The organism is Nocardioides sp. Root240 (genome assembly GCF_001428825.1).
Classification (GTDB): domain Bacteria; phylum Actinomycetota; class Actinomycetes; order Propionibacteriales; family Nocardioidaceae; genus Nocardioides.
In genome coordinates this window covers 776,573-832,964 of the sequence record NZ_LMIT01000002.1, presented here as the reverse complement: position 1 = coordinate 832,964, position 56,392 = coordinate 776,573, and the positions used below count along the sequence as shown (strand labels likewise).

The 56,392-nt window shown below is 70.6% G+C and carries 54 protein-coding genes, 1 tRNA gene and 1 pseudogene (2 of these 56 cut by a window edge); 30 read left to right on the top strand and 26 right to left on the bottom strand.

Annotated elements, in window-relative coordinates:
- From ASE20_RS07045 to ASE20_RS07035, 3 genes are all read left to right on the top strand, one after another.
- Positions 1-672, top strand: partial view of a PIG-L deacetylase family protein gene (locus ASE20_RS07045; protein WP_200952723.1) — the 3' portion only. Its footprint begins 93 nt before the window's first position; the window shows 672 of its 765 coding nt (coding positions 94-765); its start codon lies off the left edge, out of view; the stop codon is at positions 670-672.
- Between the two features lie 37 nt (positions 673-709).
- Positions 710-4,015 (top strand): error-prone DNA polymerase, encoded by a 3,306-nt coding sequence (locus tag ASE20_RS07040; RefSeq protein ID WP_056893779.1) that lies wholly within the window; start codon positions 710-712, stop codon positions 4,013-4,015.
- 101 nt (positions 4,016-4,116) lie between these two features.
- A tRNA-Pro gene (locus ASE20_RS07035) sits at positions 4,117-4,190 on the top strand.
- A 418-nt stretch (positions 4,191-4,608) separates the two neighbouring features.
- Here ASE20_RS07035 and ASE20_RS25000 read toward each other — a convergent pair.
- Positions 4,609-5,055: a hypothetical protein gene (locus tag ASE20_RS25000; protein WP_162261029.1), complete on the bottom strand. Its 447-nt coding sequence runs from the start codon at positions 5,053-5,055 to the stop codon at positions 4,609-4,611.
- Positions 5,056-5,149: 94 nt separating this feature from the next.
- Here ASE20_RS25000 and ASE20_RS07025 point away from each other — a divergent pair, with 94 nt between their 5' ends.
- Positions 5,150-5,386 (top strand): helix-turn-helix domain-containing protein, encoded by a 237-nt coding sequence (locus ASE20_RS07025; protein WP_056893777.1) that lies wholly within the window; start codon positions 5,150-5,152, stop codon positions 5,384-5,386.
- 195 nt (positions 5,387-5,581) lie between these two features.
- Here ASE20_RS07025 and ASE20_RS07020 read toward each other — a convergent pair whose 3' ends face one another.
- From ASE20_RS07020 to ASE20_RS25490, 12 genes are all read right to left on the bottom strand, one after another.
- Positions 5,582-6,253, bottom strand: a complete 672-nt coding sequence (locus tag ASE20_RS07020) for a recombinase family protein (RefSeq protein WP_056893898.1) — start codon at positions 6,251-6,253, stop codon at positions 5,582-5,584.
- A gap of 145 nt (positions 6,254-6,398) precedes the next feature.
- Complete coding sequence (locus ASE20_RS07015; RefSeq protein ID WP_056893776.1) at positions 6,399-7,418, bottom strand: hypothetical protein; 1,020 nt, start codon at positions 7,416-7,418, stop codon at positions 6,399-6,401.
- 488 nt (positions 7,419-7,906) lie between these two features.
- The gene (locus ASE20_RS24655; RefSeq protein ID WP_157538621.1) at positions 7,907-8,074 is read right to left on the bottom strand and encodes a hypothetical protein; all 168 of its coding nucleotides are present in this window, start codon (positions 8,072-8,074) and stop codon (positions 7,907-7,909) included.
- Positions 8,075-9,113: 1,039 nt separating this feature from the next.
- Positions 9,114-10,199, bottom strand: a complete 1,086-nt coding sequence (locus tag ASE20_RS07010) for a tyrosine-type recombinase/integrase (protein ID WP_056893775.1) — start codon at positions 10,197-10,199, stop codon at positions 9,114-9,116.
- Positions 10,200-10,485: 286 nt separating this feature from the next.
- The gene (locus ASE20_RS07005; protein WP_056893774.1) at positions 10,486-10,914 is read right to left on the bottom strand and encodes a pyridoxamine 5'-phosphate oxidase family protein; all 429 of its coding nucleotides are present in this window, start codon (positions 10,912-10,914) and stop codon (positions 10,486-10,488) included.
- Positions 10,915-10,931: 17 nt separating this feature from the next.
- Positions 10,932-11,480 (bottom strand): flavodoxin family protein, encoded by a 549-nt coding sequence (locus tag ASE20_RS07000; protein ID WP_056893773.1) that lies wholly within the window; start codon positions 11,478-11,480, stop codon positions 10,932-10,934.
- On the bottom strand, positions 11,477-12,322 hold the full coding sequence (locus ASE20_RS06995) for a universal stress protein (RefSeq protein WP_056893772.1): 846 nt from the start codon (positions 12,320-12,322) through the stop codon (positions 11,477-11,479). Before ASE20_RS06995 ends, ASE20_RS07000 begins: the two co-directional genes overlap by 4 nt.
- 5 nt (positions 12,323-12,327) lie before the next feature.
- Positions 12,328-13,260: a universal stress protein gene (locus ASE20_RS06990; protein ID WP_056893771.1), complete on the bottom strand. Its 933-nt coding sequence runs from the start codon at positions 13,258-13,260 to the stop codon at positions 12,328-12,330.
- Positions 13,235-16,612 (bottom strand): thiol reductant ABC exporter subunit CydD, encoded by a 3,378-nt coding sequence (gene cydD / locus ASE20_RS06985; RefSeq protein ID WP_082612202.1) that lies wholly within the window; start codon positions 16,610-16,612, stop codon positions 13,235-13,237. Before cydD ends, ASE20_RS06990 begins: the two co-directional genes overlap by 26 nt.
- Positions 16,609-17,631: a cytochrome d ubiquinol oxidase subunit II gene (gene cydB, locus ASE20_RS06980; RefSeq protein WP_056893770.1), complete on the bottom strand. Its 1,023-nt coding sequence runs from the start codon at positions 17,629-17,631 to the stop codon at positions 16,609-16,611. Before cydB ends, cydD begins: the two co-directional genes overlap by 4 nt.
- A gap of 19 nt (positions 17,632-17,650) precedes the next feature.
- Complete coding sequence (locus tag ASE20_RS06975) at positions 17,651-19,084, bottom strand: cytochrome ubiquinol oxidase subunit I (RefSeq protein ID WP_056893769.1); 1,434 nt, start codon at positions 19,082-19,084, stop codon at positions 17,651-17,653.
- A gap of 144 nt (positions 19,085-19,228) precedes the next feature.
- Entirely contained in the window at positions 19,229-20,215 is a 987-nt protein-coding gene (locus tag ASE20_RS25490) for an Acg family FMN-binding oxidoreductase (protein WP_056893768.1), read from the bottom strand.
- Between the two features lie 129 nt (positions 20,216-20,344).
- Between ASE20_RS25490 and ASE20_RS25485 the strand changes: the two genes are divergently transcribed.
- Entirely contained in the window at positions 20,345-21,016 is a 672-nt protein-coding gene (locus ASE20_RS25485; protein ID WP_082612235.1) for a response regulator, read from the top strand.
- Here the strand turns inward: ASE20_RS25485 and ASE20_RS06960 are convergent.
- Entirely contained in the window at positions 20,991-21,398 is a 408-nt protein-coding gene (locus ASE20_RS06960) for a pyridoxamine 5'-phosphate oxidase family protein (protein ID WP_225869196.1), read from the bottom strand. The genes ASE20_RS25485 and ASE20_RS06960 overlap by 26 nt on opposite strands.
- A gap of 125 nt (positions 21,399-21,523) precedes the next feature.
- On the opposite strand from ASE20_RS06960, the gene ASE20_RS06955 reads away from it, so the two are divergent.
- The 4 genes from ASE20_RS06955 (at position 21,524) to ASE20_RS06940 (ending at position 28,697) form a co-directional block, all read left to right on the top strand.
- Positions 21,524-23,101: a GAF domain-containing sensor histidine kinase gene (locus ASE20_RS06955; protein WP_056893766.1), complete on the top strand. Its 1,578-nt coding sequence runs from the start codon at positions 21,524-21,526 to the stop codon at positions 23,099-23,101.
- 181 nt (positions 23,102-23,282) lie between these two features.
- Positions 23,283-24,206 carry a universal stress protein gene (locus tag ASE20_RS06950; RefSeq protein ID WP_056893765.1) on the top strand — a complete coding sequence of 308 codons (924 nt, stop codon included), beginning with the start codon at positions 23,283-23,285 and terminating at the stop codon, positions 24,204-24,206.
- A gap of 116 nt (positions 24,207-24,322) precedes the next feature.
- A complete protein-coding gene (locus ASE20_RS06945) occupies positions 24,323-26,899 on the top strand; it encodes a putative bifunctional diguanylate cyclase/phosphodiesterase (RefSeq protein ID WP_056893764.1) in 2,577 nt (858 codons plus the stop codon).
- Between the two features lie 4 nt (positions 26,900-26,903).
- Positions 26,904-28,697, top strand: coding sequence for a hypothetical protein (locus ASE20_RS06940; protein WP_056893763.1), 1,794 nt, complete (start codon positions 26,904-26,906; stop codon positions 28,695-28,697).
- A gap of 83 nt (positions 28,698-28,780) precedes the next feature.
- Here ASE20_RS06940 and ASE20_RS06935 read toward each other — a convergent pair whose 3' ends face one another.
- Positions 28,781-29,236 (bottom strand): DUF1003 domain-containing protein, encoded by a 456-nt coding sequence (locus tag ASE20_RS06935; protein ID WP_056893762.1) that lies wholly within the window; start codon positions 29,234-29,236, stop codon positions 28,781-28,783.
- Between the two features lie 169 nt (positions 29,237-29,405).
- Here ASE20_RS06935 and ASE20_RS06930 point away from each other — a divergent pair, with 169 nt between their 5' ends.
- From ASE20_RS06930 to ASE20_RS06910, 5 genes are all read left to right on the top strand, one after another.
- Positions 29,406-29,651, top strand: a complete 246-nt coding sequence (locus ASE20_RS06930) for an SHOCT domain-containing protein (RefSeq protein WP_056893761.1) — start codon at positions 29,406-29,408, stop codon at positions 29,649-29,651.
- Positions 29,652-29,713: 62 nt separating this feature from the next.
- Entirely contained in the window at positions 29,714-32,431 is a 2,718-nt protein-coding gene (gene ppdK / locus ASE20_RS06925; protein ID WP_056893760.1) for a pyruvate, phosphate dikinase, read from the top strand.
- Positions 32,428-32,973 carry an HPP family protein gene (locus ASE20_RS06920; RefSeq protein ID WP_056893759.1) on the top strand — a complete coding sequence of 182 codons (546 nt, stop codon included), beginning with the start codon at positions 32,428-32,430 and terminating at the stop codon, positions 32,971-32,973. Before ppdK ends, ASE20_RS06920 begins: the two co-directional genes overlap by 4 nt.
- A complete protein-coding gene (locus ASE20_RS06915; protein WP_056893758.1) occupies positions 32,970-33,422 on the top strand; it encodes a pyridoxamine 5'-phosphate oxidase family protein in 453 nt (150 codons plus the stop codon). Before ASE20_RS06920 ends, ASE20_RS06915 begins: the two co-directional genes overlap by 4 nt.
- A complete protein-coding gene (locus ASE20_RS06910; RefSeq protein ID WP_056893757.1) occupies positions 33,419-36,079 on the top strand; it encodes a bifunctional GNAT family N-acetyltransferase/acetate--CoA ligase family protein in 2,661 nt (886 codons plus the stop codon). Before ASE20_RS06915 ends, ASE20_RS06910 begins: the two co-directional genes overlap by 4 nt.
- A 33-nt stretch (positions 36,080-36,112) precedes the next feature.
- On the opposite strand, the gene ASE20_RS06905 is transcribed toward ASE20_RS06910, so the two are convergent.
- From ASE20_RS06905 to ASE20_RS06895, 3 genes are read right to left on the bottom strand one after another with little or no spacing between them, the layout of a single operon-like run.
- On the bottom strand, positions 36,113-36,940 hold the full coding sequence (locus ASE20_RS06905; RefSeq protein ID WP_056893756.1) for an enoyl-CoA hydratase: 828 nt from the start codon (positions 36,938-36,940) through the stop codon (positions 36,113-36,115).
- Positions 36,937-37,200 (bottom strand): hypothetical protein, encoded by a 264-nt coding sequence (locus tag ASE20_RS06900; protein ID WP_056893755.1) that lies wholly within the window; start codon positions 37,198-37,200, stop codon positions 36,937-36,939. The genes ASE20_RS06905 and ASE20_RS06900 overlap by 4 nt, the downstream gene beginning before the upstream one ends.
- On the bottom strand, positions 37,200-38,390 hold the full coding sequence (locus tag ASE20_RS06895) for a Rieske 2Fe-2S domain-containing protein (protein ID WP_056893754.1): 1,191 nt from the start codon (positions 38,388-38,390) through the stop codon (positions 37,200-37,202). The genes ASE20_RS06900 and ASE20_RS06895 overlap by 1 nt, the downstream gene beginning before the upstream one ends.
- A 124-nt stretch (positions 38,391-38,514) precedes the next feature.
- On the opposite strand from ASE20_RS06895, the gene ASE20_RS06890 reads away from it, so the two are divergent.
- Complete coding sequence (locus tag ASE20_RS06890; RefSeq protein ID WP_056893753.1) at positions 38,515-39,276, top strand: glucose 1-dehydrogenase; 762 nt, start codon at positions 38,515-38,517, stop codon at positions 39,274-39,276.
- Between the two features lie 40 nt (positions 39,277-39,316).
- Positions 39,317-40,135: an SDR family NAD(P)-dependent oxidoreductase gene (locus ASE20_RS06885; protein WP_056893752.1), complete on the top strand. Its 819-nt coding sequence runs from the start codon at positions 39,317-39,319 to the stop codon at positions 40,133-40,135.
- A gap of 47 nt (positions 40,136-40,182) precedes the next feature.
- Here the strand turns inward: ASE20_RS06885 and ASE20_RS06880 are convergent, their stop codons facing one another.
- Entirely contained in the window at positions 40,183-40,395 is a 213-nt protein-coding gene (locus tag ASE20_RS06880) for a hypothetical protein (RefSeq protein WP_056893751.1), read from the bottom strand.
- On the bottom strand, positions 40,388-40,729 hold the full coding sequence (locus tag ASE20_RS06875; protein ID WP_056893750.1) for a DUF3099 domain-containing protein: 342 nt from the start codon (positions 40,727-40,729) through the stop codon (positions 40,388-40,390). The genes ASE20_RS06880 and ASE20_RS06875 overlap by 8 nt, the downstream gene beginning before the upstream one ends.
- 206 nt (positions 40,730-40,935) lie before the next feature.
- On the opposite strand from ASE20_RS06875, the gene ASE20_RS06870 reads away from it, so the two are divergent.
- The 3 genes from ASE20_RS06870 to fabI all read left to right on the top strand — a co-directional run.
- Positions 40,936-41,151, top strand: coding sequence for a dodecin (locus ASE20_RS06870; protein ID WP_056893749.1), 216 nt, complete (start codon positions 40,936-40,938; stop codon positions 41,149-41,151).
- A 119-nt stretch (positions 41,152-41,270) separates the two neighbouring features.
- Positions 41,271-41,981, top strand: coding sequence for a 3-oxoacyl-ACP reductase FabG (fabG, locus tag ASE20_RS06865; protein ID WP_056893748.1), 711 nt, complete (start codon positions 41,271-41,273; stop codon positions 41,979-41,981).
- A gap of 84 nt (positions 41,982-42,065) precedes the next feature.
- On the top strand, positions 42,066-42,706 hold a 641-nt coding region (gene fabI, locus ASE20_RS06860; protein WP_235538777.1), incomplete at its 5' end, for an enoyl-ACP reductase FabI.
- On the opposite strand, the gene ASE20_RS06855 is transcribed toward fabI, so the two are convergent.
- On the bottom strand, positions 42,635-43,372 hold the full coding sequence (locus tag ASE20_RS06855; RefSeq protein ID WP_056893746.1) for a TIGR02206 family membrane protein: 738 nt from the start codon (positions 43,370-43,372) through the stop codon (positions 42,635-42,637). The genes fabI and ASE20_RS06855 overlap by 72 nt on opposite strands.
- Before the next feature lie 17 nt (positions 43,373-43,389).
- Between ASE20_RS06855 and ASE20_RS06850 the strand changes: the two genes are divergently transcribed.
- Positions 43,390-43,899, top strand: coding sequence for a SixA phosphatase family protein (locus ASE20_RS06850; RefSeq protein WP_056893745.1), 510 nt, complete (start codon positions 43,390-43,392; stop codon positions 43,897-43,899).
- 161 nt (positions 43,900-44,060) lie between these two features.
- Here the strand turns inward: ASE20_RS06850 and serB are convergent, their stop codons facing one another.
- On the bottom strand, positions 44,061-45,281 hold the full coding sequence (serB, locus tag ASE20_RS06845; RefSeq protein WP_056893744.1) for a phosphoserine phosphatase SerB: 1,221 nt from the start codon (positions 45,279-45,281) through the stop codon (positions 44,061-44,063).
- A 31-nt stretch (positions 45,282-45,312) separates the two neighbouring features.
- Entirely contained in the window at positions 45,313-46,038 is a 726-nt protein-coding gene (locus ASE20_RS06840; RefSeq protein ID WP_056893743.1) for a hypothetical protein, read from the bottom strand.
- A gap of 30 nt (positions 46,039-46,068) precedes the next feature.
- On the opposite strand from ASE20_RS06840, the gene ASE20_RS06835 reads away from it, so the two are divergent.
- The 5 genes and pseudogenes from ASE20_RS06835 to ASE20_RS06815 all read left to right on the top strand — a co-directional run bounded on the left by ASE20_RS06835 (position 46,069) and on the right by ASE20_RS06815 (position 49,729).
- A complete protein-coding gene (locus tag ASE20_RS06835) occupies positions 46,069-46,860 on the top strand; it encodes an ABC transporter ATP-binding protein (protein ID WP_056893896.1) in 792 nt (263 codons plus the stop codon).
- Positions 46,861-47,052: 192 nt separating this feature from the next.
- Complete coding sequence (locus ASE20_RS06830; protein WP_056893742.1) at positions 47,053-47,529, top strand: NfeD family protein; 477 nt, start codon at positions 47,053-47,055, stop codon at positions 47,527-47,529.
- 11 nt (positions 47,530-47,540) lie between these two features.
- Positions 47,541-48,443 (top strand): annotated as a pseudogene (locus ASE20_RS06825) (SPFH domain-containing protein); the annotation flags it as partial.
- Between the two features lie 17 nt (positions 48,444-48,460).
- Positions 48,461-49,273: a sulfite exporter TauE/SafE family protein gene (locus ASE20_RS06820; RefSeq protein WP_056893740.1), complete on the top strand. Its 813-nt coding sequence runs from the start codon at positions 48,461-48,463 to the stop codon at positions 49,271-49,273.
- Between the two features lie 12 nt (positions 49,274-49,285).
- On the top strand, positions 49,286-49,729 hold the full coding sequence (locus ASE20_RS06815; protein ID WP_056893739.1) for a DUF4190 domain-containing protein: 444 nt from the start codon (positions 49,286-49,288) through the stop codon (positions 49,727-49,729).
- Positions 49,730-49,768: 39 nt separating this feature from the next.
- Here the strand turns inward: ASE20_RS06815 and ASE20_RS06810 are convergent, their stop codons facing one another.
- Positions 49,769-50,134: a hypothetical protein gene (locus tag ASE20_RS06810; RefSeq protein ID WP_056893738.1), complete on the bottom strand. Its 366-nt coding sequence runs from the start codon at positions 50,132-50,134 to the stop codon at positions 49,769-49,771.
- Positions 50,135-50,143: 9 nt separating this feature from the next.
- The gene (locus ASE20_RS06805; RefSeq protein ID WP_056893737.1) at positions 50,144-51,109 is read right to left on the bottom strand and encodes an alpha/beta hydrolase; all 966 of its coding nucleotides are present in this window, start codon (positions 51,107-51,109) and stop codon (positions 50,144-50,146) included.
- Positions 51,110-51,214: 105 nt separating this feature from the next.
- Here ASE20_RS06805 and ASE20_RS06800 point away from each other — a divergent pair, with 105 nt between their 5' ends.
- The 4 genes from ASE20_RS06800 (at position 51,215) to ASE20_RS06785 (ending at position 55,035) form a co-directional block, all read left to right on the top strand.
- Entirely contained in the window at positions 51,215-51,943 is a 729-nt protein-coding gene (locus ASE20_RS06800) for a PP2C family protein-serine/threonine phosphatase (protein ID WP_082612198.1), read from the top strand.
- Between the two features lie 61 nt (positions 51,944-52,004).
- Positions 52,005-53,174: an LLM class flavin-dependent oxidoreductase gene (locus tag ASE20_RS06795; protein WP_056893735.1), complete on the top strand. Its 1,170-nt coding sequence runs from the start codon at positions 52,005-52,007 to the stop codon at positions 53,172-53,174.
- Positions 53,171-53,818 carry an FMN reductase gene (locus tag ASE20_RS06790; RefSeq protein WP_056893734.1) on the top strand — a complete coding sequence of 216 codons (648 nt, stop codon included), beginning with the start codon at positions 53,171-53,173 and terminating at the stop codon, positions 53,816-53,818. The genes ASE20_RS06795 and ASE20_RS06790 overlap by 4 nt, the downstream gene beginning before the upstream one ends.
- A gap of 65 nt (positions 53,819-53,883) precedes the next feature.
- Positions 53,884-55,035, top strand: a complete 1,152-nt coding sequence (locus ASE20_RS06785; RefSeq protein ID WP_056893733.1) for an acyl-CoA dehydrogenase family protein — start codon at positions 53,884-53,886, stop codon at positions 55,033-55,035.
- 98 nt (positions 55,036-55,133) lie between these two features.
- Here the strand turns inward: ASE20_RS06785 and ASE20_RS06780 are convergent, their stop codons facing one another.
- Entirely contained in the window at positions 55,134-55,661 is a 528-nt protein-coding gene (locus tag ASE20_RS06780) for a YbhB/YbcL family Raf kinase inhibitor-like protein (protein WP_056893732.1), read from the bottom strand.
- A 62-nt stretch (positions 55,662-55,723) separates the two neighbouring features.
- Between ASE20_RS06780 and cobA the strand changes: the two genes are divergently transcribed.
- A protein-coding gene (gene cobA, locus ASE20_RS06775; RefSeq protein ID WP_056893731.1) for a uroporphyrinogen-III C-methyltransferase crosses the window boundary here: on the top strand, positions 55,724-56,392 show its 5' portion. 579 nt of this gene lie beyond the right edge of the window; only the first 669 of its 1,248 coding nucleotides appear in the window; the start codon lies at positions 55,724-55,726; the stop codon falls past the right edge of the window.

Below are 56,392 nucleotides of genomic sequence, written 5' to 3'. Positions count from 1 at the left end.
ACCCACGGCGAGCTGGCCGACATCCCGGCGGGCGCCTCGTGGACGCGGGAGGACCTGCCCGCGATGCGTCAGGCCGAGGACGAGGCCGCGTGGCGGGCCGTGGGTCGCGTCCCGGACCGCCACGAGTGGCTGGGCCTGCCCGACGGCGGGCTGGCGGACCTACGGTTCGAGGACGTCGTCGACGCCGTGCTGCCGATCCTGGACGAGGAGGACCCGGCGGTCGTGGTGACCTTCGGCCCGGACGGCATCTTCGGCCACCCCGACCACATCACGATCGGTGCGGCGACCGACGAGGCCTTCCGGCGGCTCCGTGCGCCGGGGCGCCGGGGCTTCCAGCGGCTGGTGCACGGCGCCGTACCGCAGTCGGTGTTCGAGCGCTGGAACGCCCAGCGCGCGGAGATGGGGCTGCCCACCTTCGACCCGACGCAGACCTACCACATGCGCGGTGTCCCGGACGAGGAGATCGGGGTCGTCGTCGACTGCGGCTCGGTCGCCCACCGCGTGGTCGCAGGGCTGCAGCAGCACCGGAGCCAGCACCACGTCATGTCCGACGACCCGACCGACACCGAGCAGTGGGCGCGCCGGGTCCGGCGCGAGTCCTATGTCGTCGTGTGGCCTGAGCGGGAGCCCGGGGCGCCGTTGCTGGCCGACCTGTTCGAGGGCCTCGACTGATCTTTTGCTCGAACAGGTGTTCGACTAGCATTCCGGGATGGGATGGAACAACCCGCCCGTCCCGTGGCGGGAGCTGGAGCGACGCCTCTCGGGCCGCGCGCCCGACATGGAGGCGCCGGTCTCGCGTCGCAAGCGGCCGCGCGCGGAGCCCGAGCAGGTCGTCCGTCCCGACGGCGCGCCGCCGTACGCCGAGCTGCACTGCCACACCCACTTCAGCTTCCTCGACGGTGCGAGCAGTCCGGGCGAGCTGGTCAAGGAGGCCACCCGGCTCGGCCTGACCGGGCTCGCGCTGACCGACCACGACGGGTTCGCGGGGGCGCCGCTGTTCGCCGAGGCGGGTCGAGACTACGACCTCCCCACCGTGTACGGCGCCGAGCTCTCCCTCGACCTGACCCGCACCCAGAACGGCGTCCCCGACCCCGAGGGCAGCCACCTGCTGGTCCTGGCGCGTGGGGTCGAGGGCTACCACCGGCTCTCGGGGGCGATCACCGAGGCGGGGCTCCGCGCGCCCGAGAAGGGCAGTCCGGCCCACGACCTCGACGAGCTCGCCGAGCGCGGTCGCGGGCACTGGCTGGTGCTCACCGGCTGCCGCAAGGGCGCGGTGCGGCAGGCGCTGGCCGCCCACGGCCCGCGGGCGGCGGGGGAGCAGGTCGACCTGCTGGTGGACCGGTTCGGGCGCGAGAACGTGGTCGTGGAGGTGATCGCGAGCAGCCAGCCGGGTGCCGACGAGACCAACGAGCTGCTCGCCCGCGTCGCCGACGACCGCCGGCTCCCGGTGGTGGCGACGGGCAACGTCCACCACGCGACCCCGGAGGGGCGGCGGCTGGCGGCGGCGATGGCCGCGATCCGGGCGCGGCGCAGCATCGCTGAGCTGGAGGGCTGGCTCGACCTGTCCGGTGGTGCGCACCTGCGCAGCGGGGAGGAGATGCTCCGGCTCTTCGGTCGCCGGCCGGAGGTGGTGGGACGCTCCGCCGTCCTCGCGGACGAGCTGGCCTTCGACCTGCGCAAGGCCTCGCCGCAGCTCCCGAAGCAGGGGATCCCCGAGGGCCTGACGCCCGGCGAGCACCTGCGCGACCTGGTGGAGCGGGGTTTTGCGAAGCGCTACGCCCACGAGGCCCACGCGGCGAAGGCGCGCGAGCGGATCGAGAACGAGATGAGGGTGATCCTGGAGAAGGACTTCGCCGGCTACTTCGTCATCGTCCACGACATCGTCGCCTTCGCCCGGGACCGGGGAATCCTCTGCCAGGGCCGGGGATCGGCGGCGAGCTCGGCGGTCTGCTACGCCCTCGGCATCACCGCGATCGACTCGGTCTACTTCAACCTGCCCTTCGAGCGGTTCATCTCCCAGCACCGCGAGGAGGAGCCGGACATCGACGTCGACTTCGACTCCGACCGCCGCGAGGAGGTCATCCAGTGGGTCTACGACACCTACGGCCGGCGCAACGCGGCCCAGGTCTGCAACGTGGTCAGCTACCGCCCGCGGATGGCGGTGCGCGACGCGGCCAAGGCGCTCGGGTTCTCGCCCGGTCAGCAGGACGCGTGGTCGAAGTCCATCGACGGCTGGGGGAGCGCGGTGGAGGCCGACCAGGGCATCCCGCCGCAGGTGGTCGCGCTCGCCGAGGAGCTGATGGGCGCGCCCCGCCACCTCGGCATCCACTCCGGCGGGATGGTGCTCACCGAGCGCCCGATCGGGGAGGTCTGCCCGATCGAGAAGGCGCGGATGGACAACCGCACGGTCCTGCAGTGGGACAAGGACGGCTGCGAGTCGATGGGGTTGGTGAAGTTCGACCTGCTCGGCCTCGGCATGCTTGGCGCGCTCGACCACATGATGCAGCTGATCGACGAGCACACCGGCAGGCGCTGGACCCTCGAGAGCATCCCGAAGGAGGAGCCAGAGGTCTACGACATGCTCTGCCGCGCGGACTCCATCGGTGTCTTCCAGGTCGAGTCGAGAGCCCAGATCGGCACCCTCCCGCGGCTCAAGCCGCGCTCCTTCTACGACCTCGCCATCGAGATCGCACTGATCCGTCCCGGCCCGATCCAGGGCGGTGCGGTCCACCCCTACATCCGCCGTGCCACCGGCCGTGAGGCGGTGACCTACGACCACCCGTCCCTCGTCCCGATCCTGGGCCGCACCCTCGGCGTCCCGCTCTTCCAGGAACAGCTGATGCAGATGGCCGTCGCGCTCGGCGACTGCAGCCACGACGACGCCGACCTGCTGCGCCGGGCGATGGGCTCCAAGCGCGGGATCGAGCGGATCGAGAAGGTCAAGGACAAGCTCTACGAGGGCATGGAGGAGAAGGGGATCACCGGTGACCGGGCGGACGCGATCTACGTCAAGATCCTCTCCTTCGCCGGCTTCGGCTTCGCCGAGTCGCACGCGCTCAGCTTCGCGCTGCTGGTCTACGCCTCCTCGTGGTTCAAGCTGCGCTACCCGGCCGCCTTCCTCGCCGGCCTGCTCCGCAACCAGCCGATGGGCTTCTACTCCCCGCAGTCGCTGGTCGCTGACGCCCGCCGCCACGGCGTGACGGTGCTCCCGCCGGACCTCGCGCGCTCGGGGGTGCAGGCGGGGCTCGAGCCGTGTCCGCCGTACGGCAGGGACCGGCACCGGTACGACGACGCGCTGGCCGTGCGCCTGGGCCTCGACGCGGTCAAGGGCATCGGCAAGGACGTGGCCGAGCGGATCGTGGCGGAGCGCGCCGTGGCGCCGTACCCCGACCTCCCGGACCTCTCCCGCCGCGTCGGGCTCACCTCCACCCAGCTGGAGTCGCTGGCCACGGCGGGCGCCTTCGACTCGCTCGGGCTGGACCGGCGGCAGGCGATCTGGATGGCCGGGTACGCCGAGCACGACGGCCAGCTCCCCGGCAGCACCCCCGCCCCGGCCCCGCCCGTGCTGCCCGGCATGAGTCCGATGGAGGTCACCCTCGCCGACCTGTGGGCCACCCGGATCTCCACCGACGTCCACCCGGTCGAGCACTTCCGCGACCAGCTGGCCGCCGCCGGCATCCGGGCGGTGGGCGACCTGAGCACCGCCGAGGCCGGCCGCCGGGTCCACGTCGCCGGCCTGATCACTCACCGCCAGCGCCCCGGCACCGCCAGCGGCATCACCTTCCTCAACCTCGAGGACGAGACCGGCATGCTCAACGTCGTCTGCTCGCCGGGCGTGATGAAGGCCCACCGCCAGGCCGCGCGCAACAAGGTCGCCGTCGTGATCCGCGGCCTCCTCGAGCGCGAGGACGGGGTGACCAACCTGGTGGCCGACCGGATCGAGTCCCTCGACACGGTCCTCCCGGGCACCGGCGCCGCGCTCCAGGCCCGCCAGTCCTCGCGCGACTTCCGGTGAGTCCGGTCGCGACACGACGCGCGGAGAGGGCGATTCGGGGGCAACGGCACTGCTGCGGTAAGGTTCCGACCGCTCCGACTGGCGATCCCGGGCGGAGTGTTCGGGCTGTAGCGCAGCTTGGTAGCGCACCTGACTGGGGGTCAGGGGGTCGCAGGTTCAAATCCTGTCAGCCCGACCGATGTTTACGCAGGTCAGAGCCACTTTGAGAGTCATTCTCAAAGTGGCTCTTGCCGTTCCTGCGCCCTAAATGGACACACTTTGGACACAGGACACACGGCAGGTTCAGGGGTTATCGCCAACTCAGGCAGCCTTGGACACGCTCAGCGGCTCTCAGAGGCACTGGCAGGGTCTCGACGGGCACGGGTGCCACTCGTGGCCTGACAGGCGCTCACGGGCTCTACGCTGAACGGCAGAGACCCCCGGCACAACTCTGCCGGGGGTCTCCTCCGCTGAAAGCGGGCGCGCTCAGAACACTGCCTGAATCAACCCCACGACGAGACCAAAGAAGCAGGCGAGCGCGACAAGCAAGACGGGAAGCAGTATCAGCATGCCGCCGCAGGACATGAGCCCGTTGCCGACGTCATTCCCGGCCATCAGGACACGTCATCCATCGACAACTCGCCGTTGATGACGGGCGGCGGGAGGTCGTCGCATAGCCGGTAGTAGTCCTTGGCAATGGAGACGTTGCTGTCGCCAGGGTTCTCTTCGTACCAAGCCTCAAGTTCGGTGCATGTGTCCCCAGCATCCTTGCCCCCGATTGACGACACCACGGCGATGACGACGAAGACCACCAGCACCGCTAGCGCAAGGCATCCGAGCAGCAGGAGAACTCTGTCGAGGTCGTCGCGCCATGTCCGATGCTTGCGCACATTTTGAGCATCGTCAGTTCTCCCGGCTCCCCCTGTGCCCGCGAGCGAGGCAACAGGAGATTGGCCATAGCGGCACTTCACGGCGGCGACCCTGATGGGCTCCGCACAGAACGGACACGGCCTCATCTCTTCGGGTGCGCCAGTGCTCGTCTCGTTGCTTTCGGACGTCATGCCACGACCCTATAGAGACGTATACGTCACAGGCACAGAACACTCAAACATCTGGTCTCTGGCCGTATGCCGCTCAGCCGGATGGGGTTGGCAAGTGCCCAAGACCCCCGTTCCGCAGGCCGCGCTCACCCTTGGCGAACGAGTCCGTGAGCGCAGGCATGAACTCGGGCTCTCTCAAGAGCGTCTGGCCGAGGGCACCGCACTGCACTGGTCATTCATCGGGCGCATCGAGCGCGGGCAGGCGAACCTGACACTCCGCAACATCTTGCGGTTGGCGGATGCCCTTCAGGTTGACGCTGGCGACCTGCTGCGTGGTCTCCAAGCGGACTGAGGGTTTGTGTCGGACCCCCGCCGTAGTGTCTGTCCTGTTGGCACGCGAGCCACCACACGACCATTGATTATTCAATAGTGGAAACCCACTTTGGGTCTCAGAAACTTCCTGAGATTTTAAAATGTATAAACTGCGACGGCATGCTTGAACCGCAACAAAAACCGCACTACCGGTTCGGATAGTGCGCCCCGTGCCTCAGGCTGCTGATGCGTCGAGTTCAGCCGACACAATCACCGCTTTGACGGTCGATGGGTACCACTTGCTACCGCCCCGAGCCGTAGGCACTCCATCGGCATTCAGGTTTGCCGCAATGGCTGCCAACGTTCGGCCCTCCTGCCGCTCGCTCACAATGCGCTCTGTGACCTCCTGAGGCATCACACGCGGCCTTCCGAGCCGCTTGCCTTGCGCCTTCAACTGCTGCAATGCCGCGCTCGTTCTAGCGCCGATGATGCGCCGCTCGTACTCGGCAAACGAAGCCATGACATTCGCCATGAGAGCCCCGCTAGGCGTTGTGGTGTCAATCGCCATGTCCAGCACCACGAGTTGCCAACCCTCGCGCTCTGCCGTCGCCATGAGGGAGGCAAAGTCCAAGAGCGAGCGGCTGAGCCTGTCCAACTTGCTCACAACGAGAATCCCAGCATCCCCAGCACGGAGAGATTCAAGAGCCTGACCGATGCCAGGACGGACGAGACTCTTGGCGCTGAATCCATCGTCAGTCACGTACTCGATGGAATCCCAACCCCGACGCATTGCCTCAGCGTCAATGACTGCCTTCTGGTCTGCGAGTCCGAGCCCGCTCATGGCTTGTTCCTCAGTCGAGACCCTGAGATACCCAATGACTGCCGTTGATTGGTTCCGCTTTGCCACGTTCTGAGCGTACACAATCCGAACCTTTTATGTAACCGACCCCAAGAATCTTTCATCTTGGGGTCGGTTTGCCTGCTCCACTTTGGCACTCATGCTCTAGAGCGGGGTTGGGTGTGGCCCAGCGTTTACGAAAGCGATTGCAGTTTCACGGGGATTCCGCGCCGTCCAACACCGCGAGCGTCTTCGACGCGTCACCCACGAGTCGATACACCGCGAGAGGGACGACCGAGAATCCGGGTTCTTGAGGAAGGTCGGCCAAGCCAGTGCCGCCGACCGTGTGCAGGAAATTATTGATGAAGCCTGTAAAGCCAGCGCGGTTCACCGAACCATCATCGTTAACCAACGACGGGGCGTCATCGTCTGACAACGGCTCGTGCCCGTAGTGACCGATGGTCCCGACCATGGTCCAGTCCTGTGCCGACACACCGTAGCGAGCGAACAGTACTTCTGTGTCACCGTCCAGGAAACGCTGGCCCTCCTGAAGTCGAGCGGTAACAATGGCGTCCGTTGAGCCTGACGGCAGCATGTTGAGATGCAAGCCCGTGGAAAACATACCTCGGGAAACGCGCACGATTCCCTGCATGTACTCCCGCTCAATCACTGAGCCGCCGTACGTGATTGTGACAGGTGGAACATTGTCTTCCAGTTCTCGGTCCGCTATTGGAATGAGTTCTGGACGCTTGGTTGAACGTTGACCGCCTTGCTGGCCCTTTCGTAGGGGCGGCGGTGCCGCCTTTTCCATGACGCCAAGGTCTACGAGGCCCTGCCAGGTCGTGGCGAAACCAGTCAAGATGGACGTGACGTATCGAGCATCGAAGAGCGCCGCTGGAGCCGTGATTCGGATGAGAGTCCCGGGTGGGTAGCGGTCCCGCATTTGCTCGCCCCAGAGGTCACTATTAGCCGCATCATCAGAAATATCAGTCAGCAGGCCAAGAGATTCCAACGATTGCTCGAGGGTGGGGAACAGAGCGTCACCCATCGATTTCTGAGAGGTCGCATCCGTACCCCAACGTTGCGAATGTTCTGCAAGACCCTTGAAGCCACCGCCCGTAGTCTTCTCGTGATGTGTCTGCTCGGTCGACTCTTCGACGATGCCGTCGTCCAACTGCGCCAGCAGTCCCCGGACCTTGTCCACGTCCACGTACAGGAACTCGCGAAGAATCATGACCTACGTCCTTATGGGGTTGATGTCCAGTCTCGGGGCGATACTACGTCTACGAGCCACCTGCCTTGTGACGATTGCGAGCCCGTCACGAGGCTCGCCCGTGACGGACTCGCCATGCACCCTAGATGCCCACCTCGTTGACGAACTCGTTTAGACCTAGATTCTCGGCCTTCTTCAAATTAAATGTTGCCACGACGGCATCCTTGGATGCTTGGAAGTGTGCTCGGTATCCCATTAGGTCTACGCCTGCCATGACACTTTGAGGATTGCCAACGTGAGGAATGAGATTCAACTGAACCGTGAGGATGGATACCTCATTCCTGTCATTCTTTGTTCCGTAAGTCTCGGTGCACTCGACCTGCTGGCATAGACAGTCGTACCCATCATTGTTGATGCACGAGTGCCCGAGCAAGATTCTCGGGCATACCGTTTGATTGCCAGCGTGAGGTTCGAAGTCCAGGCCCGTGCTGCTCACAACCTTTGTAAACTCACTCACGAGTACCACGGCCTACCTGATTCACGACGCCCGGCAGGTATCTCATTACCTTCGCGGCGTCCATCGGTTCCGTAATATCTAGGCCCATTGCCTGTGCAAGCAGCAGTGCATTTGTCACCTTGATTGCTGCAATCAGCTCATCAATCTTCTCTTCGTTCATATTGTTCAACTCCATTATTTGATACCGCTCATGAGCGGTTTAGGCAGATTGTGCCCATGTTCTTCATCTTCGTACCGGCTGCGCCGGGATGACATTCGGCTAGCGCCTCAGTCATCATGCCTTGAATCCCTCTTCTAATGTTAGAGAAGAGAATCAATCTTTGGCCGTAGGCGCTTGCGCCGCAGGCTTGGGGTTTGGGTCCTCCCATGAAACTTCTTAATCTTTACAAATTGTTGGAATATGGGTGTGAACGGGACAGACCCTCAACGTTATTGTTGATGGGCACCTGACTTCATTCTCTAGAACCCCCGTCAAGCCATGCGGTCAGTGTTCCTGTTCTAGATGTATCGGTTGTTACCCCGGTGCCGTGTCTTGTTCCATTCCCACGGTGACAGTCAGAGAATCCGCTACTAGCCGAACAAGGCCATTCCCTGATGTAGTCGCAAGAGGACTTAGGCTTGCCCCTTGCAATGTGTTGGGTCCAGCGTGCTGGTCAACACTGTCAGGCTTGGGCGACCTCAGAATATGAAAGAAGCCCGTAAGCGGATTCCCCTACGCTTACGGGCTGTCGGTCGCCAATCTTGGTAAACACGGTCCTTCTATTCGATACGTCTATCGAAAGTCTCCGAGCACGACGGGGAATCCCGCTCAATCTAAGTATATCACACTTTCCGTGTGCGATAAACATTCACACCAATTTTTTATTGGTCCCAATGAGTTGTACGTCAGTAACTCATTGGGACCGTGGAAGCCAAGGAGGAACGCGCTACGTTTGTTCTGGCTTCCGCTTATATTATATCACGGTTTGGTTCCCCGGACGCCAAGTGGAAAAAACATCCAGGGAAGAGCGGTGCGGATTGAATCCAGCATTATTGACCGTTTCTCATTCGTTCAATCTCGCTCGCTTCTATTATACCGCTGTCTAATTTCTAAGGATTACGACCAGTATTTCTCATCAGATTATTACCTTTGAGAACTCTAGACTAGAAACTGTAAAGATTATGCCGAATTCTGTCTAGATTATTGCAATCCTTCACGTCTAGTTTTCCTGGTTCTTGGATTGTTCAAGTGCGTTAGCAATGTTCTTGTTCAACATGTCCATGATTCCCGTGTCATCTGTTGGGAAGAACTTGGCGTAGGTGTTGAGTGTGAATGCTGCATCGGTGTGCCCCGCCCATGCCTTAATTCGTGGCAGGTCTACGCCCTGACGAATCCACAGGCTGATTGCCGTGTGTCGGAGGTCGTGCACCCTGCAAGACAACTTGGCCTTGGTCAGAGCCGTTGCAAAGGCACGCCTGTTGAACGTCCGTGGATTGACTTGCGTCCCGTTGGAGGTGGTGAAAACCCATTGCCCGCCAAACCGGCTCTGGTGCTCCTTCAGAGCCTCGGTGACGTGCTGGGGGAGTGGCACCGTCCGATGGGCTGCGCGAGTCTTCGGACGCTCTAGGACCAGTCCCTTGCCGACAACCTCGGTGACGGTGTTGTGAACCGTCGCGGTGCCCTTGAGCAAGTCCACGTCACTCCACCTCAGTGCGGAGGCTTCACCGATGCGGAACCCCGAGTAGGCCAAGAACAGGACCAGAGCCTTGAACCTCGGATTGATTGCCTCTGCCAACTGGTGAATCTCGGCATGGTCGAGAACCACCATGGGGTCACGGTCCACGGTGGGCAGATTGATGCCCACGCATGGCGTCTCTCTGATGTACCGGCCCGCCACAGCCGTTTTCATGGCTGCTGAGAACTCCTTGTAGCAAGCCCTGATGGTTGATGCGCTCACCCTGGCCTCTAGCACCATGGAAGCAATCCAGTCCTGTACTGCTGCCTGTGTGATTCGCTCCAGCGGCCAGTCATCCCAACGGTTGACGTGGTTGTCGTAGAGCGTCTTGGAGGTCGTCAAGGTGACCTGCTTGACGTTCACGCGGCTCTTGACGTGCAGCGGGTAGAACGCCTTAAAGGTGGTCCGAGCTGATACCGGGTCGATGCCTCTGCCAGTGGCCTGCTCGGTCTCCACCTGAGCCTTGAATGTCAGGGCGTCCTGATGCCGTGTGAACGCCTTGCGCCTGCTCTTGCCCTCCACGCGGTACCTGACGTTGTAGGACGCTCCACGCTTCTCAATCGTCGCCATGTGTCCACCATAGGAGTCAAGGGGTCTCTGGACCATCACTTTGGACACACGGTGGACACGGGACGACGGCGCTAGTGCTGTCGGCAGGACATGACGGCTGACCTGCCCGAACTCGTCATGATATCCGAATTAGGGGTCTGACCTGCAAAAACTCTGAGTATCTGTACATTTCTATGCTGCCCTAGAGCAGCACCTAGAATGCGTTCGCACATCTGGGGGTCAGGGGGTCGCAGGTTNCGTGACCTGCGGAGACGCAGATCGCGAGCCACTCGCCATTTCAGGCTGGTCAGGCGGGTCGGTCGTCGACGAGGCGTCGACCGGTGATCTGGGTCGGCTGCACGCGGACGGTCACCGGACGGAGGCCGCGAGCCCACGGCAGCGGGCGCTCGGAGCGGAGGGACGGCAGGTCCTCGCTGTCGACGTAGGCCGACGTGCCGCGGACCAGGACGCTCCAGCCGGTCTGGTGGAAGTCGTCGAGCCGATCGACCTCGAAGGCGACCGTCGCCCCGTCGAGCCAGCGGTGGAGGTCACCGGCCGGCGAGACGCGGAACAACACCGTCGACCCGTCCATCCGGAAGTTGACCGGGAGCGCGACGGGGCCACGGTCGTCGGCGTAGACGATGCGGCCCACCCGGGCCAGGGCGAGCAGCCGGAGGCACTCGGGTCGGGCGAGCTCGTGCAGGTCGGCCTGCTGGAGGTCCTCGTAGGTGTCCATCGTCGTTCTTCCTTCCGTCAGGCAGCGTGGTCGAGCTCGTCGAGGCAGGCGGCGCCGATCATTCGTCCCCAGCGCTCCGCGCGGTCCTCCTCTCCCTCCACCAGCGGACCGCGGGTGCCCTCGACGAGGAAGGCGACCGGGTTGCGGAGCAGGTGGAAGCCGCGCCGACGCAGGAGGCGGGCCGCGGTGACGCCGGCGGCGATGGGCAGGCGGTGCACCCGGGCCGCACGCGTGTCGAAGACCGCGACCCGGCTGGTCCCGAAGCGCTCGGGGCCGATCGTGCGGATCCACTCGCGGGCACCTGTCCCCGCCCGCTCGGGAGCGGCTCCGTGCCGGACGGCGTCGGCGCGGCTGCTCGGCCGGCTCAGGGAGAACGCGTGGGTCGGGGCGCCGAGGAGCAGCAGGTCCACGTCGACGGGACCGGTGGACGCGATCGACGTCACGGGGACGCTGTGCGCCTCGAATCCGGCGCGGTGGAGGCCGCGGACGATCGCCCGGGCGACCTGCGCGGTGTTGTCGAACAGCGACTCGTAGACGACGAGGGCGCTGGGCGCGGCGCGGCTCATGACGGCAGCAGGGTGTTCGGCTCGGGGACGACGGCGACGGTGGTGTGGGCCCGCTCGACCACGGCGGCCGCGATCGACCCGGTCACCAGACGTTCCACGGTGTCCAGGGGGTGTCGTCCGACGACGACCAGGTCCCAGGCCGAGGTGTGTCCGCCGAGGACGTCGTCGACGAGGCCGTGGGTGACGCGCAGCGTGGCCGGGACGTCGGGGTACTTCTCGGCGAAGCCCGCGATCGACTCGGCCAGGAGGAGGTGCGCCTCGTCCTCGGGGCCGAGGTCGACGTCCTCCACGCGGACGTTGCGCAGGCCGGCGACGGCTGCGACGACGTCCCACACGCAGTGGACGGCGGTCAGGGGCTGGGCGTGCAGGGACGCCTGCGCGAAGGCGAAGTCGAGGACCGCGAGTGATGCCTCGGTGCCGTCGACGCCGACGAGGACGCCCTTGCCGTGCAGCCCCTCGACCCGTGGCCGGCACACGACGACGGGGCAGGAGGCGAGACGGCTGACCGTGGCGCTGACCGAGCCGAGCAGCATGCTGCGGACGGCGCCGCGTCCCCGGGACCCCAGGACCATCAGGTGCGCGTCGCGGGACAGGTCGACCAGGGTGCTGCGGGGATCGCCGGCTGCGGACAGGCCGATCACGTCGAGGTCGGGAGCCAGCCCGCGGGCGAGCTGGACGGCTTCGGCATGGGTGCGGTGGGCGCTGGCGCCGTCGGCCGTGACGACCACGAGCGGGCGGCGCTCGAGGTGCGCCTGCTCGGCGGCCCAGGTGATCGCGCGAGCAGCGTGCTTGGAGCCGTCGGCCCCGACGACGATGCTGCCCGGCTGGATGACGGAGGACATGGCACTCAGCCCTCGGCAGCCGGGTCGGCCTGCGGTACGACGGCCACGGTCGTCTGCGACCGCTCGACGACGGTGGTGGCGACGGACCCGGTGACCAGGCGCAGCAGGGAGTCGACCGGGTGCCGGCCGACGACGATCAGGTTCCAGAGGCTGGTGGTGTCGCTGAGGCAGTCCTCGGCCATCCCGCGGGCCAGGCGCAGGTCGACCGGGACCTCGGGGAACTTCGAGGAGATCCCGGCGACGCTCTCCCCGAGCAGGACGCGGTACTCGTCGAGGCCGCTCTCGCGGGGAGAGACCATCACGGGCCCGTGGACGGCGCCGACGCTGTCCCAGACGGCGTGGACGGCGGTCAGCGGCAGGTCCATGAGCGAGGCCTGGTGGAAGGCGAACTCGATCACCGGCAGGGACTCGGGCGTGCCGTCGGCGCCGACGAGGATGCCGCGCTGCGCTTCTCCGGCGCCCCCCTGCGGGCGGCACACGACGACCGGGCATCCGGCGTCGCGGCTCACCGCGGCGCTCACCGAGCCGAGGACCTTGCTGCGGAACACGCCGCGGCCCCGGGAGCCCATCACGACCAGGTGGGCGTTGCGGGAGATCTCCACGAGGACCTGGCGCGGGTCGCCGACGCGCGCGACGCCGGAGACGTCGAGGCCGGGGTGCAGGTGCAGGGCGAGGTCGGCGGCCTCCTGGGCCAGCGCGCGCGCTCCCTCCAGCAGCTGTTGCGGGTTGAACGGGTGCACGGCGCCCGGCCCGATCCAGGCGGACGTCGGCACGTCCGGCGCGTGGACGGTCGTGACGACGCTCAGCGGCCGCCGCTCGAGGAAGGCCTGCTCGGCGGCCCAGTGGACCGCGCGGCCGGCGTGGTCGGAGCCGTCGGCGGCGACGACGATGCTGTTGGCGGGGATCGGGTGCTCACCCGTGGTGTCGATGGCGATCATGGGTCCAGCCTCGTCCGGCGCCGCCGGGCACGGTACGGGCCGATGCCCCGTCCGCTGGGGGACCTTCGGCCCACGGTTCGAGGTGGACGGTCCGGTCGACCAGGTCGAGGCCGGCTGACCCGTGGGTGATCCAGAGCACCGAGCGGTCGCGTGCACCGGCGAGGACCTCGTGGGCGAGGGCCTCGGCGGTGGGGTGGTCGAGGTGCGCCGTCGGCTCGTCCAGCACCAGCACGGGGTGGGCGGCCAGCAAGGAGCGAGCGACCCCGAGACGGGCACGCTCGCCACCGGACAGGTCGCCGTGACCGACGCCGAGCCACGTGTCGAGCCCGTCGGGAAGGCCGTCGAGCCAGCTGCCGAGGTGGGCGCGGCGCACCGCCTCCTCCACCTCGCCGTCGGTGGCGTCGGGCCGGGCCAGGCGGACGTTCTCGGCCACGGTGGTGGCGAAGACGTACGGGTGGTCGTCCACCAGGCCGACCCGGCGTCGTACGTCGTCGGGGGCGAGGTGCGCGAGCAGGGCTCCCCCCAACCGGGCATCCCCGGAGACCGGGTCGAGGAAGCGCATCAGGACCGCGGCCACGGTGCTCTTCCCCGACCCGGAGGGGCCCACCAGGGCCACGCGGTCGCCGGGGGAGAGGTCGAGGGTGATCGGCGCCGTGGTGGGGGCACGCAGTACCCAGCGCGCGGTCACCTCGTCCAGGGTGATCCGGTCGCCGTACGCCGTGGTCCGGCTCGGGAAGTCGGCGACGGCCGGGGGCGTCCGCTCCAGCGTGCGCAGTCGCGCCGCGGCAGCGGCTGTCCGCGCCGCGAGGACGCCGGCGTCCGCGCAGGGTGCGGCGACATCCGCGAGCGCGAGCGGGAGGAGCACGAGCAGCGCCATGACCGGCCCCGACAGGGACCGGTCCGCGACCGGACCGGCCGTCAGCACGGCCATGCCGGCCACGGCCGCCCCGCTGCCGACGAGGACCAGGGTGCGGGCGGCGGCGAGCCACCGGGTGGCGGTCGAGGTGACCGTCCCCATCCGCGCGCTCTCCGCTGCGGCGCGGTCGGCCGTCGCGAGCGCGTGCTGCCACATCCGCAGCTCGCTGCCCACCTGGACCGCCTCGACCACGGTGTCCGACAGACCTGCGCGCAGCTCGACCAGCCGGCGCTCCGCGGAGCGGGCACCGTGGCGCGCCAGGAGGAAGGCGAGGCCACCGGTCGAGGTGGCGGCCGCGACGACGGCTCCGGCCGCCGGCAGGAAGGACCAGGCGACGAGGCTGGCGAGGACGCCGACGAGCCCGAGCTGGATCAGCGGCATGCGGACCCGCAGCTGGCGGTCGACGACGCTGTCGACGTCGTCCACCACCGCGCTGAGCACGTCGCCGCGGCGCCGGCCCAGACCGGCCGGGACGAGGGGGACCAGGGCGTCGTACACCTCGACCCGGCGCCGGGCGAGCAGGCGGAGGGCGGCGTCGTGGGACCAGAGTCGCTCGACGTACCGGAGGAGGGGACGGGCCAGGCCGAACGCGCGGACGCCGACCACCGCGACGAGCAGCGTCAGCACGGCAGGCCGGCTGGAGGCCTGGACGATCAGCCAGCCGGCCGTCGCGGTGAGTGCGACCCCGGATGCGGAGGCGAGGGACCCGAGGACGGTCGCGCCGACCAGGCCGCGCCGCTCGGCCCGCTGGTGCGTGGGTGCCGGTCCGGAGCCGGCGGGCAGGGACGCGGTACGCGGGGCGGCGCCACGAGGTGCCGCTGGCGTCGCTTCAGGTGGTGCGGGCAGCTCGATGCGGTGCTCGGCGAGGTCGACGAGCCGTGGCCGGTGGGCGACGACGACCACACCGCGCCGACGGGCCAGCGCGACGATGGTGTCGGCGATGACCTGCTCGGTCAGCTCGTCGAGGTGGGCGGTGGGCTCGTCGAGCAGGACCCACGGCCGGTCGGACAGCACCACCCGCGCCAGCGCCAGCCGGGCCCGCTCGCCGGCGGAGAGCGTCGTACCGTCCTCGCCGAGCGGCGCGGCGAGACCTCGGGGCAGGGCCAGGACCCGCTCCTCGAGGGCGACCTCGCGCAGGACGGCCCACAGCTGGTCGTCACTCGCGGCGGGCCGGGCGAGCCGGAGGTTGTCAGCGATCGTCCCGGCCACGAACTGCGGCTGCTGCGGGAGCCAGGCCACCTGCGCCTGCCAGGCGGGGCCGCCGACCGGCAGCCCACCGGACGCGATCGTGCCGCTCGCAGCGGGGACCAGGCCGGCGATCGTCGCGAGCAGGGTGGACTTCCCGCACCCGGACGGACCGGTGAGCACCGTGACACCGCGGGCGGGGACCAGGGCCGAGACGTCCCGCACCGCGGGCGTCGCTCGCCCGGGCCAGGTCACGGTGAGGTGGTCGAGCACCAACGGCGTTCCCGAGGGGGCCGCCCGCTCGGTCACGTCGACGGGACCGGCCGCGAGCAGGTCGTGCGCGGCGGTGAAGGTCGCCGCTCCCTCGGCGGCGGCGTGGAACTCGGCTCCGACCCGTCGCAGCGGCCAGTAGGCCTCAGGCGCGAGCAGCAGGACGACGAGCGCGGTGTGCAGGCCCAGGCCGCCGCCTGCCAGCCGGACACCGACGGTCACCGCCACCAGCGCGACCGAGAGGGTGGCGACCAGCTCGAGCACGGCCGAGGAGGCGAAGGCGATGCGCAGGGTGCGCACCGAGGCCCGGCGGTAGCGGTCGGTGACCTCGGCGATCCGGGCCGACTGCGCCCGCGCGCGACGGTGCGCCACCAGGGTCGGCAGGCCGCGCACCACGTCGAGGAAGTGGCCGGAGAGCGAGGCCATGGCCCGCCACTGCTCCTCGGCGCGGTCACGGGTCGCGAGACCGACCAGGGCGCCGAAGACCGGTACGAGGGGGAGCGTAGCGACCACGATCCCGGCGCTGAGCAGGTCCTGGGTGGCGATCACGAGCACCGTGAGGGGAGGCAGCACCGACGCGACGACCACGGCGGGCAGGTACCGGGTCAGGTACGGCTCGGCGGCGGCCACCCCACGGGTCGCCAGGACCGCTTCCTCGCCGGTCCCACTGGTCGCCCCCGCACGGTCGACGTAGGTCCGGACCAGGCGGTGCCGGAGCACCGTGCCGACGGCCGACGCGGCACGCGCGGCGCACAGGTCACCGACCGCGCCGCTCGCCGCCCGCAGGGCGAGCACGGCGACGACGGCGAGCGCCCAGCCGGTGACGTCCTGGCCGCGGAGCACGGCCGTGACCAGCCCGGCGACGACCCAGGCCTGGGCGACCACGACGACGCCCCCGATGACACCGGCGGAGACCACCCCGGCCAGCGCGGCCCGCGCCGGAGCGAGGAAGACGCGCAGGCGCGGGTCGGACGGCCTCATCGGGTGCCTGCGGTCTCGACCGGCGCCGACGGGATGTGGTGCGTGGAGATCCGCTTGCGGAACACCCAGTAGGTCCAGCCCTGGTAGGCGAGGACCAGCGGCGTGAAGACGACGGCGGTCACGGTCATGATCCGCAAGGTGTACGACGTCGCGGCCGCGTTGGTCGTCGTCAGGCTCGCGCCGTCGGCGAGGGTGCTCGGCATGACGTCGGGGAACAGGGCAAGGAAGAGTCCTGCCACCGCCAGCGCGATGGTGACGAAGGTGCCGAGGAAGGCCCAGCCCTCGCGGCCCGCACGCGCGGCCGCGCCGGCGCTGACGAGGGCCGCTGCTGCGAGGACGAAGGCGATGGCAGAGCCGGTCGTCCCCGTCTGCTGCTGGGTCCAGCCCAGGAAGGCGACGGCCAGCACCGCGCTGACCGCCACGGCGGGGACGGCGAGCCGCCGGGCGCGGTGACGGATCTCGCCGTCGGTCTTGAGCGCGATGAAGAGGGCGCCGTGGGTGACGAACAGGGCGAGCGTGGTCAGGCCCCCGAGCAGCGCGTAGGGGTTGAGCAGGTCGAGGAAGCCGCCGGCGTACTCGAGGTCGCTGTCGATCGGGACGCCGCGCAGGATGTTGGCGAAGGCCACGCCCCACAGCACCGACGGGACGAGCGAGCCGAAGAAGATGACGCGGTCCCAGCGCGCCCGCCAAGCCGCATCGGGCCGCTTGGCGCGGTACTCGAACGCCAGCCCGCGCACGATCAGGGCGACGAGGATCATCAGCAGCGGCAGGTAGAACCCGCTGAACAGCGTGGCGTACCACTCCGGGAACGCCGCGAAGGTGGCGCCGCCGGCGACCAGCAGCCAGACCTCGTTGCCGTCCCAGACCGGTCCGATGGTGTTGATCATGACGCGACGCTCGGTGTTGTCGCGGGCGAGGACCGGCAGCAGCAGGCCGACGCCGAAGTCGAAGCCCTCGAGGGTGAAGTAGCCGATCCAGAGGACGGCGATGAGGACGAACCAGACGGTGGTGAGCTCCATGGCGTTGTCTCCTCCGGGCTCAGTAGGCGAAGGCGAGGGGGCGGTCCTCGCCGGTGTCAGCGGGCAGGTCGGGCGGCAGCTCCTCGACGCCCCTGCGGATCCAGGTGAGCATCAGGCGCACCTCGACGACCGCGAGCACCCCGTACACCGCGGTCAGGGTGATCAGCGAGATCCAGGCCTCGGTGGTGGTCAGTCCGGGCGACACCGAGTGCTCGGTCGTCATCAGGCCGAACACGGCCCACGGCTGGCGGCCCATCTCGGTGAAGATCCAGCCGAACGAGTTCGCCAGGAGCGGCAGGAAGGGCAGCGCGATCGCGGCGGCGAGTACCGGGCGTCCCTGCGGCGTACGGCTGCCCCTGGTCGCCCAGAGCACCCATGCCGCGACAGCGACGCCGGCCATGCCGAGGCCGATCATCAGCCGGAAGCTCCAGTAGGTCAGCGGGATCACCGGTGTGTAGTCGCCGGGGGAGTAGTACGCTGCGCCGGGGTCGGCGCCGTAGGTCTCGCGGTACTGCTCGCGCAGGTCGTTGATGCCCTCGACCTCGCCGCCCGGCGTTCCTGTCGCGAGGAAGGACAACAGGCCCGGCACCTTGACCGAGAAGGTCTCGTGCTCACCGTCGAGCGTCCCGAGCTGGAAGACGGAGAAGTCGGCAGGCTGCTCGGTCTCGTAGAGCCCCTCGGCCGCGGCCATCTTCATCGGCTGGACCTCGGTCATGATCTTGCCCTGCACGTCGCCGCTCACGATGACGCCCAGCGCAGCCACCAGCACGATCCACGCACCGGTGCGGACCGCCGGCCGGTGGAGTGCGCGGTCCGCGTCCGTGGTGGCCCGGCGCAGGTGCCACAGGGCGATCCCGACGACGAAGGCGGCGCCCGTCATGTAGGCCGACAGCACCACGTGCGGGAAGGTCACGAGCTGGACCTTGTTGAACAGGACCGCCGCGAAGTCGTTCATCTCCGCGCGGCCGGTGTCGGGGTTGAAGGAGTAGCCCACGGGGTGCTGCATCCAGGAGTTCGCGGCGAGGATGAAGTACGCCGAGAAGAGTGTGCCGATGTGCACCAGCACGATGCAGGCCGCGTGCAGCCGCGGCGAGAGGCGGTCCCAGCCGAAGATCCACAGGCCGAGGAACGTCGACTCGAGGAAGAACGCGAGGAGGCCCTCGATCGCGAGCGGAGCGCCGAAGACGTCACCGACGAAGCGGGAGTAGTCGCTCCAGTTCATGCCGAACTGGAACTCCTGCACGATGCCGGTGACCACGCCGATCGCGAAGTTGATCAGGAAGAGCTTCCCGAAGAACTTCGTCAGCCGCAGCCAGCGCTCGTCCCTCGTCCGCAGCCACGTGATCTCGTAGCCGGCGATGATCGCGGAGAGCCCGATCGTGATCGGGACGAAGAGGAAGTGGTAGACGGTCGTGATGGCGAACTGCCACCGGGCGATGTCGGTCGGGTCCACGGGATGCTCCTGGCAGGGATCGGGAGGGGCGCGAGGGACGGGCGCCCGGTGAGGACCACGCTAGGAATCCCGGAGGGGCCTGCTCCACGGTCCGACTGCCTCGACCGAAGGGACCTTCGGCCCCTCAGCACGCAGCACGGTTCGTCACTGCTCGAGGACGTCGCGCAACGGACGACGCGGCGTCCGCGGGAGTCCGCGCCGGCCGATCGCCTGCCAGCCGACGCGCAGGAGCAGGTGGGGCTCGAACCGGGAGGCCAGCACCGTCCGCGCGATCTCGTGGCGGATGCTCTCGACCTCCATGGGCTGGCTCATCGGGATGACCGACATGCCGGCCCGCGTGGCCTCGAGCCACAGGTCGCTCATGGCCTCGCCGGTCCGCAACCAGCCGGCCACGTCGTCGTGCGGGCCGCCGAGGGCGATCACCCGCTCGCCGCCATGGATGACCAGCCGGGTGTCCTCGAGGATGCCGGGGCGGAACCGGGAACGGGCGTGCAACGGGTCGGGGTCCTCGGGCAGGAGGTCCAACGGGATCCCGTCGGAGCCACCGCGGTCGATCCAGCGGTCCTGCTCCAGCAGCCGGCGCCCCTCCACCTCCAGGAAGCTGATGGCGCGGTTGGCGAGCAGCTCGAGCCGGAACCTGGCGGCGTCGCTCGTCACGGCCTCGGTGAGCACGCCCCAGGCAGCCGCGCGGCGTCCCAGGTCGTCGAGGCGGTCCGCGGGCACCGGCCACGCGGTGAACCTGCGTCGGTCGGTGCAGCGGGTCCGCAGCAGGTCGATGTCGCCGCGCGCGACGGCGTGGTGCGTCGTGCGGGAGATGACGACGCGGGCCAGGACCGTCTCGGGCAGCCCCGCGGGGAGCCGCTCGACGGTGGTGTCCCAGCCGAGGGCACGCGCCGCGAACTGCAGGTGGTGCAGGGCGGCTCCGCAGCTGATCGTCAGGTTCCGGCCGCGCGGGTCCTCGGCGGGCAGTCGGCGTCGCAGGTCGGCGTGCAGCTCGAGGATGCCGTCGTCGTAGCGCCACCGCCAGGGCTGGGTGTTGTGGACACTGGGCGCCAGGCAGGCCAGGGCCACCAGGCGCTCGACCACGGCGGCCGGCGCCTGTTCCGGGCGCGTCCTGAGCTGGTGGTTCATGATGGCGATCCCCTGTCGTCGGTTCCACCTCCAACGTTGAACGCCCATGGAGGGGGGCAGCAGAGCAAAAAGTCCCCAACTCGCAGGAGAGCGGTCCCGTCGTCGCTGTCGCGGACTACCGTGGTCCGGGTGAGTGAGGAAGCTGCCCCGGAGGGCGACCAGCAGATCCGTGTCTACCTGCTCGACGACCACGAGATGATCCGTCGCGGCATCCGTGACCTGCTCGAGAGTGAGGGCGACATCGTCGTCGTCGGCGAGTCCGACTCGGCCGCGGAGGCGACCCGTCGGATCCCTGCCCTGCGTCCCGACGTCGCGATCCTCGACGGTCGGCTCCCGGACGGTTCCGGCATCGACGTGTGCCGGGACGTCCGATCGCAGGATCCGTCGATCAAGGCGCTCATCCTGACGTCCTACGACGACGACGACGCGCTCTTCTCCGCGATCATGGCCGGCGCGGCCGGGTACGTCCTCAAGCAGGTGCGGGGCAACGACCTGCTCGACATCGTCCGGCGGGTGGCAGCAGGGCAGTCGACCCTCGACCCGTCGGTCACCGCGCAGGTGCTCGACCGGATCCGGTCGGGCCCGCCGGTCAACAAGGAGCTGGAGTCGCTGACCGACCAGGAGGGTCGGATCCTCGACCTGATCGGTCAGGGCATGACCAACCGGCAGATCGCCCGGGAGCTCCACCTGGCCGAGAAGACCGTCAAGAACTACGTGTCCTCGATGCTGGCCAAGCTCGGCATGTCCAGCCGCACGCAGGCGGCCATCTACGCCGTCAAGAACCCGCCCCGGCCGAGCTGACGATCCTGCGGCCGGTCACCGAGCGGGGGGTGATGCGCAGCCCGAGCACCCGCGATCCGGTCACCCAGGGGTGCGGTCCGACCGACGGACGCTCCTGGCGCTCGCAGCGGCCGCGCACGAGCACGCTCCAGCCGAGGTGCGCCTCCTGGTCGAGGACGTCCACCTCGAAGCCCACCTCGCGGTTCACGCAGTCGCGTGCCATCAGCGAGTACGGCGTGGTGCGCAGCACCACGTCCCCGTCGTCGACCGCGAAGTTCACGGGCACGACGCAGACACCCTCGACTCCGGACCACGCGATCCGTCCCACGGTGTGGGTGCGGAGGAGGTCCCAACACTCGGTGTCGGACAACACCTGCAACCGGCCTGGCCGGACATCGGACATTGGCATCGGGACCACCTCCGCTTGGGGGACGCTCCCATCGTGGCGGCACCCGGCCCGGTCCGGCAGGTGCCCGGGTCCTGCGGTTCAAGGGTCCTTGTACCCGCGGGAGCGGTAGCGTCTGTCGCGTGGAAGCAGCCGATTCCGGGCAGCCGTTGGCGCTGGGGCAGGTCGAGTTCGAGGACCTGGTCCGCGAGGTGCTCGACCGGATGCACGGTGCGCTGGACCAGCAGGCGCGCCTGCAGCTGCTCCTCGACGCCGTCGTCACGATCTCGGCCGACCTGAGCCTGGACGGAGTGCTGTCGCGGATCGTGGCGATCGCGAGTCGCCTCGTCGATGCGCGCTACGCCGCGCTCGGCGTGCTCAGCGCGGGCCGTCAACGCAGGCTGCGCACCTTCATCCACCACGGCATCTCGGGAGAGCTCGCGGCCGAGATCGGCGAGCTGCCCACCGGGCACGGTCTGCTCGGCCTGATCATCGACAGGCCCGAGCCGCTGCGTCTCCGCGACATCGCGGAGCACCCGGCGTCGTACGGCTTTCCCGACAACCACCCGCCGATGAGCTCCTTCCTCGGCGTCCCGGTGCGCATCCGCGACCGTGTGTTCGGCAACCTCTACCTGACGGAGAAGGCCGGGGGAGGCGACTTCACGACGCAGGACGAGGAGATCGTCGTGGCGCTCGCCGCTGCGGCCGGCGTCGCGATCGAGAACGCCCGGCTCTACGAGGAGACCACGGCTCGCGAGACCTGGGCCCTCGCCACCGCGGCGCTCGGGTCGGCCCTGGCCGACCCCGACCCCGCGGACGACCCGGTCGGCGACCTGGTGGCCCAGGCGCGTGGGCTCGCCGGGGCCGACGCGGCGTGGGTGGAGATCACCTCGGAGGACGGGACCTCCCAGGTGCTGGCACGCTGCGGCGACGGTGGTCTCGCGGACGAGGGGCCGGTGCTGGCAGTGCCGTTCTCGCCGTCGTCGGAGTCGACCGGAAGGCTCTCGCTGGCGTGGTCGCTCGAGCACGAGGACCGCTTCCACGTGCTCGACGCCAAGGCCGTCGCCACGTACGCCGAGCAGGCGACCCTGTCCCTCCAGCTGGCCGAGGCCCGCGAGGAGCACCGCCGGCTCGCGGTCTTCGAGGACCGCGACCGGATCGGGCGCGACCTGCACGACCTCGTCATCCAGCGTCTGTTCGCCGTCGGCCTGGGCCTCCAGGGGGCCACCCGCCTGGTGCAGAAGCCTGAGGTCGCCGCCCGCATCGAGCAGGCCGTCGACGATCTCGATGCCACGATCAAGGACATCCGCCGGGCGATCTTCGGCCTCAGCTCGCTGGAGTCGGCCGGCGACGTCCAGGCGGAGGTCACCAGTCTCGTCGATCGTGCTGCCGCGACGTTGAAGTTCCGGCCCTCCCTCACCTTCGAGGGGCCCGTGCGGACGCTGGTTCCCGACGATGTCGTCCCGGACCTGCTCGCGGTCCTGGCCGAAGGACTCTCCAACGCGAGTCGCCATGCCGGCGCGAGCGCCGTCGAGGTGGTGCTGGAGGCCGGCGACGCGGTCGTGCTCACCGTGCGGGACAACGGACGGGGCATGTCCGCAACCGTGACCGAGAGCGGCCTGGCCAACATCAGGGTCCGCGCGGAGCAGCGCGGAGGGACGTTGGTCGTGCAGTCGCCGCCCGCAGGTGGCACGGCCCTGGTCTGGTCCGTTCCGCGCTGACGGGGCGACCTGTTCTTCGGGACGGAGCCGCTCCCGGCGCCGAGCTCGTCCTCCTGCTCGTCGCCGTCGGCGGCGTGGCCAAGGCGGTGCGCGGGACCAAGGTCCCCGCAGCCACGGGTGCGGCGCCCCTGCCGCCTGTCCGGGACGTCGCCGAGGCTGGACCCACCTTGAAGGAGGAGAGATGACCATCCAGCAACCACCGGTCGTCGTCGGTCACGACGGGACCGACGCGAGCCACGGCGCCCTCCACTTCGCCGTCACCGAGGCCCGCCGTGACGGTGTGCCACTCCGCATCGTGCACGCCATGCCCCTGCCGGCCTCGGCGTTCCTGGACTCGCCCGTTCTCGTCGAGGAGCTCGACGCGGAGCGTGAGCGCATCGAGTCCGAGCTCCGCGCGGTGGCGACGCGGACGGCAGGGGACGTCGAGGTCCAGGTCGTCACGTGCCACGGCACCCCGGCATCGGTGCTGCTGGCGACCGCCGAGGATGCCCGCATCCTGGTCATCGGCAGGGAGCGCCGCACGGGACTGCAACGGCTGATCGGCGGCGCGACCGCCGAAGCCGTTGCGGCGCACGCAGCCTCGCCGGTCGTCGTCGTTCCCGAGGACTGGCGGGCCGACCGTCCCGCGCGGCGTCGGATCGTGGTAGCTCTCAAAGAGCCCGCACACAGCAACGAGCTGCTCGATGTGGCATTCCGACGCGCGGAGCAGTCCGGCGCGGCGTTGCGCGTGGTCCACGCCTGGGACCCGGCGCACGATGCACTCGACGCCCACCTTCCGGACTCCTGGACGCCACGGGCCCTGCTCGTCGACCGGGCTGAAGCGGCGATCACGGGATTGCTCCAGCCCTGGCGTCGGGCGTACCCGTCCGTTCCCGTGGGCGTCGAGGTGCATCCGGTGGATCCTCGCGCCGACCTGCTCGAGGAGACCTCCGCTGCCGACCTCGTCCTGATGCTGCGCGGCACTGCTCCTGTCTTGGGGCCGCACCTCGGAGGGGTGCTGCGCACCGCGCTGCACGCGTCGGACTGTCCAGTACTGGTGGTCCCCGCGACGGGAGAGGCGATGACGCCCTTCGAGCTCGAGCGCGAAGGCGCGCTGCTCCGCTGACGGAGCCCCGACCTGGTCCCGACTGATGAGGAAATCAGGACCTTGGACTCTGTGACGTGACGGCGCCGGCCGTCGATGCTGATCTTGTGACGAGGGGAGCGGCACGGGGGGTGAGGGTGGCGCGGCGCCGTGTGCTGGAGACCGCGGGATTCGCGGCGCTCTACGCCGTGGCGATGTACGCCGGGCGCGAGACGCACCTCCCTCCCTCCCAGCTCGCCCTCGCCTGGCCGGCGGCCGGGGTGGTCATCGTGTGGCTGCTGTCCTGCCCGACCAGGACCAGCCGGGTCGTGGCGATCGGCGTCATCACGGTGGTGAGCGGCCTCATCAACCAGGCGACCGGCGTCGAGTCGGTCGGTGGCTGGCTCTTCGGCCTGGTCAACGCCTCGACCGGACTCGTCGGCGCGTGGGTGCTGCGACGTCGGCGACGCTGGATCCGGCCGCGGGCGGTGGAGTCGGTCGGCGACCTCGGGGACATCGGCCTGGCATCCGTCGCAGGTGCGGCGGTGAGCGCGGTCTCGGGCGGCGTCGTGGCCTGGACCAGGTTCGGCACCGACCTGTGGGACGGCATGGCGCTGATCGGCTTCCGCAACGCGCTGAGTGCGTTCATCGTCGTGGTGGTCCTGCTTGCCGCGCCGGAGCTACGACGTCGGCCCGGCGGACTGACCTTGCGCAGCGCCGGCTGGGCTGCCGGCGCCCTGCTGGTGTCGTCGGCCCTCATGGAGTCGTCGTGGCCGGTGGCATTCACGTTGGTGCCGCCGCTGCTCGTGGTGGCGATGCGCTGCGGCTATGCGGTGACGGCGCTCGTCGTCGGGCTGCAGGGTGTCGCTGTCGTGGCGGCCACGGTGGCCGGACGAGGGCCGTTCTCGGTGGTCGCCGCACCGGAGCAACGGGTCGTGCTCGCGCAGGTCCTGATCCTGGTCCTGGCTCTCGTCGGACTCGTCGTTGCGATCGCTGAACGGGATCGGACCAGGGCGCTGGTGGCGAGCCAGCGTGACCGGGACCGACTGCGCGACCACATGGACGCCGCGCTGGTCGCCAATGCGCACCTCGCCCTGGGCCGCACCGGCGAGGTCTTCGTCATCGACGCGAACACGGCGCTGTGCTCGCTCACCGGTCGACACCGGGAGGACCTGGCCGGGGGCGATCCGGCGTGGTGGCTCGCGCCGTCCTCCGTGCGGTCGCTGGCCGACGGTGTCGACAGCCTCGTCGCCGGTCGGAGCTGCACCTGGCGCGACCGGCTCGAGTTCGCGGCGTCGTACGGTGGCGCGATCGTCGACGCAGCCCTGTCGGTGGTGCCGACCGGCACCGATTCCGCCGAGGTCGAGCTCAACCTGCAGATGATCGACATCACCGCCCAGACCGAGGCCGAGACGCGGCTGGCTGAGCTCGCGCTGCACGATGAGCTCACCGGCCTCCCCAACCGGGCGCTGTGGGCCGACCGCCTGCAGCTGGCACTCTCCGAGGCGGGCCGGACCCGCGAGCTCGTCGGTGTGCTGTACGTCGACGTCGACCACTTCAAGCAGGTCAACGACACGCACGGCCACGACGTCGGCGACGAGCTCCTGCGGGAGATCGCCCGCCGGCTCTCCAGCATCGTGCGCCCGCACGACACCGTGGCCCGGATCGGCGGCGACGAGTTCGTGGTGCTGTGCCCGTCGTTGCCCTCGCGCGAGGACGGCACGCGGTTGGCAGCACGCATCCAACAGGTGATGGCTGCGCCCGTCGACGTCGGCTTCCTCCAGCTCGCGCCCACGGTCAGCACCGGTGTCACCTTCGCCACGGGTGACGACGACCCACGGGTGATCATCCGTCGGGCCGACACTGCCCTGTACGCGGCCAAGGGCGCGGGCCGTGGTCGCTTCGAGGTCTACCGGCCCGACCTGCACGCCGCCCTGGAGCGATCCGCGCGCACCCTCGTCGACCTCGAGCGCGCCTACCGTGACGGTGAGCTGAAGGTGCACTACCAGGTCATCGTCGACGGCACCTCGAGGCGACCGGTCGCGCTGGAGGCCCTGCTGCGCTGGGAACGCCCGGGCGGAGGCATCCTCCTCCCGGATGCCTTCCTCGAGGTGCTCGAGGGCAGCGACCTCATCCACGGTGTGGGGGAGCAGGTGCTGGCCCGGGCGTGTGCCGACGGTGCCGAGCTGCTGCTGCGCGGTCACGGCCTGGCCGTCCACGTCAACGTGAGCGCTCGGGAGCTCTCCCGGCCCGGGCTGCTGGCCGGCGTCCGCCGCGCCCTGGGCGACTCCGGACTGCCGGCAGAGATGCTGGTGCTGGAGATCACCGAGACCCGGCTGGTCACGGTCAACGGCTCGTTGCTGCGCGACCTGCTCGCCCTTCGCGAACTGGGGGTGCGCGTGGCGGTCGACGACTTCGGAACCGGCTACAGCGCACTGACCCACCTCGTCGACCTCCCGGTCGACATGATCAAGCTCGACAAGGGTTTCGTCGCCGAGATGGCCGACAGCCCGAGTGCCCGTGCGGTCAGCACCGGCGTCAGCGCCATGGCGGCCGGACTGGGGATCATGGCTGTCGCCGAGGGGGTCGAGACCGAGGCCCAGGCCGCCCTGCTCGTCTCGATGGGCTACGCCCATCTCCAGGGCTACCTGTTCAGCCGTCCGCGGTCGATGCCGGACCTGCTGGTCGAGCTCCACGGATCCGAGGGGCTCGCCCCTGCAGCGAAGGGAGCGTGATCCGATGACCCGTCTCGGCAGCCAGATGGTCCGCACCGGCCTGCTCGACCCCGCGCAGCTGGAGGCCGCACTGGACCGGCAACGACAGCAGGGTGGCTACCTGGGCCAGCACCTGGTCGACGCCGGGTTCATCACCCGGGAACAGCTCCACGACGGACTGGCCCGGCAGTGGCAGGTCGACCGCCGCGACCTCGATCGTGACCCTCCCCGGGGCGACCTGCTCGAGCGGCACGAGCTCCGGCACGTGATCGAGCTCGGGTGGTTGCCCTGCGAGGTCGTCGGGGGCCGGCACGTGGTGATCGCCACCTCGGTGCCCCCCGGGCCGGACCTCGTCGATGAGGTCGCCGACTTCTTCCCCGGGCTCGCGGTGAGCTTCGTGGCCTGCACCCGACGGGACCTCGACCGCTTCGCGGTCCGGATCGACGGCGCTCCCACCGCGGTCCGCGCGGTGGGCCCACGGCGTCGGCTGTGCCCGCCGGCGCCGGTGCGCGACCTGTTGCTGGGCGGTGCCGCCGTCGTCGTGCTGGGCTGCCTCGTGGGCGCCCCGCCGGACGTGCTGTCCGCTGCGGTCGGCGGCGTCGGGGTCATCTTCCTCGCTCTGGTCGTCGTCCACCTCGGCGGCCTGGTCTGGTGGGCCGCCCGGGCCTCTGCGTCGAGCTCGCCGTCGACGGTGGAGCCGGTCGCGGACGTCCTGCTGCCCGTGTACTCGGTGCTGGTCCCGGTGTCGGGAGGGGCGCCGGTGCTCCAGCAGGTCGTCGCGGACCTGGCGTCCATCGACTACCCGCGCTCGCGCCTCGACATCGTGATGCTCGTGGCTGCCGACGACGCCCCGACGCTCCAGGCGGTCGCGAGCCACGCCCCGCCCTCCTGCGTGCGGGTGGTGCCGCTGGAGCGGCGGGCCTTCGCCGACCCCGTCCTGGCCCTCGACGCCGGTCTCGCCCTCGCCCGCGGCCGGTACGTCGTGAGCGTGCTGCCCGGGGAGGTGCTCGCGCCCGACCAGCTGAGGCTGGCGGTGGAGGCCTTCGAGCTCGACCTCCACGAGAACCTCACCGTCCGGCGAGGTCGCACCCCGTTGGCCGCCCTGCGGGTCGAACGCAGGGAGTGGCGCAACGCTCGCAGCTTCACCTCCGGCCTCGAGATGGTCGAGGAGGCGTGCGGTCTGACCCGCGCCTTCCCGTGGTCGGGACGCGAGTCGGACCTTCGATCAGACCTGACGTCGAGCCACTGCAACACGCGTCTCCTGCGACGCCTGGGTGGGTGGCACGCCGTCGCGACGGGCGGTGGCGGCAGCTCGATGCGGGTCGCGGTGCTGTCCTCGGTGACCCGCTGCCGGCATCGGCCGTCGGTCGGTGACCTGGTCACCCGTCGGGCCGACGAACTGGCGCGGTCGATCCATCTCGCTGTCGAGCGTGCCCGACGGTTCCGGTGGGAGCCGGCTGCGGGGACGCCGCGGCTGGCGGACGTGCTGCTGGGGTTCGTCACACCGATCCTGGTCCTGATGTACCCGGTGGCCGTCGTCGCCGCCGGCTGTCTCCTGCTCCGGTTCGACGAGCTGGACGCAGGCAACCTGCCTCTCGGGCTCTCTGGTCTTGCCGCCGTGACGGTGGCCGTCCTCCTCCTGACTGCGGTCACGGGGATCGGCCTCGCCCGGAGGCGAGGGCGGCGTGCGCTCGGCCATGTGCTGGCTGTGCCGGCCCACTGGCTCGTGCACGCCGTCGCGGCGTGGTACGCCGTACTGGTGCTGCTGCCGTGCCGTCCCCCCATGCGCGGCAGCAGCACCGTCCACGGGGGTGACTGACCGCACGGCAGGGGAGCAGCGGACGTCGGACGAGTGAACGTCGCAGGCTCAGATCGTCAGCACTGATGACCGGCGCTGCGTCGTCACGGTTCGACGACCTCGAGAGTGCGGCCCGTGGGCGGCGGTCCGTCCACGTCCAGCAACCGGCGGTGCAGCTCCTGGGTGAGCGTGTGGATCTGGCGGGTCAGCTCGGTGTTGGTCTTGAGCTCCAGCTCCTGCTCCACGAAGTCGTGGTCGGCCTTCGCACGCTGCACCTCGGCCTGGCGGTTCTGGCCGATCATCACGAAGGTCGACAGGAAGATCGCTTCAAGGGAGACGACGAGGGTCAGCGTCGGCCACGGGCTGCGCTCGGCGACGAGCATCCACGCCACGAATCCGGCCGCGTGGATCCACACGAACGGCATCGATCCCGCGAACGCCGTGATCGCGTCGGCCAGTCGCGCCTGCCAGTCCTCGGCACGACGCTGGAAGTAGCGCTCGACACCGGGGTGGCGGGTAGCACCAGGAACTCGATGGGCGCTCGTTGCAGGTCGCGACATGCTCCCCACGCTAAGGAGGCAGGTCCACGGCACGGCAGGGCCCGAGGGTCGGATGCCGTGAGGCACTTGGTCCCTTCAGCTCAGGGGCGGCGCCCCTACCGTCGGCGGAGACGTCGATGGATGCTCGAGCCGTTCCGACGACACCAAGGACGACTGCAGGAGGACGGCGATGATGTGGAACGACGGTCCCTACCACTTCGGCTCGGCCGCGATGCTGGCGGCGATGGTGCTGTCGTGGGTCGTGGTGGGCGCTGCTGTCTACCTCGGTGTCCGGTGGCTCGGTCGGGACCGGGCCAGCGCGGACCCGCTGCAGATCATCGACGAGCGGCTCGCTCGCGGCGAGATCGACGTCGAGGAGTACGACCGGCTGTGGCAGGCGATCACGGACCGACGGCAGACGGCGCGGCCCCGATGACCCGCCGACGTGAGGACCTTGGGCCCTGTGGCGAGCGGGACGGTGCCGACGACGATCGGGGCGTGACCAGTTACGTGCACTCCTTCGAGGCCCCCGGCACCCCCGACCGCGACCTGCTCGGCGGCAAGGGCGCCGGACTGGCCCGCATGGTCCAGCTCGGCCTGCCCGTCCCGCCGGGCTTCACGATCACCACCGCAGCATGTCGGCACGTCCTCGCGACCGGCGAGCGACCGCCCGGCATGTCGGGTGACGTCGCTCGCCACCTGGCGCAGGTGGAGGAGGAGACCGGGCGCAGGCTCGGCGGCGCCGAGCGGCCCCTGCTCCTCGCCGTGCGCTCCGGTGCGGCACGGTCGATGCCCGGGATGATGGACACCGTCCTCGACGTCGGCCTCAACGACACGACCGTCCACGCGCTGGCCCGGTCGACCGGCGACGAGCGCTTCGCGTGGGACTGCTACCGCCGGCTGGTGCAGATGTTCGGCGAGACCGTGCTGGGCGTGCCGTCGGCGCGTTTCGCCGAGGTCCGTGACGCGGTCGTTGCCGAGCACGCCGCTTCGGACCCGGGCGCCCTCGACGTGACCGGGCTGCAGCTGCTCGTCGAGCGGGGCAACGCCCTCTGCGAGGAGGTCGGAGGACGGGCCCTGCCCCAGGACCCCCACGAGCAGCTCGACCTCGCGATCGACGCCGTCTTCTCCTCGTGGCACGGGGAGCGTGCGCGGCTCTACCGCCGTCGGTTCGCGATCCCCGACGACCTCGGCACGGCGGTCAACGTCCAGGCCATGGTCTTCGGCAACCTCGGGACGGCATCAGGGAGCGGCGTCGCCTTCACCCGCGACCCGGCCACGGGGGAGCTCGGCGACTACGGGGAGTACCTGCCCGACGCCCAGGGCGAGGACGTCGTGTCGGGGGCGAGGACCGCGTTGCCCCTGGCCCGGCTGCGCGAGATCGACGAGGCGTCGCACCGGCGGCTGCGCTCCATCATGGGGACGCTCGAGCGTCACCACCGCGACCTGTGTGACATCGAGTTCACCATCGAGGACGGCCGACTCTGGATCCTGCAGACCCGGGTCGGCCAGCGGAGCCCCGCCGCAGCCTTCCGGATCGCGACCGACCTCGTCGACGAGGGGATGATCACCGAGGACGAGGCGCTGGTGCGCGTCTCCGGTGAGCAGCTCACGCAGCTGATGTTCCCGCAGCTCGACGGCACGTCGGCCGGCCCGGCGGTCGCGACGGGCCTCGCTGCCTCCCCGGGAGCCGCGGCCGGACGGGTCGTGCTCGACACGGCGACCGCGATCACGCTCGCTGCGCGCGGCGAGGACCTCGTGCTCTTCCGCCCCGAGACGAGGGCCGAGGACCTTCCCGGAATGGTCGCCTCGCGCGCCGTCGTGACGGCCCGGGGAGGTCGCACCTCCCACGCTGCCGTCGTCGCCCGCGGCATGGGCCTGCCCGCCGTGTGCGGCGTCGAGGGGCTCGAGATCGACCTGGTCGCCCGCCGCGTCCTCCTCGACGGTCGCCCGCTCTTCGCCGAGGGCGACCTGGTGTCGGTCGACGGTGGGACCGGACGGATCCACCGCGGTCGCCACCGGACCGTGACCTCCGAGGTGACCCGCTCGCTTCAGGGAGAGGAGGTCGCGTCGCCGGTGGCGGCCGCCGTGGGTCGGCTGCTCACGCACGCGGACCGGGTACGACGCCTCGGGATCCGCGCCAACGCGGAGACCGGGCCGGACGTGGCCCGGGCGCTGCGGTTCGGCGCGGAGGGTGTCGGACTGTGCCGCACCGAGCACATGTTCCTGGGTGACCGCCGGACCTACGTCGAGCGCGTCCTCCTCGGTGACGACGCCGAACGCTCGGCCGCCCTGCGTGAGCTGACGGACCTGCAGCGGGAGAGCCTCCGCGTGGTCCTGGCCGCCGCTGGCGGCAGGCCGGTGACCGTCCGGCTCCTGGACGCGCCCGTGCACGAGTTCCTTCCCGACCTCACCGAGCTCGCCGTGCGGGCCGCGGTCGAGCGGGAGCGCGGTCGTCCTGACGCCGCGCTGGAGAAGCGCTGCGCCGCCGTCCGGCTCCATCGTGACGAGAACCCGATGACAGGGCTGCGTGGCGTGCGGCTGTCGATCCTGCGACCCGAGCTCGTGGTCGCCCAGGCCGGGGCCGCCTTCGAGGCGGCGGCCGACCTCCGGGACCGCGGTTGCCCGGTCGACCTCGAGCTCATGGTCCCGCTGGTGAGTGACGCCGAGGAGATCGCCACGGTCGCCCGCTCCGTCCGCGCAGCCGCGGACGACGTGGCAGTGCGCCGCGGGCGGGTGGCCTACCGGCTCGGCGCCATGGTCGAGACTCCCCGCGCCGCCGTCACGGCGGCCCGGATCGCCGAGGAGGCCGACTTCCTCTCCCTGGGCACCAATGACCTGACCCAGCTGACCTGGGGCCTGTCGCGCGACGACGCGGAGCGCAGCTTCCTGCGGCACTACCTCGACGAGGGGGTGCTGACGACGTCGCCGTTCGTGACGATCGACGAGGCCGGCGTGGGGCGGCTGGTGGTCGAAGCACTCCACGAGGCGCGGGCGACCCGCAGTGCGATGCCGATCGGCGTGTGCGGTGAGCATGCCGGCGACCCCGCGTCGATCGCGTTCTTCGCCGATGCCGGTGTCAGCTACCTGTCCTGCTCGCCCTTCCGGGTTCCGGTGGCGCGGCTCGAGGCGGGACGCGCCGCACTGCTCGGCGAGGGCTGTCCGACCGAGCGCTTCGACGAGATCGACGCGCCGCTCCTCGTGACGGCGGGGTGAGCGAGGTGCTGGTGAAGGACATCATGAGCTCGCGGCCGGTGACGGTCCACACGCACGTGCCACTCGGTGCCGCCGCCCGGCTCCTCGCGCACCACGGCATCACCGCCATCCCGGTCGTGGACCAGGAGTCCCGCGTGGTGGGCGTGCTCAGCGAGGCCGACGTGATCGCGCAGACGAGCCTGACGGACCCGGTCGCGTCCGCGATGACCGGCACCGTGGCCCTGGTGCATCCCGAGACGGACGTCGCCGAGCTGCGCCGCATCCTCACGGTCACCCGGGTCAAGAGCGTGCCGGTGGTGGATGCCTCCGACCAGGTGGTCGGGGTGGTCAGCCGCAGCGACCTCGTCCGGGCGTTCGCCCACGACGACGAGACGCTCGAGCAGGACGTCGCGGACGTCCTGGCCCGGGCCCGGGTCGCCGGGTGCCGCGTCCAGGTGCGCAACGGCGTGGTCCACCTGACCATTCCGGATGGTGCCCTCGGCGCAGCCGTCATCGATGACGTGGTCGCCACTCCCGGCGTGGTCGCGGTACGGGTCGGGTGAGCGTCGTGACATCGCTCGAGCGACTCGACCAGGATCAGTGCGCGGGCCTCCTGGCCGCGGGAGTCTACGGCCGGTTGGTGCTGCTCGCCGACGGCCGGCCGGAGATCGTCCCGGTCAACTACACGACGCACGCCGGTGCCGCGTGGGTGCGCACGTCGCCCGGCTCCCTCCTCGACCGGTACGCCGACGGCGCGGCGCTGCTGCTCGAGGTCGACCACGTCGACCACGAACGGGCGCACGGCTGGTCGGTCGTGGCGCGCGGGCGCGGCGAGCGGGTCTCCGACGAGGAGCTGCGTTCCGCCGACCTCCACTTCCCGGGCCCGCCACGATGGGTGCGGCACGACGACGCGGCGTGGGTCCGTCTGCGGTGGGACGAGCTCACGGGCCGTCGTACCGGATCCGGCTGGGACCTGACGCACGGGCTGCCGGTGCGGAGGGCGTCGCGATGACGACGGCCGACGTCCTGCTCAGTGACGGTGCGGTCGCGGAGATCCGTCCCCTGGACCGACGCGACGAGGCGTCCCTGCACGCGCTGCACGAGTCGGTGTCCGACGACTCCCTGCGGCTGCGCTTCTTCAGCTGCGGCCGGCGGGCCGCCCACCTGTACCTCGACCGTCTGCTGGCGTCGAGCGACACCCTGGCGCTGGTCGCGTCCGTCGACGGCCAGTTGGTGGCGCTCGCCACGGCCGAGCCCGTCGCGGAGGCGACCTGTGAGGTCGCCTTCCTCGTCGCCGACGAGCTCGCCGGACGCGGCCTCGGCACGCTCCTGCTCGAGCACCTGGCGGCCCGCGCCCGGGACCGGGGAGTGCGCCGGTTCACCGCCCTCGTCCTCGCGGAGAACCACCGGATGCTCGAGGTGTTCGCCGACGCGGGCTTCACCGTGACCCGGTCCACCACCGAGGGCGAGTGCGAGCTGACCATGGACACCGCGGTCACCGCCGCCGTGCAGGAGGCAGCCGACCGGCGGGAGTTCGCCTCCGAGGCGCGGTCGCTGGCCCCCCTGGTGACGCCGCGGTCGGTCGCGGTCTACGGCGCGCGGCGTGACGGGACGGGGATCGGGGCGGCCGTCGTGACGGCGATCCGTCGTGACGGGTTCACCGGCGAGCTCGTCGCCGTGCACCCGCACGCGACGACCGTGCTCGGCGTCCCGGCCCGCACCTCGCTCGGCGACGGCCCGCCCGTGGACCTCGCCGTGATCGCCGTGCCTGTCGTGGGCGTCCTGGACGCACTCGAGGACGCCGCCGTGGGCGGAGCCCGGGTCGCGGTCGTGATCTCGTCGGGCTTCAGCGAGATGGGACCCGAGGGAGCGCGCCTCCAGCGCGAGCTGGGCCGGCTCGCCCGCCACCGCGGGATCCGGCTGGTGGGACCGAACTGTCTCGGCGTGCTGGACAACGCGCCCGACGTGCACCTCAACGCCACCTTCGGGCTGCACGCCCCAGGGTCCGGGGGCCTCGCCGTGGCCAGCCAGTCGGGCGGTGTCGGCATCGCGCTCATGGACCTGCTGGCGCGCGCGGACGTCGGCGTCCGGAGCTTCGTCTCCCTGGGCAACAAGGTGGACGTCTCCGGAAACGACCTCCTCGCCGCCTGGTACGACGACCCCGGCGTGACGTGCGCGGCGCTCTACCTCGAGTCCTTCGGCAACGCTCGCAAGTTCGCGCGCTTCGCCCGCCGCTTCTCCCAGCGCAAGCCGATCGTCGCCATGGTCGGCGGCCGCTCCGTCGGTGGCCGGCGTGCCGGGGCCTCCCACACGGCCGCAGCCGCGACCCCGGCGGTGGGCGTGGCCGCTCTCCTCGCGCAGAGCGGTGTCATCGCGGTCCACGATGCCGAGGAGCTCGCCGACACCGTGACGGTGCTGACGCGCGAGCCGCTGCCGCTCGGCGCCACCGTCGCCGTGCTGAGCAATGCAGGAGGACTCGGTGTGCTGGCGGCCGACGCCGCCCAGGACGCCGGGCTCGACGTCGTCGCGTTCTCCCGACCGCTCCGTGACGAGGTGCAGGCGCTGGTGTCCCAGACCGCGGGTTCCGACAACCCGGTGGACGCCGGCGCCGGCGCTGACGGCGACCGGGTGGCGGCGATCGCCGACGTGGTGCTCGCGTCCGGCGAGGTCGACTCGGTCGTCGTGGTCCTCGTGGCCACCGACACCAACGACGTCGCGGGCGCCCTCGACGCGCTGGCCGGCGTCCGCCGCCGGCACCCGCACCAGCCCGTCGTCGCGGTGGCCCTCGGCGTGGACGACCTGCCGGACCGCGGCGTGACGACCCTGCGCTCGATCGCCGCTGCGGTCGCGGCGCTCGGTCGGGCGAGCACCTACGCCCGCTGGCGTCGTACGCCGGTCGCTCCGGCTCCGGTGGCCGACCCGGAACGGGCGCGTGCTGCCCGCGACGAGGCCTGCGAGCTGATCTCCCGGGGCGGTGCCGGGGGTTGGGTGGCGCCGGACGCGGCGGCCGGCGTGCTGCGCCCGTACGGGCTCGACCTCGCCGGCACGGTGGTCGCACCCGCGGACGCGCCGGGCGTCGCCGAGCAGATCGGCTTCCCCGTCGCGGTCAAGGTCGCGAACGCGGACGTCGTGCACCGCACCGAGCGCCGGCTCGTCGCCACGGGCCTGGTCTCGACCGCGGAGGTGGCGCGGGCGGTCCAGGACCTCGAGCACCGCGTCGGCGTGCCGTGCCGGGTGCTGGTGCAGCCGATGGCCTCCGGCGTGGAGATGGCCCTCGGTGTGGTCCGCGATCCCGTCCTGGGGCCGCTCGTGATGGTGGCGCCCGGCGGCGTCGCCACCGACCTGGCCGACGACCGCGCCTTCCTCGTCCCGCCGTTCGATCCCGGGCAGTTCCTCAGGACGCTCCGTGGCCTACGGTGCTGGCCGCTGCTCGACGGCTTCCGCGGAGCAGCGCCCGTGGACGTCGCCGCGCTCGCCCGCACGGCATCCGCGCTCGGCCAGCTGGCGGTCGAGGTCCCGGAGGTGGCCGAGGTGGACCTGAATCCCGTCATGGTGGCCGAGGACGGCGTCCGGCTCGTCGACGTCAAGGTACGGCTGGCGGCGGGGGAGACGCTGGACCAGCCCCGTCAGCTCCGGCGCTCTGCCGCCGCCGTACCCGACGCCGGGTAGCGCTCGCGACGACGTGCGGAAGCTGGGCCGTGGTCAGCGCATGGTCCGCGCGTCCAGCCCCGCCAGCGCGTCGCCGGCGACCTCCGCGTTGTGGGCGTGAGCCGCGTGGTGCAACCCGAACACCGAGTCGATGCCAGCACGCAGGCCCTGCAGCTCCTCGGCCTGGTTGACCGCCTTCTTGGCGAGCGCCAGGCCGAGGGGAGGCATGGCGCTGATCCGCCCGGCGAGGGCGTGGGTGAAGGAGACGAGCTCGGCCCGGGGGACCACGTGGTTGACCATGCCGAGCTGGTGGGCGCGGTCGGCGGACCAGCGGTCGCCGGTGAAGAGGAGCTCCTTGGCCGCGCGCGGGTTCATCTGCCAGGCATGGGCGAAGTACTCCACGCCGGGGATGCCCATCCGGACGACCGGGTCGGAGAAGAAGGCGTCGTCGCTGGCGACCACGAAGTCGCAGGACCAGGCGAGCATGAGGCCGCCGGCGATGCAGGCGCCCTGGACCATCGCGATGGTCGGCTTGGGAACCTCCCGCCAGCGCCGGCACATGCCGAGGTAGACCTCGGACTCCCGGGCGAGCCGGGAGTCGACGCCCTGGCGGCCGACGTGGTCCCACCAGATGACGGCGCGGCGCTCGAAGGTCTGGTCGGCGTCGCGCTCCGGCGTGCCGATGTCGTGCCCGGCGGAGAAGTGGTCGCCGGCGCCGGCGAGGACGATCACTGTGACCGCGTCGTCGTCGACGGCGCGGGTGAAGGCGTCGTCGAGGGCGTAGGTCATCGCCGAGTTCTGCGCGTTCCGGTACGCCGGCCGGTTCATCGTGATCGTCGCGACCGGGCCGTCGACCCGGTAGTCCACGACCGGTGCGCTCATTGCTCGTCCCCGACCACGGGCAGCGTGCCGTCGAGGACGGCGTCGGCGATGCTGGTGCGCAGGCGGTCGCAGACCGGGGGGAAGCCCAGGACGGCGGAGCCGGGGGACCACGAGGTGCAGGCGGCCTGCGCCTCGTCGGTCCACTGGACCGAGGTCTGGTGCCAGCTGGCCTTGCGGACCAGCACCCGGCCCGCGCACGAGGCGCACGCCACCGGGTGCATCGGGGCGTCGGCCAGCCGGTTGTCCGGCCGCACGCCCATCACGCGTCCTGGGGCTGCAGCGCCGCGGCCTCGGCCGCCTCGGCCGCACGGCGGGCGACGTTCTCGTCGACCTCGCGCTGCCAGGCCTCGATCGGCTTGGCGGTGTCGAGCTCGAACTCGAAGCGGTCGGTCATCTCGGCGCGCACGTCGGCCACGTCGACGTAGAACTGCTCGTACCAGCGACGCACCTGGTAGACCGGGCCGTCCTCCTCGCACAGCAGCGGGTTGTCGATCCGGGTCTTGTTCCGCCAGATCTCGACGTCCTGCTCGAAGCCGAGGCGGACGGTGGCCACCATCTTGGCGGCGAGCGCCTCGGCAGCAGCCGGGTCGTCGTCCTCGACCTCGGGTCGCTGCATGCTGATGCCGTACATGAGGACGAAGGAGTTCTCGTCGATCGGGTAGTGGCAGTTGATCAGCACGGTGCGGGTGTCGCCGTGCTCGTAGTGGTAGATCAGGTCGTCGATCATGAACGACGGCCCGTGGTACGTCGCCACGGACGTGTTGCCCAGCCGCTTGGGCGCCCCGATGGCCACCTCGGCGGGCCGCATGTCGTCCCGGTTGACGCCCTTCTGCAGCTGCGTGGCGGTGTGGCCCTCGAAGGTGTTCTTGAAGTAGGTCGGGAACGCGTGGTGCACGTAGAAGAAGTGCGCCATGTCGACGACGTTGTCGATGATCTCGCGGCAGTTCGTGTCGACCACGGTCTGCGCCCAGGCCCAGTCGGTCCACGTGGGGTCGCTCGGGCCGCCCTCGATGGCCGGGATCGCCTGCTCGGCGATCGGCGGGTTGCCCTCGTGGTCGTGCCAGACGAAGACCATGCCGTCCTGGGTCATCGCGTGCCAGGTGCGGGTTCGTGCGCGCAGCGGGACGCGGCGCGAGTACGGGATCTGCTTGCAGCGGCCGTCGCCGCCCCAGCGCCAGTCGTGGAACGGGCAGGCGACCTCGTCGCCCTTGACGGTGCCCTGCGACAGGTCGCCGCCCATGTGGCGGCAGTAGCCGTCGAGGACCTTCAGCTCGCCCTGGCTGTCGGCCCAGACGACCAGCTTGGTGCCGAACGCCTCGATCGAGTGCGGCTTGCCGTCCTTGAAGTCCTTCTCCAGCCCGATGCAGTGCCAGCCGCGGGCAAAGCGGGTCGGCACCGCCTCGTGCTTGATGTGCCGGACCTCCGTGGTGCCGGTCTGCGCGTCGCTCATCCCAGGGCCTTCTTCCTCAGTCGGTGTGCCGCGACGCTAGGTCTGGCCCGCGGGCCCTCGTGGGGTCGTCCCGCTCAACAGGACTCCCGGACGGACGCCTCTGGACGCGGAGTACCCACCTCTCATGACGAATGGAGAACGGGCGGCCGAGCCGGCCGGACGGATGCAGGGCAGCACGGTGGTCGTGACCGGCGGCGCCCGGGGGATCGGCGCCGCGTGCGCCCGCCTCCTGGTGGCCGACGGGGCGAGCGTCGTGGTCGCGGACGTGCTGGGCGAGGAGGGCCGCGCGCTCGCGGCGGAGCTCGGCCCGCGGGCGTCGTACAGCGAGCTGGACGTGACCAGCGAGGACGCCTGGCAGCGGACGGTGCGCGACGCCGAGGCGACGTACGGCGCCGTGACCGGCCTGGTCAACAACGCCGGCGTGGTGCACGTCGACCCCATCGAGAAGCTCGCCGAGGCCGACTTCCGGCGCGTCGTCGACGTCAACCAGGTCGGGGTCTTCCTCGGCATGAAGTCGGTCATCCCGGCGATGAAGAGGGCGGGCACCGGCTCGATCGTCAACATCTCGTCGATCGGCGGGATCATCGCGTTCTCCAACATCCTCGGCTACACCGCCTCCAAGTGGGCCGTGCGCGGGATGACGAAGACCGCGGCGCAGGAGCTCGGGCCGTTCGGCATCCGGGTCAACTCCGTGCACCCCGGCGTCATCACCACCGAGATGACCCAGGAGTCCGACCGCTCGCAGGGCATGGTGGACAAGCAGCCCCTCGCACGCCAGGGCACGGGCACCGAGATCGCCCAGCTCGTGCGCTTCCTCCTCTCGGACGAGTCGAGCTTCTCGACCGGCTCCGAGTTCGTCGCCGACGGCGGCTACACCACCCACTGAGCAGCACCACCCAGCAGGACCACCGAACAGGAGCAGGACCATGAAGGACTTTCGAGGGCGGGTCGCCGTCGTCACCGGAGCAGGATCCGGGATCGGCCGTGCGCTCGCGGTCGAGCTGGCCAGGGAGGGCGCCCGACTGGCGCTGTCCGGCCGCCGGATCGCCACCGTCGAGGAGACGGCGCAGCTGTGCCGCGAGCTCGGCGCCGAGGCCCGTGCCTACGAGCTCGACGTCTCCGACCGCGACGCCGTGCTCAAGCACGCCGACGAGGTCGTCGCCGACTTCGGCGGCGTCAACCTGGTGATCAACAACGCCGGCGTCTCGCTGACGGCGTCGGTCGAGGAGGTCACCTGGGAGGACCTCCACTGGATCTTCGACATCAACTTCTGGGGCACCGTCCACGGCACCAAGGCGTTCCTGCCGTACCTCATCGCCTCCGGCGACGGCCACATCGCCAACATCTCCAGCATGTTCGGCCTGGTCGCCTGCCCGACGCAGAGCGGATACTCGTCGTCGAAGTTCGCCATGCGTGCCTTCACCGACTCGCTGCGCCAGGAGATGAAGCTCTACGGCCACGCGGTCGGCGTCAGCAGCGTGCACCCGGGCACGATCCTCACCGAGATCGCGCGCAAGGCGCGGGCCGCCGACGGCCGGGACGTCGACGAGCTCGCGTCGAACTTCGAGCGGATGGCCAAGACCTCGCCCGAGACCGCGGCGAAGGTGACCCTCGCGGGCATCCGCAAGGACAGGGCGATGGTCTACATCGGCGGCGACGCGAAGTTCCTCAACGCGCTGCAGCGGGTCAGCGGCTCGGGCTACCAGAAGGTGCTCACCGCGATGTTCCGCAAGGACCTCACCTGATCCTCGCCTGGTCCTCGCCCGATCATCGCCGGTCCTCCTCGGAGGAGTCAGGCGTGGGCGACGGTGTCCTTGAGGAACCCGCGGGCGCCGAGGAAGAGCTCGAGCGACTCGCGGTGCTCCGCGCACGCGAGCCAGATCTTGCGGCGGTCGGGGGTGTGCAGCTTCGGGTTGTTCCACTGCAGCTGCCACACCGCCGGCTCGCGGCAGCCCTTGGCAGAGCAGAGGTCCGGGCCGTCGGGGGCGGTCGATCCGTCAGTCATCGCTGCCGTCCGCGGGAGCGACGCCCGGACCGAGCTGACGCTGGGCATCCCCGCCACCGCCCGTGAGCGGCAGGTCGAGGGAGCGCGAGTCGTTGGCGTTGGCGAGCACGACGGCGACGTACGGCAGGAAGAGCGAGGCCAGGATCAGGAAGGGCCACACCCAGTTCCAGCCGGCCGCGCCGGTGATCGCCGCGCCGATGAAGCACAGCGTGCGGATGGTCATCGCGATGGCGTACTTCTTCTGCCGGCGGGCGATGTCGGCCTGCGGGTCGCTGCCGGCCGTCGTGATCCGGATGGCCTCCGGCTCGGAACGGCCGTGACGCGACGAGGACATGGCCCCAGCCTACGCGCGCCGCGTACGACGAGTGGTCGTCCCCGGACGTTCTCCGGGCGTCCTGCACCCCGGGCACGCACCTCGCGGCGTTGCCGACGCTTGCAAGACGACCCGGTATGGCTGCGCGCCGGCGCCTTGCGATGCACGCACCCGGAGCGCAGGCCACCTACGCAGAACTTCCGGGGACGACCACTAGGCTCAGTCGCATGTCCAACCGCACCTACCGCATCAGTGAGATCGTCGGCACCTCTCCCGACGGCATCGACCAGGCCATCCGCAACGGCGTCGAGCGAGCCGGCCAGACCCTGCGCCACCTCGACTGGTTCGAGGTCCAGCAGGTCCGGGGCCAGGTCAAGGACGGCCAGGTCGAGCACTTCCAGGTCACGATGAAGATCGGCTTCCGCCTGGAGGACGACGAGTAGGAAACACCCCGCACGCTTCCCTTGTGGACCTACGTTGTAGGACCCCTACAAGGGAAGCGGGGGAAGTTGGTGCCCGCCGCCGGCGAGCGGCAGGCACCGGCGCCCGTAGCGTCAGGAGCGTGAACGAACCCCGCTCCGTCCTGGTCACCGGTGGCAACCGCGGCATCGGCCGCGCGATCGCCGAGGCGTTCCTCGCCAACGGCGACAAGGTCGCCGTCACCACCCGCAGCGGTGGCGCGCCCGATGGTGCGCTCGAGCTGAAGGCCGACATCACCGACGCCGCGCAGGTCGAGGCGGCCTTCGCCGCCGCCGAGCAGGCCCACGGCCCCGTCGAGGTGCTCGTCGCCAACGCCGGCATCACCGCCGACACCCTCGTGCTCCGCATGTCGGATGAGGACTGGGACTCGGTCATCGCGACCAACCTCACCGGCTCGTTCCGGTTGGCCAAGCGCGCCGCCAAGGGCATGCTGCGCCAGCGCAAGGGCCGGATCATCTTCATCTCCAGCGTCGTCGGCCTGCTCGGTTCGCCGGGCCAGGTCAACTACGCCGCCTCGAAGGCGGGCCTGGTCGGCATGGCCCGGTCGCTCGCCCGCGAGCTCGGCCCGCGGTCCATCACCGCGAACGTGGTCGCACCCGGGTACGTCGACACCGACATGACCGCCGTGCTCAGTGACGACCAGAAGGAAGCAATCCGCGGCCAGGTCCCGCTCGGACGCTACGCCGACCCGAAGGAGGTCGCCGGCACCGTGCTGTGGCTGGCCGGCCCCGACGCGGCGTACGTCACGGGCGCGGTCATCCCGGTCGACGGCGGACTCGGAATGGGGCACTGATCATGGGCAACGGCATCCTCGCTGGCAAGAACATCCTCGTCGCGGGCGTCACCCTCGACACCTCGATCGGCTTCGCGGTCGCGNCCCGCCGCATCGTGAAGCGGCTTCCCGAGCTGCCGCCGGTCGTCGAGCTCGACGTCACCGACCCCGAGCACCTCGCCGCCCTCCCGGACGCGCTCCGGGAGGCCCTCGGTGAGGACGCCGTGCTGCACGGAGTCGTGCACTCGATCGCCTACGGCAACCCGGAGACGCTGCTCGGTGGCAAGTTCCTCGAGGGCCCGTGGAAGGACGTCGCGCAGGCGGTCGAGGTGTCGGCGTACTCGCTGAAGTCGCTCGCCGTCGCCTGCCGTCCGCTGATGGCGCCCGGCAGCTCGGTCGTTGGCCTCACCTTCGACGCGTCGATCGCGTGGCCGGTCTACGACTGGATGGGCGTCGCCAAGGCGGCCCTGGAGTCGACCAGCCGCTACCTCGCCCGTGACCTCGGTGCGGACGGCATCCGGGTCAACCTCGTCTCGGCCGGCCCGCTGCGCACGCTCGCGGCGAAGGCCATCCCCGGCTTCGGCGACCTCGAGTCGATGTGGACGACGAAGTCGCCCCTCGGCTGGGACAACACCGACCAGGAGCCCACCGCCAAGGCGGTCTGCGCGCTGCTTTCAGACCTGTTCCCCGCCACCACGGGCGAGATCGTCCACGTCGACGGCGGCTTCCACGCCATGGGAGCCTGACCTCCTGCGCCACCACTGCGCCGCGAGGGTCATCAGGGCCCAGACGGCCAGCACGACCGCGATCTCCTCGGCGACGTACCAGGGCCACGGCCCGAGCAGGTCGAGCACCGACGAGCCGGGCTTGCGCACGAGGTAGCCGTAGTTGGTGTCGGCCACGACGTTGAAGGCGTACGTCGCCGCGGCCCAGGTCAGCGTGATGACCACGGCCGCTCGGTAGTCCCGCCAGCGAGGGGCCTTGCGCAGGCCCACGACGAGGTGGACCGCCGCCCACACGATCAGCAGGTGCAGCGCCCAGAACGCGAAGTACCGCGGGTGCGGCAGGTCCTCGTTGAGCGACGGCGTGAGCACGCCCTGGATCGTGAGCGTCAGGCCCCAGAAGTAGGTCAGCGTGACCGGCAGCTGGCGGTGCGTCCACAGCGCCCACGTCGCCGCGATCCACGCCAGGTCGCACAGGTGCAGCGGCAGTGTGACGTCGACGTCGTAGTTCCAGATCAGGTCGACGACCTGGAAGGGCACCGTCACGGCCGGGATAGCGAGGGCGCAGGCACGGCTGAACCGGGTCGGCCCGTCGTCCGAGGCGTGCCGGCGTCCGAGCAGGACCGCAGCCACCAGCCCCACGACGAACACGCCCAGCGGCACGAGGTGCGTCGTGCCGTACGGATCCACGGAACTAGGCTAGAGGGGTGACCACGACCCGGCGGATCGTCATCATCCGGCACGCGAAGGCGGAGCCCTACGGTCCGACCGACGTGGAGCGGGTCCTCGCGGACCGCGGCCGCGTCGAGGGCCGGATGCTCGGTGAGTGGCTCGCCGCCGAGGGCATCACGCCCGACGCCGCCTGGGTCTCCTACGCCGCCCGCACCCGCGAGACGTGGGAGGTCGTCGCCGCCGGCGCCGGCTGGACCCTCGAGCCGGTCTACGACGGCGCCCTCTACGGGACCGACGAGGACGGCGTGCTCGATCTCCTCCAGGGCGCCGCGGACGACGTCAGCACGGCCGTCGTCGTCGGCCACAACCCGACGATGGGGATGCTGGTGCAGCTGCTCGACGACGGTGAGGGAGAGGCGACCGGCTCCGTCGCGCTCGGCAGCTTCCCGACCAGCACGGCCGCCGTGTTCGAGTACGACGGCGACTGGGCCGACCTGTCGGCTACGTCAGCCCGGCTGCGCGCCTTCCACGTGGCCCGGGACTGAGTCGGAGCGCTTCGGCATCGGTCCGACGCGCCCGGACCCGGCGTCGGAACAGTTGCGGTTTGGTCCCAAACCGCAAGAAAACGGGCCCGGGAGCTGCGGTTTGTGACCAATCGGCGAGGTACCGAAAGGCGCTCCGGCCGCGCCCGGAGCCCGGAACCAGCTCAGACCAACGGGGGAGCGGGGGTCACGATGCCGGCTTCGGCGTCGGCGGCCTCGATCTCCTCGCGGCTGATGCCGAGCAGGTACATGATCGTGTCGAGGTAGGGCACGTTGAGCGAGGTGTCGGCCGCCTCCCGTACGACGGGCCGGGCGTTGTAGGCGATCCCCAGTCCCGCGGCGGCGAGCATGTCGAGGTCGTTGGCCCCGTCGCCGATCGCGATCGTCGCGGCCTCGGGCACGCCGAGGTCGGCGGCGAACTCCCGGAGCGCCCGGGCCTTGCCCGCGCGGTCGACGACCTCGCCGACGACCTCGCCGGTGAGCTTGCCGTCGACGATCTCGAGGGTGTTGGCGCGGGCGCGGTGGATGCCGAGGTCGGCCGCGAGGCGGTCGGTGATCTGGCTGAAGCCGCCGGAGACGATCGCGAAGCGGTAGCCGAGGCGGCGCAGGGTCCGGACCATGGTGCGAGCGCCCGGGTTGACCACGATGGCGTCGTAGACCTCGTCGAGGACGGAGGCGTCGAGGCCGGCGAGCAGCTTGACGCGGGCGCGCAGGGACTGCTCGAAGTCGAGCTCGCCGCGCATCGCGCGCTCGGTGACGTCGGCGACCTCGGCGCCGTAGCCGGCGTGCTGGGCGAGCATCTCGATGACCTCGCCCTGGATGAGCGTGGAGTCGACGTCCATCACGATCAGGCGCACGCCGTGGCGCAGGATGTTGGCCGGCTGCACGGCGACGTCGATCGCGTGGCGCGCGGCGTCGGCGGCGAGCAGCGTGCGCAGGCGGTCCGGGGCGGCGCCGGAGACGTGCAGCTCGATGGCGGTGACGGGGTAGCGCGCCATCCGCTCGATCTTGTCGATGTTGCCGCCGCAGTCGGCGATCCGCCCGGCGATCGCGGCCATGGCCGACGCCTTCAGTGGGCCGCCGATGATCGTGACGTGCACCCGGTCCTGGGCACGGGTGCGGTTGTCGCCGGTGCCCGTCTCGATGTCGACGTTCATGCCCAGGGCCTCGACCGTCTCGGTGACGGCCCGGCGCAGCTTCTTGCTGTCGCGCGGGGCGGTCACCAGGACGCCGAGCACCAGCCGGCCGCGCATCAGGATCTGCTCGACGTCGACGACGGCGACACCGGACTGGGCCAGGGTCTCGAGGACGGCGGAGGTCACTCCCGGGCGGTCCGTGCCGGTGACGGTGATCAGCAGCGTGTCAGGGACGTCGTGTGGGGTCATCGCGGCTGCAGGGTATCGGCTCCGGGAGGCCTCACCGTGACGGTGGCCAGCCGTCGGGCGAACACGCGGCGCCCAGTGCGTGCCGTGCGGCCTGCTCGAGCGGCTCGATGGCGGCCCGCCGGGCCATCGCCTCGCCGGCGCTCAGCGCACCCCCGTCGTCGGCCAGGGCGAGCTCCGTGACGTCCCACAGGTGCAGCGCGCGGCCGGCCAGGTCGACGCACAGCGTCGGGGTGCCCTCCGGGGCCGTCAGGGGTACGGCGGTGCGCAGGTCGTGCAGCTCGTCGGCCACCTCGGGCCGCCAGGCCGCCACGTCCAGGTCCGCCAGCAGGTTCGCCGCCGTCAGCAGCCCGGCCCGCAGCGCGCGGTCCGCCTCGCCGAGGTCCGGGGGAGGGCGCCGCACGGCCGGGAGCAGGGTCCACTCGACGGCGCGGCCCACCTGCACGGGCACCAGCGCCCGCTCGGCGCCGAGCAGCAGGGCGACCTGGCCGGCATCGATGGCCGCGGCAGTGAGCTCGCGGGGACCGCGCAGTCCGGCGGGATCGCCGGGCACAGGGAAGGCCGCGGCCACACCGGTCGCGCCACGGTTGCGGGCGTCGGCCAGCTCCAGCAGCACGGGCGAGGACCCGTCGGCACCACCGACGACGTGGGCCACGTCGTCGCCGAGGATGCCGTCGAGGAAGGCGTCGGGACCGATCCGCCCCTGCAACCAGGCCGTACCCCACCACGCGAGCCGGGCAGATGCGGGGAGACCACTCACGGCATCAACCTAGTCGTTAGGGTGGCCTTCATGTCCGCCGTGCTCGAGCTCGCAGAGGTGACCGTACGGCGTGGCCAGGCCACGCTGCTCGACCGCGTGAGCTGGGTGGTCCGCGAGGGGGAGCGGTGGATCCTGCTCGGGTCGAACGGTGCCGGCAAGACCACGCTGATGCAGGTCGCCGCCGCCCAGATGTTCCCGACCACCGGTGCCGTCGGCGTGCTCGGCGAGCTGATCGGGACCGTGGACGTGTTCGAGCTGCGTCCCCGGATCGGTGTCTCCAGCGCCGCGACCGCCGAGCGGATCCCGCGGCAGGAGAAGGTCCGCGACCTGGTCCTCTCGGCGTCGTACGCCGTGCTGGGCCGCTGGCGCGAGGAGTACGACGAGGTCGACCACACCCGTGCCGACGCACTGCTCCGCGAGGTCGGCGTGATGCACCTCGCCGACCGGACCTTCGGCACGCTCAGCGAGGGCGAGCGCAAGCGCGTCCAGATCGCCCGGGCGCTGATGACCGATCCCGAGCTGCTGCTGCTCGACGAGCCTGCCGCGGGCCTCGACCTCGGAGGTCGCGAGGACCTCGTCTCGACGCTGTCCGTGCTGGCCTACGACCCGAAGTCGCCCGCCACGGTGCTGGTCTCGCACCACGTCGAGGAGATCCCGCCGGGCTTCACGCACGTGCTGATGCTGCGCGCGGGCGCCGTCGTCGCGCAGGGCCCGATCGGCTCCACGCTCACGGCCGAGACGCTCTCGGCGACCTTCGGGATGCCCTTGCAGCTCGAGGAGCACGACGGGCGGTTCTCCGCCCGCCGTCAGCGTCGGCACTGAGCCGAGGGCGGGACGGCCAGGGCATGTCTGGCAATGCCCGGCGGCCCTGAAGCCGCCCGGCACGCACGCTGGCGGCGTTGCCGATGCTCGAAAGACACCCAGTCTGCCCGCGCACCGGCGCCTTGCCATCGCACGCACCGGACGACTTCAGCATCCACCCATGCATTGCCAGACATGCCCTAGGGTTCGGCCATGGACTGGCTGCGCGACCACCTCTGGGAGACCTGGCTCGCTGTCGGCATCGCGCTCGCCCTGGCCGAGATGCTGAGCCTCGACCTGTTCCTGCTGATGCTCGCCGGCGGCGCCGTCGCGGGCATGGGTGCCGCCTTCGTGACCGACAGCGTCGTCGTCCAGGTGCTCGTGGCCTCGGCGGCCGCGCTGCTTCTGCTCGTCGGCGTCCGTCCGCCGCTCGTACGACGCCTCCACGGCGGTCCCGACCTGGTGCTCGGCCCGGCCAGCCTGGTCGGCTCGCGCGGCGTCGTCACCGAGGCCGTGGCCGACCACCGTCCCGGCCGGGTGAAGATCGGCGGCGAGAGCTGGTTGGCCGTCTCCGTCGGCAGCGAAGCCGGCATCGAGGTCGGCCGGTCGGTCGAGATCGTGGCGATCTCCGGCGCCACCGCCCACGTCCGGCCGGTGTTCGATTCCCCCTCCACGCCCGAACTCGACTGAAGGAGCCCCCCATGGTCGTGCTGGTCGTCCTCATCCTCCTGCTGCTCTTCGTGATCACCGTCGTCGCGAAGTCGATCCGCGTGGTGCCGCAGGCCTACGCCGGCATCGTCGAGCGCTTCGGCAAGTACAAGGAGACGCTCCCCGCGGGCCTCAACTTCGTGGTGCCGTTCATCGACAAGGTCCACTACATGATCGACCTGCGCGAGCAGGTGGTCAGCTTCCCGCCGCAGGGCGCGATCACCGAGGACAACCTGACGGTCGACATCGACACGGTCATCTTCTTCCAGGTGACCGACCCGATCGCCGCGACCTACGAGATCTCCAACTACATCCAGGCCATCGAACAGCTGACCATGACCACCCTGCGCAACGTCGTGGGTGGCATGGACCTCGAGCAGACCCTCACCAGCCGCGAGTCGATCAACAACGGCCTGTCCGCCGTCCTCGACGAGACCACCGGCCGCTGGGGCATCAAGGTGAAGCGCGTGGAGATCAAGGGCATCGACCCGCCGCCGTCGATCAAGGACGCGATGGAGAAGCAGATGCGGGCCGATCGCGACAAGCGGGCCTTCATCCTCACGGCCGAGGGCCAGCGGCAGTCCGCGATCCTCACCGCGGAGGGCAACAAGCAGGCCGCGATCCTCAACGCCGAGGGCGACCGCGAGGCCCTGATCCTCAAGGCCCAGGCCGACCGCGAGGCCGCGATCCTGCGCGCCCAGGGTGAGGGAGCCGCGATCGAGACCGTCTTCGGCGCGATCCACCAGGGCAACCCCGACCAGAGCCTGCTGGCCTACCAGTACCTCCAGATGCTCCCGCGCATCGCCGAGGGCGACGCCAACAAGGTCTGGATCGTCCCGAGCGAGATCGGCCGCGCCCTCGAGGGCCTCGGCTCGGTGCTCCCGCAGGCCGGCGGTGACGCCGCCGGACCGCGTTGAGCCCGCTCGAGCTCGCCGCCGTCCTGCTCGCCGGCATCGGTGCCGGCACCATCAACGCCGTCGTCGGGTCGGGGACGCTGATCACGTTCCCGACCCTGCTGGCCGTCGGCATCCCTCCGGTCACGGCGAACATGTCCAACAGCCTCGGCCTGGTGCCGGGGTCGGTCGCCGGCGCGATCGGCTACCGCCGCGAGCTCGTCGGGCAGCGGGCGCGCATCGCGCGCCTCCTGGTGTTCTCGACCTCGGGCGGCGTGGTGGGGGCCTTCCTGCTCCTGGTCCTTCCCGCGGACGCGTTCGAGGCCGTGGTGCCGGTGCTGATCCTGCTCGGGGTCGCGCTGGTGGTCCTCCAACCGCGGCTGTCGCGGTACGTCGCGGCGCGAGCGGCCCGGCGTACCGAACCGGGGGAGGCGGCGGCACCTGCGTCGCTCCTCGGGCCGTGGTGGGTCACCCCGGCGGCCTTCGCGACCGGTGTGTACGGCGGCTACTTCGGCGCCGCGCAGGGCGTGATCCTGATGGGCGTTCTCGGCATCGGCATCAACGAGACACTGCAGCGACTCAACGGCGTGAAGAACGTGCTCGTCGCCGTCGTCAACGCCGTCGCGGGCCTGATCTTCGTGGTCGCCGCCGAGCTCGGCCTGTTCGGCACCGACGCCGAGGTCGACTGGCTCGTCGTCGCCGTGATCGCCGTCGGCGCGGTCATCGGCGGCTTCCTCGGCGCGGCCGTGGGCCGCAAGCTCCCGCCGCTCGTGCTGCGCGGGATCATCGTGGTGGTGGGCCTGGTTGCCGTGACCGTCATCCTCGTCTCCTAGGGTGAGGGCACCATGACGAGCACACCGCCGTGGGGCGAGCAGCCCGAGGACCAGGACCCGCAGCAGTACGGCCAGTACCAACCGCCGCAGCAGCCGACACCGGGAGAGCCGGCGTACGGCCAACAGCCTCCCGCGCAGCAGCCGTACGGCCAACAGCCCTACGGCCAGCAGCCGTACGGAGGCTACGGCGGCTACGGGTACGCCGCCCCGCCGCCCACCAACGGCATGGCGATCGCGTCGCTGGTCGTGAGCATCGTCGGCCTGTTCGCGTGCTGCGGTGGGCCGAGCATCGTCGGTGCGATCCTGGGGCACGTCGCGCGCAAGCAGATCAACGAGCGCGGCGAGGCCGGGGCCGGGCTCGCCCTCGCCGGCATCATCGTCGGGTGGATCGCCTTCGCGATCTTCGTGATCGTCGTCGCGTTCTACAGCGTCGTGATCATCGCCGAGGAGACCTGAGCCCGGGACGCCACGTCGGCGCTCGGCCCGCTCGGGAGATCAGCTCCCGCGGTTGCTGACGAGCGCGATGACGCCCGCGCCCACGGCACCCGCCGCGATCGCGACCAGCGCGCCGCCCTGGACCTTCGGCAGGCCGCCGGCCGTCACCTCGAGCGCCCCGCTGGCGACGTCCGCGCCGTCGACGGCGATGCCGACCACGGTCAGGTTGCGGCGCAGCGAGCCCTTCGAGACGAGGGTGACCGCGCCGAGCGCGATCTCGCGGGCGCCGAACATCCGGCCGAAGATGCCGAGGTTCGGGTTGGCCGCGGCGTCGACGCCGAACAGGCGGGCCGTGGTGGAGGGCGCGACGAGCGCGCCGATGCCGATGAGGATGCGGCCGAGGGAGAGTCCGGTGACGGGGTCCATGCCCGAACGCTAGCGGTCACCGAGGACGTAGGCGTCCAACCACAGTCGGATTTCCTCGTAGGCCCTCGCCCGCGGCTCGGCACGGGAGAGGACGACGTCGTGCACCGCGCCGGGGACGGCGACATAGGTGACGTGCCGTCCGACGGCGCTCGCCCAGCGGCGGATCTGCCGCACGTCGAGCACGATGTCGGTCGAGAAGACGTCCTCGGACATGCCCGAGGGAGCGCTGCTGCGGTCCGACGACAGCACCAGCACCGGGGCGGGCACGGACAGGCCCGCCTGCAGGCGCGCGTGGCCCTGCCGGATCGCTCGCAGCCAGCCGAGACGGACCGGGAAGGACTCGACGGGCTTCCAGGTCAGGTCGAAGTCCCACTCGCCCTCGTGGTCGCGGTGCAGGCTGCGGGCGTAGTAGCCGTTCACCTCCCGGCCGAGCACCCGCATCGGCCGGCGCCGTCCGATCTGGTCGAGCAGCACGTTGGCGACCGGCGTACGCACGGCCGGTGGGCCCTGCAGGTCGAGCCACGGCGAGTTGAGCAGGAGGCCGGCGAGCTCGGCCGGCTGGCGCGCATCGGCCCAGAGGGCGACGACGAGGCCGCCGGTGGAGTGGCCGGACAGCACGACGCGGGTGTGGCCGTCGCGGACCGTGATGCGCTCCCACGCGGCGTCGAGGTCGGCGAAGTAGTCGTCGAGGTCGGCGGTGTAGGTCGCCGACTGGTGGGGACGCAGGGAGCGTCCGTACTTGCGCAGGTCGAGGCCGTAGACGTCGTGGTCGCGCTCGAGCCACCACTCGCCGAACTCGGTGTGGAAGAAGTAGTCGGAGAACCCGTGCACGTGCAGCACGGCGTGCTCGGTCGGGGCTTCACCGCGTCGGCTGACCAGGCTCGCGACGACCTCGCCCTCGAAGTCGTCGTCGAGCGGGATCGTCTCGACGAACCACGGCTCACCCAGGATGTCGACGCTGGTCGGCTCGCTCACGATCCCGAGTCTAGGCAGTCCGTGGGCGTAGGCGGGCCCGGTCCGACCAAGGGGGGTTGGCCGGACCGGGCCCGCTGGAAGGCTACCTGCCCTTAGCCTGTCCCGATGCAGGATCACGCCGAATGGGCCCGGCTCCGTGACCGGTTGCTCGCGCGCGGGCGGATGCCGGCGCTGCCCGACGGCTGGTCGCACGAGTCGGCGATGCTCGCCGCCTCCGGACTGGAGTACGGCGGCGACTTCATCGTCAGCGACCTCTCGGCCGATGGCCGGCGACTCCAGATGGTGCTGGTCGACGTGTGCGGCAGCGGTGCGTCGGCCGTGCCGGCCGCGGTGCAGTTCGCCGGGGCGCTGGAGAGCCTGATCGTCGTCGTACCGGACGAGGTGCTGCTGGGCGCTGCCAACACCTACCTCCAGCGCCAGCCCTCCGACGAGAGCATGGCGACCGCGGTGCAGGTGGTGCTGGACCTGGCGACGGGGGAGTACCGCATCCGCAGCGCCGGCCACCCGCCCGCCCTGCGCTGGTCGGCTGGCGACAGCGCCTGGGAGGTCGACAACGCCCGCGGGACCGCGCTCGGCGCGACCGACCACCCCGAGGTGGGGGAGAGTGCCGGCGTCCTCGCGCCCGGCGAGGCGCTGATGTTCTACACCGACGGCGTCGTGGAGTCGCGCTCCGCCGACATCGACGAGGGAATCGCCTGGCTGCAGGAGGTGGCCCGCGAGGCCGCACTCGCGAGCTGGGACGGCGTCGCCGACCGGGTCATCGCGCAGGTCGACCGCGGCGACGACGACCGGGCCGTGCTGGTGGTTCGCCGAGAGCCGGTCGCTGGAATATAGTTGACATGTCACCCGTTGGATCGGGTGACAGCGACCACCACCAGCCAGGAGCGGGATCACCATGCAGATCGGCATCTTCACCGTCGGCGACGTCACCACGGACCCGACCACCGGACGTACTCCGACCGAGTACGAGCGGATCAAGGCGACCGTCGAGATCGCCAAGAAGGCCGAGGAGGTCGGGCTCGACGTGTTCGCGACCGGCGAGCACCACAACCCGCCGTTCATCGCCTCCAACCCGACGGCCACGCTGGCCTACATCGGCGCGCAGACCGAGAACATCATCCTGTCGACCGCCACCACGCTCATCACCACCACCGACCCGGTGCTGATCGCGGAGGACTACGCCAAGATTCAGCACCTCACCGACGGCCGCGTCGACCTGATGATGGGCCGCGGCAACACCGGACCGGTCTACCCGTGGTTCGGCAAGGACATCCGCCAGGGCATCAACCTCGCCATCGAGAACTACGCGCTGCTGCGCCGGCTCTGGACCGAGGACGTCGTGGACTGGGAGGGCCGCTTCCGCACCCCGCTGCAGGGCTACACCTCGACCCCGCGCCCGCTCGACGGCGTCGCGCCGTTCGTGTGGCACGGCTCGATCCGCAGCCCCGAGATCGCCGAGCAGGCGGCGTACTACGGCGACGGCTACTTCCACAACCACATCTTCTGGCCCGCCTCGCACGCCGCCCAGATGGTCAACCTCTACCGCGAGCGCTTCGAGCACTACGGCCACGGCCGCGCGGACCAGGCGATCGTCGGCCTCGGCGGCCAGATCTTCATGAACAGGTCCAGCCAGGAGGCGGTCCGCCGGTTCCGGCCCTACTTCGACAACGCCCCGGTCTACGGCCACGGGCCGTCGCTCGAGGAGTTCACCGAGCACACGCCGCTGACGGTCGGCTCGCCGCAGCAGGTCCTGGAGCGCACCCTCTCCTTCCGGGAGTACGCCGGGCACTACCAGCGCCAGCTGTTCCTGGTCGACCACGCGGGGCTCCCGCTGAAGACGGTGCTCGAGCAGCTGGACCTGCTCGGCGAGATCCTCCCGGAGATGCGGAAGGGCTTCGCCGAGGGGCGGCCCGCCGACATCCCCGACGCGCCCACCCACGCCTCGCTCGTCGCGGCGGCCGGTGGTGCGAAGGACGGCACCGTGCACGCGGAGGACACCATGACCGGGACGACCGACCGTGACGCCGAGACCGAAGCTGTGCTCGTTGAGGGGGCAGAGGCATGACCCAGCGCATCGTCGTCGTCTCGGCGGGACTCTCCGTCCCGTCGTCGACCAAGCTGCTCGCCGACAAGCTCGGCGACGCGGTCGAGCGCGCCGTGGTCGCCCGCGGCCGGGAGGTCGACGTCCAGCACGTCGAGCTCCGGCCGCTGGCCCACCAGCTCGCCGACCACCTGCTGACCGGGTTCGCGACGGGCGAGCTCGCGAACGCCCTCGACCTGGTGAAGGCCGCGGACGCGCTCGTCGTGGTGACGCCGGTGTTCTCGGCGTCGTACTCGGGGTTGTTCAAGACCTTCTTCGACGTCCTCGAGCCGGGTGCGCTCGACGGCACCCCGGTCGTGATCGCCGCGACGGCGGGCACCGCGCGGCACAGCCTCGTGCTGGACCACGCGCTTCGGCCGCTGTTCGCCTACCTGCGGGCGGTTGTCGTACCCACCGGGGTGTTCGCGGCGAGCGAGGACTTCGGCGCCAGCGACGACGGCAGCCTCGACAAGCGGGTGCAGCGCGCGGCCGGCGAGCTGGCCGTCCTGCTCGGGGGTGCGACGGCCGCGGCTCCCGCCCCGGCGCGCCGGAGCGTCGCCGACGAGTTCGCGGCGCCCACTCCGTTCGAGCAGCTGCTCCGCGAGGCCGGTGGCAGCTCGGTGCGCTGACCGCGCGCCGACCGTGACAGTGTCGGTGTCATGATGGCTGCACCTGCCGTCGTGAAGGGAGCATCATGCGCCGCACTGTGTTCGACGAGGACCACGAGTCCTTCCGCAAGACCATCCGCTCGTTCATCGAGGCCGAGGTGGTGCCGCACTACCAGGAGTGGTTCGAGCAGGGCATCGTCCCGCGCGACTTCTACCTGAAGCTCGGCGAGCTCGGTACCTTCGGCATCGAGGTCCCCGAGGAGTACGGCGGCGCCGGCATCGAGTCGTTCAAGTTCGCCGCCGTGCAGTACGAGGAGCTCTCCCGCGCCGGCGTGAGCTTCGGCGGCTCGAGCACGCACGTCGCGCTCTGCCTGCCCTACATCCTCAAGCTGGCCACCGAGGAGCAGAAGCAGCGCTGGCTGCCCGGGTTCGTGACCGGCGAGACGATGTTCGCCATCGCGATGACCGAGCCCGGCACCGGCTCCGACCTCGCCGGCATGACGACCACCGCCAAGCGCGACGGCGACTCGTACGTCCTCAACGGCGCGAAGACCTTCATCACCGGTGGCGTGCACGCCGACCGCGTGATCGTCTGCGCCCGCACCTCGCCGCCGCTGGAGAACAACCGCCGCCACGGCATCTCGCTGTTCGTCGTCGACACGACGTCCGAGGGCTACTCCGTCGGCCGCAAGCTCGACAAGATCGGGCTGCGGACCTCCGACACGGCCGAGCTGGCCTTCGTCGACGTACGGGTCCCGGCGTCCGACCTGCTCGGCGAGGAGGGCGACGGCTTCAGCTACCTCGGCCAGAACCTCCCGCAGGAGCGCCTCGGCATCGCCTTCGGTGCCTACGCCCAGGCTGCGGCAGCGGTGCGGTTCACCCAGCAGTACGTCGAGGAGCGCAAGGTCTTCGGCCAGCCGGTGGCCCACTTCCAGAACACCAAGTTCGAGCTGGCTGCCTGCCAGGCCGAGGTCGACGCCGCCCAGGCCGTCGCCGACCGCGCGCTCGAGGCGCACGACCAGGGCGAGCTCACCGCGGTCGAGGCCGCCTCGGCCAAACTGTTCTGCACCGAGGTCGCCTCCCGCGTGATCGACCGCTGCTTGCAGCTGCACGGCGGCTACGGGTACATGAACGAGTACCCCATCGCCCGCCTGTACGCCGACAACCGCGTCAACCGGATCTACGGCGGCACGTCCGAGGTCATGAAGCTGATCATCGCCAAGTCGATGGGGCTCTGAGGCGCTGCAGGGATCCCCCGCTCAGGCGGGGATTCCTGCGGTTGCTGACGCTTGCAACCGTCAGCAACCGCAGGAAGAGGTCAGCAACCCCGCGGCGATCAGTGCTGGTAGGTCCCGTGGATGATCGCGCGGCCGAGCGTCTTGAACGCCAGGTTGAACGACACCACCGCGGCGGAGGCGTCGGAGTCGACGCCGAGCGTCGCCTCGCGGACCGCGTGCACCACGAAGTAGTAGCGGTGCACCTGGTCGCCCTGCGGCGGCGCGGCGCCCATGAACGCCTTGGGTCCGCCGTCGTTGCGGCACATGAAGGCGTTGCCCGGCAGTGTCGCCCCCTCGGCACCCGCGCCGGTGTCGAGGGAGGTGACGTCGGCGGGCAGGTCGACCAGCACCCAGTGCCAGAAGCCGCTCGGCGTCGGGGCGTCGGGGTCGAAGCAGGTGACGACGTACGACTGTGTGCCCTCGGGGCCGGGCTCCCAGCTCAGCTGCGGCGAGGTGTTGCCGTGCGCGGCGACCTGGTCGTCCTTGAGCGGCTGGCCGTCGGTGATGTCGGCGCTCGTGACGGTGAAAGACGGGACGGCCGGCAGGAGCGGGTACGGGTCCGGGGTGACCGGGCGATCGAGACTCATGTCACCGAACGTAGTCCGCAGGCTGGGCCCGTGTCAGTGGCCCCCCGGCGCATGTCGGGAGAATGTACGACGTGAGTGATTTCCCGCCGTACCCGTCCGGTCTGCGTCTCGAGGGACGCCGCGTCCTCGTCGTGGGCGGTGGGCACGTGGCGCAGCGCCGGGTCCCGCAGCTGATCGCCGTCGGCGCCGACGTGCACGTCGTGTCGCCGGTCGTCACGCCGGCGATCGAGGGCCTGGTCGGCTCGGGGGAGATCACCTGGCACGAGCGTCCGTTCGAGGACGGCGACCTCGCCGGCACCTGGTACGTCATCGCGGTGACCGACGACCGGGCCGTCAACGACCACGTCTCCGAGCTCTGCGAGGAGCAACGCGTCTTCTGCGTCCGCTCCGACGACGCCACGCTCGGCACCGCCTGGACCCCGGCGGTCGGCCGCGAGGCCGGCATCACCGTCGCCGTCGTCGGCAACCGCGACCCGCGGCGCTCGGCGTCGGTCCGTGACGAGATCGTCGCCGGCCTGCGCGACGGCACGATCGCTGCGCCGCACCACCGTGAGAGCCTCCCCGAGCGCACACCGGGCGTCACCCTCGTCGGCGGCGGCCCCGGCGACCCCGAGCTGATCTCGATCGCCGGCCGCAAGGCGCTGATGGCCGCGGACGTCGTCGTGGCCGACCGGCTCGCACCGCGGGAGCTCCTGGGCGACCTGCCGAGCGACGTGGAGCTGGTCGACGTC

Coding starts and splice junctions, on each gene's coding strand:
- ASE20_RS06815 (WP_056893739.1), top strand. CDS start 49,286: ATGACGAGCACACCGCCGTGGGGCGAGCAGCCCGAGGACCAGGACCCG.
- ASE20_RS25490 (WP_056893768.1), bottom strand. CDS start 20,215: ATGAACCACCAGCTCAGGACGCGCCCGGAACAGGCGCCGGCCGCCGTG.
- ASE20_RS06780 (WP_056893732.1), bottom strand. CDS start 55,661: ATGAGTCTCGATCGCCCGGTCACCCCGGACCCGTACCCGCTCCTGCCG.
- serB (WP_056893744.1), bottom strand. CDS start 45,281: ATGACCCCACACGACGTCCCTGACACGCTGCTGATCACCGTCACCGGC.
- ASE20_RS24655 (WP_157538621.1), bottom strand. CDS start 8,074: ATGAACGAAGAGAAGATTGATGAGCTGATTGCAGCAATCAAGGTGACA.
- cydD (WP_082612202.1), bottom strand. CDS start 16,612: ATGAGGCCGTCCGACCCGCGCCTGCGCGTCTTCCTCGCTCCGGCGCGG.
- ASE20_RS06960 (WP_225869196.1), bottom strand. CDS start 21,398: ATGTCCGATGTCCGGCCAGGCCGGTTGCAGGTGTTGTCCGACACCGAG.
- ASE20_RS06810 (WP_056893738.1), bottom strand. CDS start 50,134: ATGGACCCCGTCACCGGACTCTCCCTCGGCCGCATCCTCATCGGCATC.
- ASE20_RS06785 (WP_056893733.1), top strand. CDS start 53,884: ATGCGCCGCACTGTGTTCGACGAGGACCACGAGTCCTTCCGCAAGACC.
- ASE20_RS06880 (WP_056893751.1), bottom strand. CDS start 40,395: ATGACTGACGGATCGACCGCCCCCGACGGCCCGGACCTCTGCTCTGCC.
- ASE20_RS06905 (WP_056893756.1), bottom strand. CDS start 36,940: ATGAGCGCACCGGTCGTGGACTACCGGGTCGACGGCCCGGTCGCGACG.
- ASE20_RS06990 (WP_056893771.1), bottom strand. CDS start 13,260: ATGATCGCCATCGACACCACGGGTGAGCACCCGATCCCCGCCAACAGC.
- ASE20_RS06870 (WP_056893749.1), top strand. CDS start 40,936: ATGTCCAACCGCACCTACCGCATCAGTGAGATCGTCGGCACCTCTCCC.
- ASE20_RS06885 (WP_056893752.1), top strand. CDS start 39,317: ATGAAGGACTTTCGAGGGCGGGTCGCCGTCGTCACCGGAGCAGGATCC.
- ASE20_RS25000 (WP_162261029.1), bottom strand. CDS start 5,055: ATGACGTCCGAAAGCAACGAGACGAGCACTGGCGCACCCGAAGAGATG.
- ASE20_RS07010 (WP_056893775.1), bottom strand. CDS start 10,199: ATGGCGACGATTGAGAAGCGTGGAGCGTCCTACAACGTCAGGTACCGC.
- ASE20_RS06795 (WP_056893735.1), top strand. CDS start 52,005: ATGCAGATCGGCATCTTCACCGTCGGCGACGTCACCACGGACCCGACC.
- ASE20_RS06910 (WP_056893757.1), top strand. CDS start 33,419: ATGACGACGGCCGACGTCCTGCTCAGTGACGGTGCGGTCGCGGAGATC.
- ASE20_RS07000 (WP_056893773.1), bottom strand. CDS start 11,480: ATGAGCCGCGCCGCGCCCAGCGCCCTCGTCGTCTACGAGTCGCTGTTC.
- ASE20_RS06935 (WP_056893762.1), bottom strand. CDS start 29,236: ATGTCGCGACCTGCAACGAGCGCCCATCGAGTTCCTGGTGCTACCCGC.
- ASE20_RS06900 (WP_056893755.1), bottom strand. CDS start 37,200: ATGGGCGTGCGGCCGGACAACCGGCTGGCCGACGCCCCGATGCACCCG.
- ASE20_RS06950 (WP_056893765.1), top strand. CDS start 23,283: ATGACCATCCAGCAACCACCGGTCGTCGTCGGTCACGACGGGACCGAC.
- ASE20_RS06830 (WP_056893742.1), top strand. CDS start 47,053: ATGGACTGGCTGCGCGACCACCTCTGGGAGACCTGGCTCGCTGTCGGC.
- ASE20_RS06790 (WP_056893734.1), top strand. CDS start 53,171: ATGACCCAGCGCATCGTCGTCGTCTCGGCGGGACTCTCCGTCCCGTCG.
- ASE20_RS06930 (WP_056893761.1), top strand. CDS start 29,406: ATGATGTGGAACGACGGTCCCTACCACTTCGGCTCGGCCGCGATGCTG.
- ASE20_RS06940 (WP_056893763.1), top strand. CDS start 26,904: ATGACCCGTCTCGGCAGCCAGATGGTCCGCACCGGCCTGCTCGACCCC.
- ASE20_RS07015 (WP_056893776.1), bottom strand. CDS start 7,418: ATGATTCTTCGCGAGTTCCTGTACGTGGACGTGGACAAGGTCCGGGGA.
- ASE20_RS06835 (WP_056893896.1), top strand. CDS start 46,069: ATGTCCGCCGTGCTCGAGCTCGCAGAGGTGACCGTACGGCGTGGCCAG.
- ASE20_RS06890 (WP_056893753.1), top strand. CDS start 38,515: ATGACGAATGGAGAACGGGCGGCCGAGCCGGCCGGACGGATGCAGGGC.
- ASE20_RS06895 (WP_056893754.1), bottom strand. CDS start 38,390: ATGAGCGACGCGCAGACCGGCACCACGGAGGTCCGGCACATCAAGCAC.
- ASE20_RS07005 (WP_056893774.1), bottom strand. CDS start 10,914: ATGGACACCTACGAGGACCTCCAGCAGGCCGACCTGCACGAGCTCGCC.
- ASE20_RS06995 (WP_056893772.1), bottom strand. CDS start 12,322: ATGTCCTCCGTCATCCAGCCGGGCAGCATCGTCGTCGGGGCCGACGGC.
- cydB (WP_056893770.1), bottom strand. CDS start 17,631: ATGGAGCTCACCACCGTCTGGTTCGTCCTCATCGCCGTCCTCTGGATC.
- ASE20_RS06800 (WP_082612198.1), top strand. CDS start 51,215: ATGCAGGATCACGCCGAATGGGCCCGGCTCCGTGACCGGTTGCTCGCG.
- ASE20_RS07040 (WP_056893779.1), top strand. CDS start 710: ATGGGATGGAACAACCCGCCCGTCCCGTGGCGGGAGCTGGAGCGACGC.
- ASE20_RS06875 (WP_056893750.1), bottom strand. CDS start 40,729: ATGTCCTCGTCGCGTCACGGCCGTTCCGAGCCGGAGGCCATCCGGATC.